General features: G+C 72.4%; 50 protein-coding genes and 1 pseudogene (1 of these 51 running past the window's edge). 16 read left to right on the plus strand and 35 right to left on the minus strand.

Annotation, left to right across the window (positions count from 1 at the left end):
• Nucleotides 1-25: 25 nt before the first annotated feature.
• The 8 genes and pseudogenes from TR42_RS12695 to TR42_RS12730 form a co-directional block, all read right to left on the minus strand.
• Entirely contained in the window at nt 26-2,773 is a 2,748-nt protein-coding gene (locus tag TR42_RS12695; RefSeq protein WP_042216494.1) for a cation-translocating P-type ATPase, read from the minus strand.
• Between the two features lie 140 nt (nt 2,774-2,913).
• Entirely contained in the window at nt 2,914-4,254 is a 1,341-nt protein-coding gene (locus tag TR42_RS12700) for a DUF2252 domain-containing protein (RefSeq protein WP_042216497.1), read from the minus strand.
• Between the two features lie 185 nt (nt 4,255-4,439).
• Nucleotides 4,440-5,555, minus strand: coding sequence for a glutamate 5-kinase (proB, locus tag TR42_RS12705; RefSeq protein ID WP_052406105.1), 1,116 nt, complete (start codon nt 5,553-5,555; stop codon nt 4,440-4,442).
• Nucleotides 5,556-5,589: 34 nt separating this feature from the next.
• Nucleotides 5,590-7,116, minus strand: coding sequence for a GTPase ObgE (gene obgE / locus TR42_RS12710; protein WP_042216498.1), 1,527 nt, complete (start codon nt 7,114-7,116; stop codon nt 5,590-5,592).
• Nucleotides 7,117-7,248: 132 nt separating this feature from the next.
• Complete coding sequence (gene rpmA / locus TR42_RS12715) at nt 7,249-7,500, minus strand: 50S ribosomal protein L27 (protein ID WP_042216500.1); 252 nt, start codon at nt 7,498-7,500, stop codon at nt 7,249-7,251.
• 14 nt (nt 7,501-7,514) lie between these two features.
• A complete protein-coding gene (gene rplU, locus TR42_RS12720) occupies nt 7,515-7,823 on the minus strand; it encodes a 50S ribosomal protein L21 (RefSeq protein ID WP_042216502.1) in 309 nt (102 codons plus the stop codon).
• Nucleotides 7,824-8,154: 331 nt separating this feature from the next.
• Nucleotides 8,155-9,147, minus strand: a complete 993-nt coding sequence (locus TR42_RS12725) for an IS481 family transposase (protein WP_042216503.1) — start codon at nt 9,145-9,147, stop codon at nt 8,155-8,157.
• Nucleotides 9,148-9,245: 98 nt separating this feature from the next.
• A pseudogene (locus TR42_RS12730) lies at nt 9,246-11,717 on the minus strand (Rne/Rng family ribonuclease); the annotation flags it as partial.
• 460 nt (nt 11,718-12,177) lie between these two features.
• Here TR42_RS12730 and TR42_RS12735 point away from each other — a divergent pair.
• From TR42_RS12735 to TR42_RS12755, 5 genes are read left to right on the plus strand one after another with little or no spacing between them, the layout of a single operon-like run.
• On the plus strand, nt 12,178-13,656 hold the full coding sequence (locus tag TR42_RS12735; RefSeq protein WP_042216505.1) for a cytochrome ubiquinol oxidase subunit I: 1,479 nt from the start codon (nt 12,178-12,180) through the stop codon (nt 13,654-13,656).
• Nucleotides 13,657-13,669: 13 nt separating this feature from the next.
• On the plus strand, nt 13,670-14,692 hold the full coding sequence (gene cydB, locus TR42_RS12740) for a cytochrome d ubiquinol oxidase subunit II (protein WP_042216507.1): 1,023 nt from the start codon (nt 13,670-13,672) through the stop codon (nt 14,690-14,692).
• 8 nt (nt 14,693-14,700) lie between these two features.
• On the plus strand, nt 14,701-16,293 hold the full coding sequence (locus TR42_RS12745) for an ABC transporter ATP-binding protein/permease (RefSeq protein WP_042216509.1): 1,593 nt from the start codon (nt 14,701-14,703) through the stop codon (nt 16,291-16,293).
• Nucleotides 16,290-17,939, plus strand: coding sequence for a thiol reductant ABC exporter subunit CydC (gene cydC / locus TR42_RS12750; RefSeq protein WP_042216511.1), 1,650 nt, complete (start codon nt 16,290-16,292; stop codon nt 17,937-17,939). Before TR42_RS12745 ends, cydC begins: the two co-directional genes overlap by 4 nt.
• Complete coding sequence (locus TR42_RS12755) at nt 17,932-19,560, plus strand: GAF domain-containing sensor histidine kinase (RefSeq protein WP_074789124.1); 1,629 nt, start codon at nt 17,932-17,934, stop codon at nt 19,558-19,560. Before cydC ends, TR42_RS12755 begins: the two co-directional genes overlap by 8 nt.
• Before the next feature lie 75 nt (nt 19,561-19,635).
• Here TR42_RS12755 and TR42_RS12760 read toward each other — a convergent pair whose 3' ends face one another.
• From TR42_RS12760 to TR42_RS12795, 8 genes are all read right to left on the minus strand, one after another.
• Entirely contained in the window at nt 19,636-20,253 is a 618-nt protein-coding gene (locus TR42_RS12760; RefSeq protein ID WP_042216584.1) for a response regulator, read from the minus strand.
• A gap of 21 nt (nt 20,254-20,274) precedes the next feature.
• Nucleotides 20,275-21,204 (minus strand): bifunctional DNA-formamidopyrimidine glycosylase/DNA-(apurinic or apyrimidinic site) lyase, encoded by a 930-nt coding sequence (mutM, locus tag TR42_RS12765; RefSeq protein ID WP_042216513.1) that lies wholly within the window; start codon nt 21,202-21,204, stop codon nt 20,275-20,277.
• Between the two features lie 30 nt (nt 21,205-21,234).
• Entirely contained in the window at nt 21,235-21,933 is a 699-nt protein-coding gene (rnc, locus tag TR42_RS12770) for a ribonuclease III (protein WP_042216515.1), read from the minus strand.
• A gap of 30 nt (nt 21,934-21,963) precedes the next feature.
• Entirely contained in the window at nt 21,964-22,158 is a 195-nt protein-coding gene (gene rpmF / locus TR42_RS12775; RefSeq protein WP_042216516.1) for a 50S ribosomal protein L32, read from the minus strand.
• Nucleotides 22,159-22,160: 2 nt separating this feature from the next.
• Entirely contained in the window at nt 22,161-22,565 is a 405-nt protein-coding gene (locus TR42_RS12780) for a YceD family protein (protein ID WP_342341825.1), read from the minus strand.
• A gap of 538 nt (nt 22,566-23,103) precedes the next feature.
• On the minus strand, nt 23,104-23,589 hold the full coding sequence (gene coaD / locus TR42_RS12785) for a pantetheine-phosphate adenylyltransferase (protein ID WP_042216518.1): 486 nt from the start codon (nt 23,587-23,589) through the stop codon (nt 23,104-23,106).
• Complete coding sequence (rsmD, locus tag TR42_RS12790; protein WP_042216520.1) at nt 23,586-24,167, minus strand: 16S rRNA (guanine(966)-N(2))-methyltransferase RsmD; 582 nt, start codon at nt 24,165-24,167, stop codon at nt 23,586-23,588. Before rsmD ends, coaD begins: the two co-directional genes overlap by 4 nt.
• A 26-nt stretch (nt 24,168-24,193) precedes the next feature.
• Entirely contained in the window at nt 24,194-25,438 is a 1,245-nt protein-coding gene (locus tag TR42_RS12795) for an AGE family epimerase/isomerase (protein ID WP_042216588.1), read from the minus strand.
• Nucleotides 25,439-25,563: 125 nt separating this feature from the next.
• On the opposite strand from TR42_RS12795, the gene TR42_RS12800 reads away from it, so the two are divergent.
• On the plus strand, nt 25,564-27,354 hold the full coding sequence (locus TR42_RS12800) for a cellulase family glycosylhydrolase (RefSeq protein WP_081953397.1): 1,791 nt from the start codon (nt 25,564-25,566) through the stop codon (nt 27,352-27,354).
• A 95-nt stretch (nt 27,355-27,449) separates the two neighbouring features.
• Here TR42_RS12800 and TR42_RS12805 read toward each other — a convergent pair whose 3' ends face one another.
• From TR42_RS12805 to TR42_RS12815, 3 genes are read right to left on the minus strand one after another with little or no spacing between them, the layout of a single operon-like run.
• On the minus strand, nt 27,450-27,995 hold the full coding sequence (locus TR42_RS12805; RefSeq protein ID WP_052406110.1) for a YpsA SLOG family protein: 546 nt from the start codon (nt 27,993-27,995) through the stop codon (nt 27,450-27,452).
• 18 nt (nt 27,996-28,013) lie between these two features.
• Nucleotides 28,014-30,233: an ATP-dependent DNA helicase RecG gene (locus tag TR42_RS12810; RefSeq protein WP_042216522.1), complete on the minus strand. Its 2,220-nt coding sequence runs from the start codon at nt 30,231-30,233 to the stop codon at nt 28,014-28,016.
• A complete protein-coding gene (locus tag TR42_RS12815; protein WP_081953398.1) occupies nt 30,230-31,744 on the minus strand; it encodes a DAK2 domain-containing protein in 1,515 nt (504 codons plus the stop codon). Before TR42_RS12815 ends, TR42_RS12810 begins: the two co-directional genes overlap by 4 nt.
• Nucleotides 31,745-31,966: 222 nt before the next feature.
• On the opposite strand from TR42_RS12815, the gene rpmB reads away from it, so the two are divergent.
• Nucleotides 31,967-32,158, plus strand: a complete 192-nt coding sequence (gene rpmB, locus TR42_RS12820) for a 50S ribosomal protein L28 (protein WP_042216526.1) — start codon at nt 31,967-31,969, stop codon at nt 32,156-32,158.
• A 140-nt stretch (nt 32,159-32,298) separates the two neighbouring features.
• Here the strand turns inward: rpmB and TR42_RS12825 are convergent, their stop codons facing one another.
• Both TR42_RS12825 and TR42_RS12830 read right to left on the minus strand, forming a co-directional pair.
• Entirely contained in the window at nt 32,299-32,766 is a 468-nt protein-coding gene (locus tag TR42_RS12825) for a GNAT family N-acetyltransferase (RefSeq protein WP_042216528.1), read from the minus strand.
• Between the two features lie 77 nt (nt 32,767-32,843).
• The gene (locus tag TR42_RS12830; protein WP_042216530.1) at nt 32,844-33,785 is read right to left on the minus strand and encodes a thiamine-phosphate kinase; all 942 of its coding nucleotides are present in this window, start codon (nt 33,783-33,785) and stop codon (nt 32,844-32,846) included.
• A gap of 69 nt (nt 33,786-33,854) precedes the next feature.
• Here TR42_RS12830 and TR42_RS12835 point away from each other — a divergent pair, with 69 nt between their 5' ends.
• Nucleotides 33,855-34,181, plus strand: coding sequence for a TfoX/Sxy family protein (locus TR42_RS12835; protein WP_042216532.1), 327 nt, complete (start codon nt 33,855-33,857; stop codon nt 34,179-34,181).
• 6 nt (nt 34,182-34,187) lie between these two features.
• On the opposite strand, the gene TR42_RS12840 is transcribed toward TR42_RS12835, so the two are convergent.
• From TR42_RS12840 to TR42_RS12865, 6 genes are all read right to left on the minus strand, one after another.
• Entirely contained in the window at nt 34,188-35,162 is a 975-nt protein-coding gene (locus tag TR42_RS12840; RefSeq protein ID WP_042216535.1) for an NAD(P)-dependent alcohol dehydrogenase, read from the minus strand.
• The gene (locus TR42_RS12845; RefSeq protein ID WP_042216537.1) at nt 35,159-36,145 is read right to left on the minus strand and encodes an NAD(P)-dependent alcohol dehydrogenase; all 987 of its coding nucleotides are present in this window, start codon (nt 36,143-36,145) and stop codon (nt 35,159-35,161) included. The genes TR42_RS12840 and TR42_RS12845 overlap by 4 nt, the downstream gene beginning before the upstream one ends.
• A complete protein-coding gene (locus TR42_RS12850; protein ID WP_042216539.1) occupies nt 36,142-36,861 on the minus strand; it encodes a DUF4386 domain-containing protein in 720 nt (239 codons plus the stop codon). The genes TR42_RS12845 and TR42_RS12850 overlap by 4 nt, the downstream gene beginning before the upstream one ends.
• 79 nt (nt 36,862-36,940) lie before the next feature.
• A complete protein-coding gene (locus TR42_RS12855) occupies nt 36,941-37,165 on the minus strand; it encodes a helix-turn-helix transcriptional regulator (protein WP_042216541.1) in 225 nt (74 codons plus the stop codon).
• Nucleotides 37,165-37,611, minus strand: coding sequence for a hypothetical protein (locus TR42_RS12860; protein ID WP_042216543.1), 447 nt, complete (start codon nt 37,609-37,611; stop codon nt 37,165-37,167). Before TR42_RS12860 ends, TR42_RS12855 begins: the two co-directional genes overlap by 1 nt.
• Before the next feature lie 189 nt (nt 37,612-37,800).
• The gene (locus tag TR42_RS12865) at nt 37,801-39,156 is read right to left on the minus strand and encodes an MATE family efflux transporter (RefSeq protein ID WP_052406111.1); all 1,356 of its coding nucleotides are present in this window, start codon (nt 39,154-39,156) and stop codon (nt 37,801-37,803) included.
• Nucleotides 39,157-39,245: 89 nt separating this feature from the next.
• On the opposite strand from TR42_RS12865, the gene TR42_RS12870 reads away from it, so the two are divergent.
• The 6 genes from TR42_RS12870 (at nt 39,246) to TR42_RS12895 (ending at nt 48,800) form a co-directional block, all read left to right on the plus strand.
• Nucleotides 39,246-40,415 carry a GGDEF domain-containing protein gene (locus TR42_RS12870; protein WP_052406112.1) on the plus strand — a complete coding sequence of 390 codons (1,170 nt, stop codon included), beginning with the start codon at nt 39,246-39,248 and terminating at the stop codon, nt 40,413-40,415.
• A 120-nt stretch (nt 40,416-40,535) separates the two neighbouring features.
• A complete protein-coding gene (locus TR42_RS12875; protein ID WP_042216546.1) occupies nt 40,536-41,723 on the plus strand; it encodes a GGDEF domain-containing protein in 1,188 nt (395 codons plus the stop codon).
• A 133-nt stretch (nt 41,724-41,856) separates the two neighbouring features.
• Nucleotides 41,857-43,059, plus strand: coding sequence for a GGDEF domain-containing protein (locus TR42_RS12880; protein ID WP_042216548.1), 1,203 nt, complete (start codon nt 41,857-41,859; stop codon nt 43,057-43,059).
• A 9-nt stretch (nt 43,060-43,068) separates the two neighbouring features.
• Entirely contained in the window at nt 43,069-43,527 is a 459-nt protein-coding gene (locus TR42_RS12885; RefSeq protein WP_042216549.1) for a DUF3515 family protein, read from the plus strand.
• 120 nt (nt 43,528-43,647) lie between these two features.
• Entirely contained in the window at nt 43,648-46,599 is a 2,952-nt protein-coding gene (locus tag TR42_RS12890) for a hypothetical protein (RefSeq protein WP_143058883.1), read from the plus strand.
• A gap of 8 nt (nt 46,600-46,607) precedes the next feature.
• Complete coding sequence (locus tag TR42_RS12895) at nt 46,608-48,800, plus strand: hypothetical protein (RefSeq protein WP_042216553.1); 2,193 nt, start codon at nt 46,608-46,610, stop codon at nt 48,798-48,800.
• A gap of 22 nt (nt 48,801-48,822) precedes the next feature.
• On the opposite strand, the gene TR42_RS12900 is transcribed toward TR42_RS12895, so the two are convergent.
• The 4 genes from TR42_RS12900 to murA are packed head-to-tail and all read right to left on the minus strand — an operon-like array spanning nt 48,823 to nt 52,945.
• Nucleotides 48,823-49,911: a D-alanine--D-alanine ligase family protein gene (locus TR42_RS12900; RefSeq protein ID WP_042216554.1), complete on the minus strand. Its 1,089-nt coding sequence runs from the start codon at nt 49,909-49,911 to the stop codon at nt 48,823-48,825.
• Nucleotides 49,911-50,912: an NAD(P)H-dependent glycerol-3-phosphate dehydrogenase gene (locus TR42_RS12905; protein WP_042216556.1), complete on the minus strand. Its 1,002-nt coding sequence runs from the start codon at nt 50,910-50,912 to the stop codon at nt 49,911-49,913. The genes TR42_RS12900 and TR42_RS12905 overlap by 1 nt, the downstream gene beginning before the upstream one ends.
• Nucleotides 50,909-51,631, minus strand: coding sequence for a lysophospholipid acyltransferase family protein (locus TR42_RS12910; protein ID WP_042216558.1), 723 nt, complete (start codon nt 51,629-51,631; stop codon nt 50,909-50,911). Before TR42_RS12910 ends, TR42_RS12905 begins: the two co-directional genes overlap by 4 nt.
• Nucleotides 51,632-51,634: 3 nt before the next feature.
• Complete coding sequence (gene murA, locus TR42_RS12915; protein ID WP_042216560.1) at nt 51,635-52,945, minus strand: UDP-N-acetylglucosamine 1-carboxyvinyltransferase; 1,311 nt, start codon at nt 52,943-52,945, stop codon at nt 51,635-51,637.
• A gap of 64 nt (nt 52,946-53,009) precedes the next feature.
• On the opposite strand from murA, the gene TR42_RS12920 reads away from it, so the two are divergent.
• Nucleotides 53,010-53,882, plus strand: a complete 873-nt coding sequence (locus TR42_RS12920) for a PfkB family carbohydrate kinase (protein ID WP_042216562.1) — start codon at nt 53,010-53,012, stop codon at nt 53,880-53,882.
• Nucleotides 53,883-54,073: 191 nt separating this feature from the next.
• Here TR42_RS12920 and TR42_RS12925 read toward each other — a convergent pair whose 3' ends face one another.
• Nucleotides 54,074-54,691 carry a nucleoside/nucleotide kinase family protein gene (locus tag TR42_RS12925; RefSeq protein ID WP_042216564.1) on the minus strand — a complete coding sequence of 206 codons (618 nt, stop codon included), beginning with the start codon at nt 54,689-54,691 and terminating at the stop codon, nt 54,074-54,076.
• Entirely contained in the window at nt 54,688-55,524 is an 837-nt protein-coding gene (locus TR42_RS12930) for a CPBP family intramembrane glutamic endopeptidase (RefSeq protein ID WP_042216566.1), read from the minus strand. The genes TR42_RS12925 and TR42_RS12930 overlap by 4 nt, the downstream gene beginning before the upstream one ends.
• 122 nt (nt 55,525-55,646) lie before the next feature.
• Here TR42_RS12930 and TR42_RS12935 point away from each other — a divergent pair, with 122 nt between their 5' ends.
• Nucleotides 55,647-56,378 carry a CPBP family intramembrane glutamic endopeptidase gene (locus tag TR42_RS12935; protein WP_042216568.1) on the plus strand — a complete coding sequence of 244 codons (732 nt, stop codon included), beginning with the start codon at nt 55,647-55,649 and terminating at the stop codon, nt 56,376-56,378.
• Nucleotides 56,379-56,433: 55 nt separating this feature from the next.
• Here TR42_RS12935 and leuD read toward each other — a convergent pair whose 3' ends face one another.
• A complete protein-coding gene (gene leuD, locus TR42_RS12940; RefSeq protein WP_042216571.1) occupies nt 56,434-57,075 on the minus strand; it encodes a 3-isopropylmalate dehydratase small subunit in 642 nt (213 codons plus the stop codon).
• Between the two features lie 22 nt (nt 57,076-57,097).
• On the minus strand, nt 57,098-57,671 hold the 3' portion of the coding sequence (gene leuC / locus TR42_RS12945) for a 3-isopropylmalate dehydratase large subunit (protein ID WP_042216600.1). It continues 851 nt past the right edge of the window; 574 of the gene's 1,425 nt are visible here — the last part of the coding sequence; the start codon falls outside the window, past its right edge — the gene reads right to left on this strand; the stop codon is at nt 57,098-57,100.

The following is a 57,671-nucleotide window of genomic DNA, read 5'->3' on the forward strand; positions in this document are numbered from 1 at the left end:
GGGCGGGGCGGGGCGGGGCGCGCGGTCAGCGGCCGCGGGCGGGCGCGACGGCCTCGGCGACCGTCGGCGCGACCTGCTCGACGCGCGTGCGGCGGTAGGCCTTGTCGATCTCGACCACCACCATGACCCCGGCCGTCAGCCCCAGGCACGCGAGCCACTCCCCTCCGGTGAGGGAGGAGGTCTGCAGCCAGGCCTGCATGAAGCCCAGCTCCGTCGCGAGCACGATGAACGCGACCGGCCACAGCAGCATGCGCGTGCCGCGGCCCCACGGCCCGGTGAGCCCGGACTCGGGATCCCGACGCAGCTGGAGCCCGGTGGTGAGGGTGCCGAGCGCGACGATGACGAAGGCCATCGTCATCGGCTGCGACGCCTCGTCTGGAGAGAGGTCGTCGCGCCCGACGAGCAGCGGCACCAGCGCCGCGAGGAACAGCGCGCCTCCGTAGATGAGCCACCTCACCACGTTGCGCGGCGAGGCGATGCCCGCGGACGGGTCGCGAGGCGGGCGCTGCATGAGTCCCGGCTGCTCGGGCTCGAGCAGGATCACCAGCACCGCGAAGATCGCCACCGCGAAGTTGAGCACCAGCACCATCACCGGCGTGAGCGCCACGCCCTCGTTGAGGTCGATGAGGCTCGCGACCACGAAGAGCAGCAGCAGCGCGATGAGCTGCGACAGCTGGAACGTGAGGTAGGACGTGATCTTGGCGTAGACCACGCGGCCGAGCTTGACCGCGCGCACCAGCGTGGCGAAGTTGTCGTCGGTGAGCACCAGCTTCGCCGCCTGCTTGGTGACCTCGGAGCCCGAGCCCATCGCGACGCCGATATCGGCCTGCTTGATGGCCGCCGCATCGTTCACCGCGTCGCCGGTCATCGCGACCACCTCGCCGCGCGCCTGCAGTCGTTGGACCAGCCGGAGCTTGTCCTGCGGGGTGACGCGCCCGAAGACGGAGAGGTCGTCGAGCCGCGCGTCGAGCTCGTCGTCGGTGAGCGCCGCGAGCTCGGCGCCCGACAGCCCGTTGCCCGGCAGGTCGAGCTCGCGCCCGATCGCCGCGGCGGTGACCACGTGGTCGCCGGTGATCATGCGCACGTCGATGCCGGCCGCGTGCGCCTCGTCGACGGCGACCTTCGCCTCGGGCCGGAGCGGATCGACGATGCCGACCACCCCGACGAAGCCCAGCTGGGCCACCGCGGCCATGGGGTCGGCGAGCACGACCTCCTCCTCTGCGGGCTCGTAGACCCGCAGCGCGAGCGCGAGCGTGCGCAGGCCCTGAGAGGACCGGTGCTCGATCTCCGCGGTGACGTCGTCGGCGAGGTCCGCGACCGGCACCGTCTCGCGCCTCGCGACGAAGGCCCGCGTCGAGCGGGCGAGCAGCACGTCCGGAGCGCCCTTGACCACGCCGATGAGCCGCCGCTCGCCCTCCCACGCGACGTGGTGGAAGGTCGCCATGAACTTGTACTCCGAGTCGAAGGGCACCTCGGCCTCCCGCGGGAAGCGCCGCTTGACCTCGGGGACGTCGACGCCGAGCTTCTCCGCGAGCACCACGAACGCCGCCTCCGTGGGGTCGCCCACCACCACTCCGTCCGCGCTCACCGTCGCGTCGTTGGGCAGCGCGAGCGCGTACGCGATCGGGGCGCCGAGCGGGACCTCGTCCCCCTGCGAGCGCCGCACCCGGCCCTCGAACGAGTAGCCCGAGCCGTCGACCGTGAACGTCTCGCCACCGACCCACACGCTCCGGGCCATCATCTGGTTCATCGTGAGCGTGCCGGTCTTGTCCGAGCAGATCGCGCTGGTCGCGCCGAGCGTCTCGACGTCGTTGAGCGAGGCGACCACCGCCTTGGCCTCGGTGAGCCGCGAGGCGCCCCAGGAGAGCATCCCCTGCACGAACGTCGGCAGGCCGGTCGGGATCGCGGAGATCGCGACCGCCGTGCCGAGGAACATGAGATCCGAGAACGACTGCCCGCGCGCGACACCGAGGCCGACGATCACCACCACGGCGCCCCACGCGACGGCGCCGATGATGCGGGTGAGCGCGGACAGCTCGCGCTGCAGCGGCGACTGCACACGCTCGACCGTCGCGAGCATCGTCGCGATCGCGCCCATCTCGGTCTCCATGCCGGTCGCGACCACGAGCGCCGTCGCGGTGCCGCGCGTCACGGACGTGTTCTGGAACAGCATCGACCGCCGGTCCCCGAGCGCGGTGTCGGGGTCGGGGAGCGCGTCGGCGGACTTCTCGATGGGCGCGCTCTCCCCCGTGAGCGCCGCCTCCTGCGTCTCGAGCGTGATCGCGCGGACGATGCGGGCGTCGGCGGGCACGATGTCCCCCGCCTCGAGCTCGATGACGTCGCCGGGGACGAGGTTCGGAGCCGGCACCTGCACGATCGCGCCGTCGCGTCGCACGCGCACCTGAGGGACCTGCATGGTCGCCAGCGCGTCGACGCTCGCCTGCGCCTTGCGCTCCTGGCTCGCGCCGGACCACACGTTGAAGACCACGAGCAGGCCGACCATGATCGCGGTCGAGACCTCGCCGATGGCCGCCGAGATCGCGGTGACGGCGACGAGCATGAGGTTCATCGGGTCCGCGAGCTGCCGCAGCGCGAGCTGCCACAGCGTGGCGGCTTTCGCGGCGGTGAGCGCGTTGGGCCCGTATCGAGCGAGCCGCGCCGCCGCATCGTCGCCCGTCAGTCCGTCGAGCCCGGTCCCGAGCTCGTCGGCGGCATCGGCCGCATCCTTCGACCACCACGCGACGACGGTCCGCTCCGGCGCATCCGTGCTCATACCAGGCCCCCTGCCTCGAGCTCCCCCGCCGTCGAGTCTAGGGAGCAAGGAGCCGTGCCGCGCGCCGAGCCCCCGCCCCCAACCGACTCCCAATGACACCTGTGCCTGAAGTGACGCGCGGGAACGGTGTGACGCCCAGCTCAGACCCCGGTCACGGCGACGATCCTGCCGTCGGCGATCGCCGCCTGGTGGGCCGCATGATCGGCCTCGTTGAGGTCCGCGTATCCGCGCGCGAACTCCGCGAGGACCCGGTCGGCGGCGTCGTCCTCCCCCAGGTAGGCGGCGATGGCCGCGGCATCGCCGCTCCGGGCGTGGGCCAGCGCGAGAACCGCGCCGCAATGCCACGCGTAGCGCGCGAGCCTCCCGGGGCCCATCTCGTCGATCTCGAGCGATGCCTTGCCGTCCCACAGCTGCCGCACGTAGAAGTCCACCTCACCGCCGTCCGGCCGCTCGTAGCGTGACCAGCCGAGCAGGATGTCGCCCTCGGTCTGCATGAGCCGCTGGCCGCGCACCACGCGCTCCCCCGCGTTCTCGAACCCGGCATCGCCGGCGTAGCGTTCGAGCACGGAGACGGTCGCCTCCTTGAACTGCAGGAACAGCGGCGCGCCCTGCCGCGACTCGAGGAGCACGAGGAGGCATCGCGTGCCGACGCTCCCGACGCCGACGACCTTCCTCGCGAGGTCCACGAACCGGTAGTCGCGGAGCACCGCCGCGTCGTGGGGCGGGAGCGAGTCCCGATACCGCGAGAAGAAGTCGGAGGTGCGCGCCCGGTTCACGCCGTCCAAGGCCTCGTCGAGACGGCACACGACCGGTGGACGCGGCACGATACGCCGCCGCCCGTCCTCCACCGCGGTGAGGCGGGTGAGCGCGCGCACGCTGTCACGGCGGGCCGCCTTCGAGACGAAGGCCTCCGAGCGCTCGCGCTTGGCCCCGCGCTGGCGCGCCACCAGCGCCGCCGCGCCGAGACGGCGGTAGCGGAGCTCGAGCGGGCTCAGCGCGGCGGCGGCGCCCATGGTCTCGCGGTAGCCCCGGGTCGCAGCACGCGTCGCCTTCGCGATGTCCTTGCGCCCGAGGCCGCTGACCCTGCCGGCGACCGTGACGCTCGCGGCGAGACGCTTGAGGTCCCACTCGAACGGCCCGCGCGCCGTCTCGTCGAAGTCGTTGAGATCGAAGACGAGCTCGCGGTCCGGGGCCTTGAAGAACCCGAAGTTGGCCAGGTGGGCGTCGCCCGCGAGCTGGACCGTCAGACCCGTGCGCGGCGGCACGCCGAGGTCCGCCGCCATGACGGCGGCCGCGCCACGGTAGAACGCGAACGGCGAGACCGCCATGCGTCCGTGGCGGATCGGCACGAGCGCCGGGACGCGCGACGCGTCCTGCGCGACGAGCGTGGCGACGGGGTCGGCACGGTCCGCCGGGTCGGGCACCGCGGCGTGCGCCTCGAGCCGGACCTCGGTCGCGCTCGCCGCCGCGTGTGCGCCCATACCAGGCCTCCTGACTCGAGCTCCCCCGCGATCGAGTCTATGGACGCGCTCTCGCACGCGCGCGGCGAGCCCCCGCGCAACCGATTCCCAATGACACCTGTGCCTGAAGCGGCGTGCGGGTCCGGTGTGACGCCCGGATCAGCGTGGATTCACATGCGTCACATCTGTCATGGGGAGTCGTCGGGTCAGAGGACCACGAGGTGGTCGATGTGGATGAGCTCGCGCGCGTACGCGTCGCCCAGCACCTCGCCGAGGGCCTCCGTGGAGAGCCCCTTCATGCGGTCCGCCTCGTCCGAGGAGAAGCCCGCGAAGCCTCGCGCGATGAGCGCGCCGTCCAGCGCGAGCAGGTCCACCGGCTCCCCCGCCTCGAAGTCGCCGCGGATCTCGACCACGCCCGCGGCGAGCAGCGAGGCCTGGCGCCCGCGCAGCGCCCGCACGGCGCCGTCGTCGAGGACGATGCCGCCGCGCGTCTTGGCGGCGTCCGCGAGCCACTGGAGGCGCGTGGTCTCCGCCTTGCCCGTCGGCAGGAACAGCGTGCCGACGTCCTCACCCGCGACCGCGCGCGCCGCATCGGCCGCCGCCGCGAGCACCACGTGCACGCCGGAGGCCGTGGCGAGCGACGCCGCCTCGATCTTGGTGATCATGCCGCCCGTGCCCACCGCGGAGCCGCGGCGCGAGATGTCGATGCCGTGGAGGTCGTCCGGGCCCGCGACGGAGGCGATGCGACGGGCGCCCGGAGAGTCCGGCGCCGCGGTGTAGAGCGCGTCGACGTCGGTGAGCAGCACGAGCGCATCGGCTCGGACCGCGGTGGCGACCAGCGCCGCGAGGCGGTCGTTGTCGCCGAAGCGGATCTCGTCCGTCGCGACCGTGTCGTTCTCGTTGATGATGGGCACCACGCCGAGCGCGAGCAGCGACTCGAGGGCGCGGCGGGCGTTGCCGTAGTGCGCGCGGCGGACCATGTCGTCCGCGGTGAGCAGCACCTGCCCCACCGTGAGCCCGAAGCGCGCGAACGCGACCGTGTAGGCGTGGATGAGCGCCCCCTGGCCCACCGAGGCGGCGGCCTGCTGGAGCTCGAGGTTGGTGGGCCTGGCGGCCAGGCCGAGCGGTCCGATGCCCGCGGCGATCGAGCCGGAGGTCACCAGCAGCACCTCGCGGCCCTCGGTGCGCGCCTCGCCCAGCACGTCGACCAGCGCGCCCAGGCGCGCCTCGTCGAGCCTGCCGTCCGGCCCCGTGAGGGAGGACGAGCCGACCTTGACGACGATGCGCCGTGCCTGCGACACGGCGGCGCGCGCCTCGCTCACGTGACCTCCCGGGGGACGGATACCTGCGAGAAGGCTACTCGTCGTCCTCGGCGGGATCGGTCCAATGTCCGGCGTTGCGCTCGGTCCACAGCTCCTCGCGGGCCGCGGCACGCGCGTCCATCTTCTCCTTGAACTCCTGGCGCTTCTCCGCGCGGGTCGCACGGCTGTGACGCTCGTGCTGCTCGATGCGCAGGTCGGAGCCTCGAGAGCCGAGCAGCTCGGCGCCCGCCATCATCGTGGGCTCCCAGTCGAAGATGATGCCGCCCAGGCGCGGGCCGATGACGACCTCGCAGCCGGGGGTCGCGCCCGCCTTGAACAGCGCCTCCTCGACGCCCGCCTTGGCAAGACGGTCGGCGAGGTAGCCGACGGCCTCGTCGTTGGCGAAGTTGGTCTGCTTGACCCAGCGCTCCACCTTGGTGCCGCGCACCTGGTAGTAGTCCTCGGCGCCGTCGCGGATGTGCTTGACCGTGAAGCCGGACTCATCGACCGCCTTGGGGCGGATGACGATGGGCGCGGCCTCGAGCACCGGCGCCTTGGCGCGCTCCTCCTCGACCATGCGGGCGAGGGCGAAGCCGAGCTCGCGCAGGCCGTCGTGGCTCACGGCGCTCACCTCGAAGATGGGCATCCCGCGCTCCTCGAGCTCCGGGCGCACGATGTCCGCGAGGTCCTTGCCGTCGGGGATGTCGACCTTGTTGAGGATGACGATCTGGGGGCGCTCCGCGAGCGGGACGCCGCTGATCGCCTCGTCGCCCGAGTACGCGCGCAGCTCCTTCGAGATGATGTCGAGGTCGCGCAGCGGGTCGCGCTCGGTCTCCAGCGTGGCGGTGTCGAGCACGTGCGCGATGACGGAGCAGCGCTCGATGTGGCGCAGGAAGTCGTGGCCGAGGCCCTTGCCCTCCGAGGCGCCCTCGATGAGACCGGGGACGTCCGCGATGGTGAACTTGGTGCCGCCCGCCTCGACCACGCCCAGGTTCGGGACCAGCGTGGTGAACGGGTAGTCCGCGATCTTGGGGCGCACGCGGCTCATCGCGGCGATGATCGAGGACTTGCCCGCGCTCGGGAAGCCCACGAGCGCGACGTCCGCGATCGACTTGAGCTCGAGCACCACGCTCGCCTCGTCGCCGGGCTCGCCGAGCAGCGCGAAGCCGGGGGCCTTGCGCTTCTGCGTCGCGAGCGCCGCGTTGCCGAGACCGCCGCGGCCGCCGGCCGCGATGACGTACTCCGCGCCCTCGCCCACGAGGTCGACCAGGAACTCGCCCTCGCGGGTCTTCACGATGGTGCCGCTGGGCACGCCGAGGCGCAGGTCGGCCGCGTTGGCGCCGTGGCGCATGTCGCCCGCGCCCTGCTTGCCGTTCTCCGCGGTGCGGTGCGGCGCGTGGTGGTAGTCGAGCAGCGTGGTGACCTGCGGGTCGACCACGAGCACCACGGAGCCGCCTCGGCCGCCGTTGCCGCCGTCGGGGCCGCCGAGCGGCTTGAACTTCTCGCGGTGCACGGAGGCCACGCCGTGACCGCCGTTGCCCGCCGTGACGTGAAGCGTCACGCGGTCGACGAACGATGCCATGGGTGCCTCCTGAAGCAAGCGGCGGGGTGACGATCCGCGCGGGTCGCCCCCGCCTCGTCCCCAGCCTAGATATGAGTCAGGGGCGGTGCCTTGCGGCGCCGCCCCTGACTGGAAAACCTGTGTGTCGCGTGCTTACGCCTCGACGATGTCGATGACCTTGCGGCCACGACGCTGACCGAACTGCACCGCACCGGCGGACAGCGCGTACAGCGTGTCGTCCTTGCCGCGGCCGACGTTGAGGCCCGGGTGGAAGTGGGTGCCGCGCTGGCGGACGATGATCTCGCCGGCGCTGACGACCTGACCGCCGAAGCGCTTCACGCCGAGGTACTGAGCGTTCGAATCGCGACCGTTGCGCGAGGAGCTCGCGCCCTTCTTGTGTGCCATGAGTGTCTCCTCGCTTACTTGATGCCGGTGACCTTGAGGCGCGTCAGGTCCTGTCGGTGACCGATGCGCTTGCGGTAGCCAGTCTTGTTCTTGTACTTGAGGATGTCGATCTTCGGGCCACGCTCGTCGCGGACGACCTCGGCGGTCACCTTGACCTTGGCCAGCGCCTTCGCGTCCGACGTGATCTTCTCGCCGTCGACGAGCAGCACCGGGGCAAGCTCGACGGTCTCGCCGGCCGCAGCCTTGAGACGGTCGACGACGATGACATCGCCCTCGGAGACCTTCTCCTGGCGGCCACCGGCCTTCACAATCGCGTACACCATGATCTATTCCTCGTGAAACTCGTTGTTGCGACCCCTGAGGGATCAGATTCCTGCCGCAGCCGCTCCCGATGAGGGCGCAGGCAGGGCCTCAGCGCTCGGCGCGCCGACGTACGAATATACCCGCTTGCGCCACCTCTGGTCAAACCGAGCGTGTCGGATTCCTCCGGCCTCGGAGAAGCCCGCGAGGGCGGCCGCGACGCGCCGTCGTCGGCGCATCCGCGGACCATCGTACGCGCTGACGCGCGCTCGCCGGCCCGCCCGAGGTCCCGACCCCGGAGACGCGTCGAGGCGCGCCATCAGGCGCGCCTCGACGTCGTGGAGTTGTGCGGGACTAGCTGTAGTGCCCAGGCAGGTTGTTCAACCTCGTGATGGGTGGGACCTTGCCGATGGCGGAGTGTTGCCGGTGGTGGTTGTAGAAGTGCAGCCAGGCCGGTAGGGCGGCTCGGCGGGCTTTCTCGGAGTTGTAGTGCTTCGAGTATGCCCAGCCGTCGCTCATGGTGCGGTGGAAGCGTTCGATCTTGCCGTTGGTCTGGGGCCGGTACGGACGCGTGCGCCGATGTCTGATGCCCAGGTCGTGGCAGGCGTCGCGCCAGGCATGCGAGCGGTAGCAGCTGCCGTTGTCGGACAGCACCGCTTCGACGTGGACCCCGCGGGCAGCGAACCACGCGACCGCGCGGATGAGCACGCCGATCGCGGTCGCGGCGGTCTCGTCGTCGTGAATCTCCGCGTACGCGACCCGCGAGTGATCGTCGATGACGGTGTGTACGAAGGCTCGGCCGATGAGCTCGTGACGATAGCGATCCCGGACAGTGCCAGGTGTCGCCCGACGATTCCTTGCTCCTTGCTGACGCCCCACGAACCGATGGCCGCCACCATCAGGGATGTTGCCCAGCTTCTTCACATCGACGTGGATCATCGACCCTGGGTGGTCGTGCTCGTAGCGGCGGACCACGTCACCGGTACGGACGTCGACATGGGACAGGCGGTTCAGCCGGCAGCGCCTGAGGACTGCGTACACAGTGGACGCGGGCGCGCCCGTCAGCGAGGCGATCTCGACCGGCCCGCGACGTGTCTTGATGCGCTTATGCACGATCTTGCGCACCAACGGCTGGGGCGTGCGGTTCGGCGAGCGATGCGGGCGTGAGGAGCGGTCATCCATGCCGGACCGGCCGCGCTCGAGGTACCGCTGCGACCACTTCGCCGCCGTGGGCCAGGAGACACGGAAGAACCGGGCCGCCTCGGCGATCGACCAGCCGTCGTCGACGACCAGCCGACCGATGCGGGCACGTTGGACAGGAGTCAGCGCGGCATTAGCGTGGGACACGAGAACCTCCAGGTTCAGAGCGTTGCGGTAGCAGCTCCACTCTGCCTGGAGGTTCTCGTCATCGCCCGGGGATCAAACAACGTCCCTGGGCACTACAACTAGCCCTCCGAGGGCTCCTCGGCCGGAGCCGCCTCGGAGGCCTCCGGCTTCGCGTCCGGCTCGGGCAGCACGATCGGCACGTCGATGACGCGCTCCGCGTCGCCGGCGTCCGTCACGACCTCGTCGTGGTGGTGCGCCTTCTCGGCGGCCGCGGCGATCGAGGCGAGCGTCGCCTTGACGGCCGCGCGGGCCTCCTCGCGGTCGTCGAGCGCGTGGGTCTCGCCCTGCACCGGGGTGTGGGCGTGCGTGTCCTTCTCGGGCTGCGGCTGCGGCTCGGGCTGCTGCTGCTTCTTCTGCTGCTGCTGGCCGCCCTGCTGCTGGTTGCCGCCGCCCTGCTGCTTGCCCTGCTGCTGCCCACCGCGGGAGCCGCGCGAGCGACGCCCCTCGGGCTGCTTCTCGCTCGCCTCGGCCACGGGCTCGCCGTGGACCAGGAAGCCGCGGCCCTTGCAGTGGTCGCAGGTCTCGGAGAACGCCTCGACCAGGCCCTGACCCACGCGCTTGCGGGTCATCTGCACCAGGCCCAGCGAGGTGACCTCGGCCACCTGGTGCTTGGTGCGGTCGCGGCCCAGGCACTCGATGAGGCGGCGCAGCACGCGGTCGCGGTTGGCCTCGAGGAGCATGTCGACGAAGTCGATGACGATGATGCCGCCGATGTCGCGCAGACGGAGCTGGCGGACGATCTCCTCGGCGGCCTCGAGGTTGTTGAGCGTCATCGTCTCCTCGAGCGTGCCGCCCTTGCCGACGAACTTGCCCGTGTTGACGTCGATGACCGTCATCGCCTCGGTGCGGTCGATGACCAGCGAGCCGCCCGAGGGCAGCCAGACCTTGCGGTCCATGCCCTTGGCGAGCTGCTCGTCGATGCGGGCCTCCGCGAACACGTCGCGGTCGCCGGCGAACTTGTGCAGGCGCGGCATGAGGTCCGGCGCCACCTGGCCGACGTACATCGACAGCGAGTTCCACGTGTCGTCGCCCTGGATGGTGAGCGAGTCGAAGTCCTCGTTGAAGATGTCGCGGACCACGCGGATGGCCATGTCGGGCTCGCCGCGCAGGAGCTTGGGGGCCTTGGTGCCCGGCTTGGACTCGTCGAGGATGGTCTGCCACTGGCGCTTGAGACGCTCGACGTCCGCGCGCAGCTCCTCCTCCGAGGCGCCCTCCGCAGCGGTGCGCACGATGACGCCCGCGTCCGAGGGGATGACCTCGCGCAGCAGCTTCTTGAGGCGGTTGCGCTCGGTGTCGGGCAGCTTGCGGCTGATGCCGGTGACGCCGCCGCCGGGCACGTAGACCAGGAAGCGGCCCGCGAGCGAGATCTGCGACGTGACGCGCGCACCCTTGTGGCCGATCGGGTCCTTGGTGACCTGCACCATGACCGTGTCGCCGGGCTTGAGCGCGAGCTCGATGCGCTTGGCCTTACCCTCGAGACCCGCGGCGTCCCAGTTGACCTCGCCGGCGTAGAGCACGGCGTTACGGCCGCGGCCGATGTCGACGAACGCGGCCTCCATGCCGGGCAGCACGTTCTGGATGCGGCCGAGGTAGACGTTGCCGGCCATCGACTGCTGCGCCTGGTGGGAGACGTAGTGCTCGACCAGGACGTCGTCCTCGAGCACGGCGATCTGGACACGGTGGTCCTTCTCCCGCACCACCATGGAGCGCTTGACGGACTCGCGGCGGGCGAGGAACTCGGCCTCGGAGATCACGGGGCGACGGCGCTGGCCATCACGCGAGTCGCGGCGGCGCTGGCGCTTGGCCTGGAGACGCGTCGAGCCCTGGAGCTGGTCGTCGGAGCCGCCGGACGAGCCCGAGCCGGAACCCGAGCCGGAGCCCGAGCGGGAGCCGCGGCTGCGGCTGCGGCGACGACGGCGCGAGCCGCCCTCACCCTCGGAGTCCTCGGAGGTGTCGCCCTCCGCGGCGTCGGCGGGCTTGTCACCCTCGGCGTCGTCGGCCGGGGCCGGCTTCTCGTCGTCGCCGCTCTCGGCACCCTCGGCGCCCTCGCCCGGCTTCTTCTTGCCGCGTCCGCGGCCGCCGCGGCGACGGCGACGGCGCGCGGCGCCCTCGCCCCCCTCGCCGTCCTGGTCGTCCTCGGGACGCGAGTCGCCGCCCTCGGCCGGCGTCGCGGCCTCGGCGGGCTCCTGGGGCGCCTCCGCCTGCTCGGCGGGGGCCTCCTCGGTCTTGGTCTTCTTCTTGCCGCCGCCCGAGCGCTTGCGCTTGGGCGCCGGGGCGTCCTCGGACCGCTCCTCGGCGGGCGCGGCGTCCTTCTTGGCCTGGGTCGCCTTCTTCGCCGGCTTCTTCTCCTGCGGCTCCTTGGCCGCGGGGGCGGCCGGCTCCGGTGCGGAGAACGGCGACGCCGAGGGCGGCGCGGACGATGCGGGGGGTCCGGCCGGCGCCGAGGCGCGGCGCGACCGGGTGGGCTCGGGCGCCTGGAACAGCGGGGCTGCGACGGGGCTGTCGGATGCGGTGGTGTTTTCCTCGCTCAACGCGGGTACCTCGAATCGAGACCGTCCACACACGGCCCCGACATCATCGTCGTTCGCGGTTCACGATGCGTGACCGCGGAAGTCTGCTGGTCGCGGCGGACAGCGGCGATCTCGAGCGCCCATCCCCGTTTTCTCCGCGTGCAGCCTGTAGGCCTGCGGGATCTGGCGGGACTGGCAGCTACGTCCTCGCTGCGTCTGTCGCGCGGTTGGCGTCCGGTGTGGCTGGACGTCTGACCTGCCTGCCATTGTGTCACAGGCCGCTCGGATCCCGGGCATCCGCCCCTCGCGCGGCGATTCTGCGCGACTTTCGGCGGCGCGCACAACGTCGTGATCCCTGCCACCTCCCGACCCCTCGGCGACGATGCTGGTGGGAAGGGGTGCGCCGGGACCATCGTCCCGATGCAACAGGCGTAAATCCGCACTACTTTCTACGCTTAAGTAACCAAGGAGGTCCCCGCCCATGGAAGCGCTTGAGCTTGCGCGCTGGCAGTTCGGCATCACCACCGTCTACCACTTCGTGCTGGTGCCGCTCACGATCGGCCTGTCCGTGCTCGTCGCGATCCTGCAGACGGCCTGGGTGCGCACCGGCGACGAGAAGTGGCTGCGTCTCACCAAGTTCTACGGCAAGCTGCTGCTGATCAACTTCTCGCTCGGCATCGCCACCGGAATCGTGCAGGAGTTCCAGTTCGGCATGAACTGGTCCGAGTACTCGCGCTTCGTGGGCGACGTGTTCGGCGCCCCGCTCGCGATGGAGGCGCTGCTCGCCTTCTTCCTCGAGTCGACCTTCCTGGGTCTGTGGATCTTCGGCTGGGACCGCCTGCCCAAGAAGCTGCACCTGCTCACCGTCTGGGCCTTCGCGATCGGCTCGACGCTGTCCGCGTACTTCATCATCGCCGCGAACTCGTGGATGCAGCACCCGGTCGGCGCGGAGTACAACCCCGAGACCGGCCGTGCGGAGATGACCGACATCTGGGCGGTCCTCACCAACAACACGACGCTCGTGGCGTTCCCGCACGTCATCGCGACGGCCTTCCTGGTCGCGGGCACGTTCGTGGCCGGCATCGCCGTCTACTGGATGGTGCGCAAGCACCGCGAGGACAAGGACCACGCCGATCTGCCGATGTACCGCACCGCGGCGCGCTTCGGCGCGTGGGTGATGATCGCCTCCGGCATCGGCGTCATCATCACCGGCGACCTGCAGGCGAAGCTCATGTTCGAGCAGCAGCCGATCAAGATGGCCGCCGCCGAGGCGCTCATCGAGACCCCCGACGGCGCCGCGCCCTTCTCGCTGCTGTCGATCGGCAACCTGGCCGGCAACGACCCCGCCTCCGTGAGCCACGTCATCGAGATCCCCGGCCTCACCTCGTACCTCGCGACGGGGTCCTGGAACGGCGAGGTGCTCGGCCTCGACGAGCTCCAGGAGATCTACGCGGAGCGCTACGGCGCGACCACGCCCGACGGCGAGGAGATCGAGTACCGCCCGAACCTCCTCGTGACCTACTGGTCGTTCCGCCTCATGATCGGCCTGGCGGCGTTCTCCGCCGCGCTCGCGCTCGGCATCCTGTGGTTCACCCGCAAGAAGCGCAGCGAGCTGCCGGGATGGATGAAGACGCTCGCGTTGGTGTCGCTGCCGATGCCGTACCTCGCGGCGAGCTTCGGCTGGATCTTCACCGAGATGGGCCGTCAGCCCTTCGTGGTCGCCCCCAACCCCACGGGCTCCGATCAGATCATGCTCATGACGATGTTCGGCTATTCGAGCTCCGTGAGCGCGGGCGAGGTGCTCACCTCGATGATCACGTTCACCGTGGTCTACGCGATCCTCGCCGTGTTCTGGTTCCGCCTCATCCAGCGCTACGCCGTCGAGGGCGCGCCGCAGGTCGAGGAGCCCACCGTCCGTTCCGACGACGACGCGTCCAAGCCGCTGTCGTTCGCGTACTGAGGAGCCCCCGCTCATGGAACTCGCTGAATTCTGGTTCATCCTCATCGCGGTCCTGTGGACCGGCTACCTGGTCCTCGAGGGCTTCGACTTCGGCGTCGGCATGCTCATGCCGATCATCGGACGCTCGAACAAGGGCCGCCGCGTGGTCCTCAACACCATCGGCCCCGTGTGGGACGGCAACGAGGTGTGGCTGCTCACCGCGGGCGGCGCGACCTTCGCGGCCTTCCCCGAGTGGTACGCGACGATGTTCTCCGGCTTCTACCTGCCGCTCCTGCTCATCCTGGTCGCGCTCATCGTGCGCGCCGTCGCGATCGAGTACCGCGGCAAGATCAACGACCAGACCTGGCGCACGCGCTGGGACTGGGTGATCATCGGCTCCGCCTGGGTCCCGGCGATCCTCTGGGGCGTCGCGTTCGCGAACCTGGTCCGCGGCGTCAACCTCGACGCCGACCACCAGTACGCGGGCAACTTCTTCGACCTGCTCCACCCGTTCGCCCTCCTCGGCGGCCTGGTGACGCTCACGCTGTTCCTGTCGCACGGCGCGATCTTCCTCGCGCTCAAGACGGACGGCGAGATCCGTGAGCGCGCCGAGGCCTTCGCCCGCAAGGCGTCGCTCGTCACCGTCGCGGTCGCCGGCGTGTGGGCCGTGTGGGCGCAGCTCGCCTACTCGCGCAACACGTGGACCTGGGCCGCCGTCGCGGTCGCCGCGGTCGCGCTGGTCGGCGCGTGGTTCTCGACCCTCAAGGGCCGCTTCGGCTGGGCGTTCATCGCGGACTGCGTCGGCATCGTCGGCGCCGTGGTGCTGATCTTCGGCGCGATGTTCCCCAACGTCATGCCGGCGCTCGACCCCGCCAACTCGCTCACCATCGACAACGCGTCGTCGACCGACTACACGCTCACCGTGATGACGTGGGTCGCCGTGATCATGACGCCCGTGGTGCTCGCCTACCAGGCCTGGACCTACTGGGTGTTCCGCAAGCGCCTGTCGCTCGAGAACATCCCCGAGCACAACGAGCTGACCTTCTCGAAGGGCTGACCCTCTCGATGAAGCCACTCGATCCGAGGCTCATCAGTCGGATCGGCCCGGCCCGCCGTTACATCCTCGTGACGGCGGGCTTGGGCTTTCTGACGGCCCTCCTCATCCTCGCCCAGGCGCTGCTGCTCGCGCGGCTGCTCACCCCGGTGCTCTCCCCCGTCGAGCTCGCCGACGACGGTCTTCACTGGTGGGGGCGCCTGGTCCCCGAGGGCGCCCGCACGCTCGCCACCGGGCTCGCGTGGCTCGCGACGGTGGTGCTCGCCCGCACCGCCGTCTCGTGGCTCCAGGAGCGTCTCGCGCATCGCGCAGGCGTGCGCGTGATCTCGCAGCTGCGCGAGATGGTGGTCGACCACGTCGCCTCGCGCGGCCCGCGCTGGGACGCCGGCGGGCGCACCGCGCAGGTCGCGACGCTCGTGACCCGGGGCCTCGACGATCTGCTCCCCTACTTCGTGCGCTACCTCCCGCAGCTCGCGCTCGCGCTCACCGTGACGCCCGTGATGATCGTGGTGGTGCTCGGCCTCGACTGGCTCTCCGCCGTCATCGTCGTCGCGACGCTGCCGCTGGTGCCGATCTTCATGATCCTCGTGGGGCTGGTCACCCAGGAGCGCTCCGAGCGCCATCTCGAGGCGATGCAGCGCCTCGGAGCACGCACCCTCGACCTCATCGAGGGGCTGCCCACGCTCAAGGCGCTGGGCCGCGAGCAGGGCCCGGCGGCGCGCGTCCGCGAGTTGGGCGACGCGCAGCGGCGGGCGACGATGGGCTCGCTCCGCGTCGCGTTCCTGTCCGGCATGGTGCTCGAGCTCCTCACCACGCTCGCCGTCGCGATCGTCGCGGTGACGATGGGCTTCCGCCTGGTCGCAGGAGGGATCGGCATCGAGACCGCCCTCGCGGTCATCGTCCTCGCCCCGGAGGTCTACCTCCCGCTCCGCAACGTCGGCATGCACTTCCACGCGTCCGCGGACGGCCTCGCCGCCGCCGACGCCGCGTTCACGCTGCTCGACGAGCCCGACGCCGTGCCCGCGCGCGCCTCGCTCGGCGCGGCCCCCGACCCCCGCGGCCGCGCGATCGAGGTCGTCGGCCTCTCCGTCGCGACTCCCGACGGCGCTCGGCTCGCGCCCGCGGATCTGTCCTTCACCGCGGCGCCCGGCGTGCTCACCGTGCTGCGCGGACCCAACGGCGAGGGGAAGTCCACCGCGCTGCTGGCGCTCACCGGCCTGCTCGCGCCGTCCGCCGGCACGGTCGCGGTCGGCGACGCTCCGGTGCTCTCGGCCGAGGCCGCGGTCGACGAGGCGTCGTGGCTCGCCCACGTCGCCTGGGTGCCGCAGCGCCCTGACCTCGGTCCCGCCGGGCGCACGCTGTCGCTCGGGCAGCGGCAGCGTCAGGCGCTGTCCCGTGCCTTCGACTCGGGCCGCCCCGTGGTGCTGCTCGACGAGCCCACCGCGCACCTGGACCGCGCCTCGCGCGCCGAGATCGTCGCCTCGATGCGCGCGCTCGCCGACGCCGGCGCCACCGTCGTGGTCGCGACCCACGAGGACGACGTTCTCGCGGCGGCCGACGCCGTCGTCGAGGTCACCGCGGCCCGGACGGAGGCGCGCGCATGAGCACGCCTCCGCTCTCCGACCTCGCGGTGCTGCGCGCCGCGATCCGCGACACAGGCGTCTCGCGCTGGGCGGTCGTCCGTGCCGTCCTCGCGGGCACCATGGCGCTCGGCTCCGCGGTGGGCCTCGCCGCCGTGGCCGCCTGGCTCATCGCGAAGGCCGCGCAGATGCCCTCCCCCGCCGACATCGCGCTCGCCGCGACCATCGTGCGCTTCTTCGGCATCTCGCGCGGGCTGTTCCGGTACCTCGAGCGCCTCGCGAGCCACGACGCCGCGCTCCGCGGCGTGGTGACGCTGCGCGAGCGCGCCTACGAGCGTCTCGCCCGCTCCGACGCCCGCGTGATCCTCGGCCTGAGGCGCGGCGACATCGTCGCCCGCATGGGCGCCGATCTCGACGCGATCGGCGACGCGATCGTGCGCGCGGTCATCCCGCTCGCCGTCGCCGTGACGGTCTCCGCGATCTCGGTCGGGATCGTCGCCGCGATCCTTCCCGTCGCGGGCGCCGTGCTCGCGCTGTGCCTGCTCCTCGCGGGCATCGTCCCGGCCGTGCTCACCGCCCGGTCGGCGCGCATCGCCGCGGACGTCGGCACGCGTGCGCGCGCCGAGGTCTCCGCCGCGGCGCTGTCCGCGATGGACGGCGCGACCGAGCATCGGGTGTGGGGCACGCGCGGCGAGGCCGCGTCAGCCCTCGCCACGGCCGATGCCGACGCCGAGCACGCGCACGAGCTCGCCGCCCGCCCGGCGGCCTGGGCCGCGGGCGCGCAGGCGCTCTTCTCCGGTGTCGCGCTGGTGGCGCTCGTCGCGCTGGGTGTCCTCGCGGTCCAGGCCGGCGACCTGAGCGGCCCGCTGGCCGCGGTGGTGGCGCTGCTGCCGCTCGCGGCCTTCGAGGCCGTCGGCGCGGTGCCTCCCGCGGTGCAGCAGCACTTCCGCTCCGCCGCGGCCGCACGACGCCTCGCGGAGCTCACGGCGGGCTCCGACGCCGACGCCCGCGTCGACGCCCCGGTCCCGACGCCCGCCGCATCGTCCCTCGTCCTCGACGGGCTCAGCGTCGCGTGGCCGGGCATGACCCCGACCCCCCCGGTGACCGCGACCGTCGCGCCTGGCGAGGTGCTCGCCGTCGTGGGACGCTCGGGCGTGGGCAAGACGACGCTGCTGGCGACCATCGCGGGCGCCCTGACGCCCGCGAGCGGCACCGTCACGGTGGGCGGCGCCCCGGCCTCCCCGGCCCTCACCGGCGATGTGGTCGCGATGACGGCCGAGGACGCGCACGTGTTCGGCACCACCGTGCTCGAGAACCTGCGCGTCGCCCGCGGCGACGTCGACGAGGCCGAGGCGTGGGACGCGCTGACCCTCGTCGGGGTCGACGGCTGGGTGCGCGGGCTTCCCGACGGGATCGACACCGAGCTCGGCTCCGGGGGGCGCACCGTCTCGGGCGGCGAGCGCCGGCGCCTGCTGCTCGCGCGCACGAGCCTCGTGCCCGCCCCGGTGGTGCTCATCGACGAGCCGGCCGAGCATCTCGACGACGCGGGCGCCGACGCGCTGCGCGCGATGGTGGCACGAATGCGGGGCGAGGGCCGTACGGTTGTCCTCGTCACCCACGACCTCTCGCTCCTCGACCTGGCAGATTCGGTGGTGACTCTCGATGACTGACCCGTCCCCCCAGAAGGAGTCCCGCTTGTCGGACGCGATGACCGACGCGATCGTGTCGCTCAACCTCGAGCTCGATCTCGATCACACGCTCGACATGCTGCTCACGGCTCTCGTCGCGCACACCGGCGCGAAGTTCGCCGCGATCAACGTGCTCGACGACGAGGGCATCAGCGTCGACTTCCACTACACGGGCATGCCCGAGGGCGTGTGGGAGCACATCAGGCGCGCCCCGAACGCCGTCGGCGTGCTCGGCCAGATCCCCGACGAGGGGACCCTGGTGCTCGCGGATCTCACGCAGCACCAGGCGTTCCAGGGGATGCCCAAGCACCACCCGCCGATGGGCTCGTTCCTCGGCACCGCGCTGCGGGTGCGCGGCAGCGTGTTCGGCTACCTCTACCTCGCGAGCAAGCCCGGCGAGTTCACGGCCGACGACGAGGCCGCCGTCGAGGCCCTCGCCGCAGCGGCCTCGGTCGCGATCGACAACGCGGTGCTCTACGAGAAGGCGCTGGCGCGCGAGCGCTGGCTCACCGCGTCGCAGGACATCACCACCGCGCTGCTCGCCGACCCGGGCGACGAGGAGGTCTTCGAGACCATCGTCCGCTCCGCCAAGGACCTCGCGGGCGCGGTCAACGTCGCGCTCGTGCTCCCGGGCATCGACGAGACGTGGACCATGGAGATCACCGCCGGCCCGCGCGCGGACGAGCTCCTCGGGCTCGAGCTGCCGCAGGAGGGGCGCGCCATCGAGGCGATCCGCTCGGGCGAGGGCGTCATCGCGACCGAGCCTCCCGGATCCATCGTCCTCGAGGCGGTGCAGGAGTTCGGCCCGACCATGTACGCGCCGCTGTCCGCCGAGCATCGTCCCGTGGGCCTGCTCATGCTGTGGCGCGACCGCGGCATGCCGTCGTTCTCGTTCGAGGACCTCGAGATCGCGCAGCGCTTCGCGACGCAGGCCGCGATGGCGCTGTCCGTCGCGGAGCTGTCCCACGTCAAGCAGAAGACGACCCTGCTCGAGGAGCGTCAGCGTCTCGCGGACGACCTCCACGACTTCGTGTCGCAGGAGCTGTTCGCGACCGCGATGCAGATCGAGTCGATCTCCTCGGACACCGAGCCGCAGGTGTCCGCGCGGCTGCTGCGCACGCTCGATCACGTCAAGCGCGCGCAGCGCGAGGTGCGCGGCGTCATGAGCTCGCTCGCGGGCCACCGCACCTCGGAGCCGATCTCCGAGCGCATCCGGCGCGAGATCGTCATGGGCACCGACTCGCTGGGCTTCGCGCCGCGCGTGCAGGTCGACTGGGCGCAGGTCTCGCACGCCATCGCGGGCGACCCGTCGCTCTCGGACGACGTGGTCGCCGTGGTGCGCGAGCTGCTGTCGAACGTCGCGCGCCACGCGCAGGCCACGTCCGTCTACATGGGCATCTCCGGCGAGGACGGGCGCGTGGCCGTCACGGTCTCCGACGACGGCATCGGCCCCGGCGGCGCCACCAACCGCCACTCCGGCACGTCGAACCTCGCCAACCGAGCCCTGCGGCGCAACGGCACGTTCACGCTCGCGCCGTCGCGTCCCGGATCGGCGCGCACCGGCACCGTGGCGGAATGGAACGTGGAGGCGGCAGGGCGGTAGCCGCCGGACGTCAGCCCCCGGACATGACGAAGGGCGCCGGCCTCGGCCGGCGCCCTTCGTTCGTCCTGGAGCGGCTCAGCCGCGGAAGGAGTGCGCGCGCTTGGCGGTCGCCCACGCGACCACCTGGGTGCGGCGCTGCAGGCCCATCTTCGCGAGCACGCTGGTGACGTGGTTCTTCACGGTCTTCTCGGCGATGCCGAGCTTCTCCGCGATCTCGCGGTTGGCGAGCCCCGCGCCCACGAGGTCGAGCACGCGACGCTCCATGGGGGTGAGGCGGGCGATGACGTCGTCCTCGTGCACGCTGATGTGCTGGCCGTGCTCGCGGCCGCTCGCGGCGTCGCGGACGGCCTTGAGGACCTCGTGCGAGTCGGCGGTCTTCGCGAGGAACACGTCGGCGCCGGCGTTGCGGGCCGCGGCGCGCGCCTCGTCGTCGTCGTAGCTGGTGAGCACCACGACGTGGGTCTCGGGCAGCTTCGCACGCACGTGGGCGATCACGTCGAGACCGGTGCCGTCGGGCAGGCGCAGGTCGGACAGGATCACCTGCGGCCGCACCGCCTCCGCACGGCGGACGGCCTGTGCGACCGTCGAGGCCTCGGCGACCACGGCGATGCCGTCGGCCCGCTCGAGGATGTCGCAGATGCCACGGCGCACGACCTCGTGGTCGTCGAGAACCAGCACGGTGATGTCAGACATGCCGATCATGATATCGCGGTCCTAGGACCCGGGACCCTTGCGACGCGCGCTCCATCGACGCTGGCAGCGTGCGCACCAGTGCGTGGCCCTTCCGCCCACGGTCGCGCGGCGCAGCGGCGCGCCGCACCGGGAGCACGGCTCGCCGGCGCGCCCGTAGGCCTCGAGAGAGCGCTCGAAGTAGCCCGACTCGCCGTTGACGTTGACGTAGAGCGCGTCGAAGGACGTCCCTCCCTGGGCCAACGCGCGGGCCATGACCTCGCGCGCCGCCCCGAGCAGCGCCCGCGCGGACGATGCGGTGACCGCGTGCGCGGGACGCTCCGGATGGATCCGTGCGTGCCACAGCGCCTCGTCCGCGTAGATGTTGCCGACGCCGCTCACGACGGTCTGGTCGAGCAGCACCTGCTTGATCCCGCGCGAGCCGCGCCGGAGGGCTCGGCTCGCGGCGACGTCGTCCAGCTGCGGGTCGAGCGCGTCGCGCCCGATGTGGGCGACCGAGGCGGGCAGCAGCGGGAGCGGCGTGCCCTCTCCCCCGGGCCCGCCGTCGGGCGTCGGGACCAGGGGCTCGACGTGGAGGTAGCCGAACGTGCGCTGATCGAGGAAGTCGAGGGTGAGGTCGGGCTCGGCGAGGGCGAGCCGTGCGCGGCAGTGACGATGCGGCTCCGGCGCGTCCACGTGGACGCGGAACTGGCCCGACATGCCCAGGTGGGCCGAGAGCGCGAGGAGGGGCGCATCGTCCCCCGGCTCGGGAGCGAGCTCCGCCCAGAGGAACTTGCCGCGGCGCACCAGACGCGACAGCGTCAGCCCCTCGACCTCCGACGCGAACTCCGCGGGGCCGCCGGGGAGCAGCCGCACGCACGAGTCGCGGCGGATGTCGACGCCCGCGATGCGCGCGCCAGCGACGAGGCTCGCGAGACCGCGGCGGACGGTCTCGACCTCGGGAAGCTCAGGCACGGCCGGGCTCGTTGCGGGGACGCGCTCGCGTCAGTCGACCGTGGTGAGGGCCGCGTACGCCTCGGCGGCGGCGTCCTGCTCGGCGTGCTTCTTGGCGGTGCCGGTGCCGGAGCCCTTGGGCTCGCCGGCGATGATCACGGTCGCGGTGAAGAGGCGCGCGTGGTCGGGGCCCTCGCCGGTGACCTGGTAGACGGGGCTGCCCAGGCCGCGCTCGGCGCAGGCCTCCTGCAGCGACGTCTTCCAGTCGAGCGCGACGCCGGACGTCGCGGCTGCCGCGAGGCTGGGCCCGAGGAGACGGAGGATGACCTCACGCACCACGTCGGTGCCGTGGGTGAGGTAGATCGCGCCGAGGATCGCCTCGAACGCGTCGCAGAGGATCGAGTCCTTGTCGTTGCCTCCGGTGGCGCGCTCGCCCTTGCCCAGCAGGATGCAGGGGCCCAGGCCGATCTCGCGCGCGACGACCGCGAGGGCCCGCTGCGAGACGCAGGCGGCCCGCATCTTCGCGAGCTCGCCCTCGGGGAGGTCGGGGTGGGCGTGGTACAGGCGGTCGGTGACGACGACGCCCAGGACCGAGTCGCCCAGGAACTCGAGACGCTCGTTCGTCGGGAGGCCTCCGGCCTCGTACGCGAACGAGCGGTGGGTGAGCGCGAGCACCAGCAGGTCGGGGTCCACATGGACACCCAACCTGCTGATCAGGGCGTCAGCTGACTGCTGCCCCGGAATGCTCATACGCTCGCGTCACGCCACCAGGCGCGGGTCTCAGCCCGCGTGCTCGGTGCGCAGCGCCTCGACGTACTGGCGCCCGTTGTAGGCACCGCACGACGGGCACGCGGTGTGCTGCAGCTTGTCTGCCTTGCACTGGGGGCACGTCGAAAGGTTGGCAGCGGTCGTCTTCCACTGCGAGCGACGTGCACGCGTGTTGCTGCGCGACATCTTGCGCTTCGGAACAGCCACGGCTAACTCTCTTTCTCGTCGGTAAAACTCTGGAGTGCGGCCCACCTCGGGTCCAGCACCTCATGCGCGTGATCCGGGTCGTCCGCGAGCCGTGCACCGCATTGGTCGCACAGCCCCGGGCAGTCCGGGTCACACAGCGGCGTGAACGGGAGGCTCGTCACCACCGCGTCCCTCACCACCTCCTCGAGCTCGAGGTTCTCACCATCGAACTCGAAGACGTCCTCTGAGCCCTCCTCCTCGCCAGCGGCGCGCGAGTCGGGGTACTCGAACAGTCCCTGCACCGGCGCGGCGATCTCCTGCCGCACCTCGTCCAGACAACGTCCGCACTCCCCGATCGCCGTCCCGTTGACGGTTCCGGAGACCCAGATGCCCTCCTGCACGGATTCGAGGCTCAGGTCGAGCCTCACCTCCGCACCCTCGGGCACACCGATCAGATCGGTGCCGAGGACCGCGGGGGCCGGGAAGGCCTCGGAGACAAGCCTCTGCGCACCCGGGCGCCGCACGATGTCTCGAACAGAGAAGGTGTACGGCGAGGGAGCAGGGCGTGAAGTGTGAGCCACACGCGCCTCCTGGTCGTTCCGGTCCGCGGGGACCTCGGCCCGCACCTGTCGGCAGGGCCAGCCCACAACTGTACGCGATGTGGGCGGTTTCGGCCAACTCCTGCGAGCGGGCCGGGGACCATTCTCGCATGCGCGCGAGGTCGCGGCCTGCGCCATGGTCCCGCCTCCCGCCTGGCGCCCGCACGGAAGCGGCCCGCCGTCTCGCTCGAATGGGGCATGTGCGGTCGGTTCCGGGCTCCGCGTGCGCCCTGTGGGGCGTTCTGCGTCGGTGCCGCGACGGGTGCCGACCCGAGCTCGACTGAGGATGCCCCTTGGCGCGCACGAGGACGCCCGAACCGACCGTCAGCGCCCCATTCCGCGCGGGAGGGGGCAGGGAGCGGGCGGCTCAGGCGCGCTCGGCGGCCAGCGCCGCGGCGACCGCGTCAACCACACCATCGGGCACGTAGCGGCCGATCTGACCGCCGTGGCGCGCGACGTCCCTCACGAGCGACGAGGCCACGTGGCTGAGCGCGTTGTCGCCCGTGATGAACACCGTCTCGATGCCCGACAGCGTGCGGTTCATGAGCGCCATCGGCCGCTCGTAGTCGTAGTCCGCGCCGCCGCGCAGTCCCTTGACGATGACCCCGGCGCCGATGCTCCTGCAGTAGTCCACGAGGAGGCCGTCGACCGCGACCACCTCGACGCCCTCGAGCGGCTCGACGGCGCGTCGCGCCAGGTCGACGCGGGTGTCGAGGTCGAGCAGCGGCGTCTTGGTGGAGTTGTGCGCGACCGCGATCACCACCTTCGAGAACATCGACCGGGCGCGCGTCGCGATGTCGACATGCCCCCACGTCATCGGGTCGAAGGATCCAGGGAAGACTGCGGTGGTCATGCCTCGACGCTACCGCCGTCGGGGTCCGGGTCCAACCGCATCGCGTAGTGGATCGCCGTCTCGCCGTACGCCTTGGATGCGACGCCCTCGAGCGTGCGCGGCCACGGCGCCTCGCCCGCACGGGTCGACCATTCGAGCACCATGACGCCGTCGGGAGCGAGCCGCTGCGCCGCGGACTCGAGCACCGCCGTGAGGTCCTCGCGCGGGATGTCGTAGGGCGGGTCGAGCAGGATCACGTCGAACGCGTCGCCCGGCCGCGACAGGAACGGGCGGACGCGCTCCTTCACCACCGTCGCCGAGGCCGCTCCGCCGAGGTCGCGGACGTTGCCGCGCAGCACGCTGACGGCGCGCGCATCGGCCTCCACGAGGGTCGCGTGCGCGGCACCCCGGCTCACGGCCTCGAGGCCCAGCGCGCCGGAGCCGGCGAAGAGGTCGAGCACGCGGGCGCCGCGCAGGTGATCGCCGTGGTCGAGCCGGCTGAACACCGCCTCGCGCACCCTGTCCGTGGTGGGCCGGGTGCCGCGGGGCGGCACGGCCAGTCGGCGCCCGCCCCAGGCGCCCGCGATGATCCTCGTCACGCCCCCCAGCCTAGGGGGCGGCCCGCTCAGGCCTCGATGCGCCTCAGCACCTCGAGGCACGCGCGCGCGTTGTGATACGGGCACTTCCAGGGACCCATCTTGAGGTCGCCGGTCCCTCCCGACAGCGGACGGTTGCCCGCGTCCAGGCGGGCATGCCACTCGCCGTTCTCGCGGTCGACCACGTGCTGCTCGATGAAGTCCCACGCGCGGATCGCCGCGAGCCGGTCCTCGGCGCGGCCCGCGAGCTGGAACGCGTTGAGCCACCCCACCACGCCCTCGGCCTGCGGCCACCAGTGGCGGTCGAGGTCGGTCGGTCCGTCGGGGGTACCGGCGTACAGCACCGCGCCGTCGGGCGCGACGCCGTGCGCGCGCACCGACTCCGCGAGCGCGAGCGCCGCCTGCCGCGTGCGCCACTCGAGGTCGGCATCGTCGACGCCGTGCGCCGCGAGCGCCTCCCAGGCGTCCCACAGCAGCCACGACGTCTCGATGTCGTGACCGTAGGAGACGCCGTCGGAGCTCCGCTGCCACGACTCGTCGAAGTACAGCGCGCAGTGGGTGAACGGCGCGTCGACCACGATGCAGTCGAGCGTGGTGCGCAGCAGCGTCTCGAGCGACTCGCGCACGGCGAGGTCCGCCGACGCCCGCAGCAGCTCGGTGAGCGCCTCGAGCACGTGGAGGTTGGTGTTCATCGACTTCGGCACGTCGGGGTCGAGCTCCGACAGCGCCGTGCACTCGGTGGGCGACCAGTCCCGGGCACGCGCCTCGACGTAGCCGCCGAACTCGCGATCACGGGCCGCGGCGTCGAGCGTCCCCGCGAGCCAGATGGCCCGGTCGAGCGCATCCTGGTCGCCGGTCACGCGCGCCCAGCACGCGAGCGCGTAGACGGTGAACGCCTGCGCGTAGACCTGCTTGCGGTTGTCGAGAACCGCACCGTCCCCGTCGAGCGACCAGTAGACCCCGCCGTGCTGCGGGTCCCACATGGGCCCGGTCAGCTGGTCGAGGGCGCGTCGCCCGACCGTGAGGAGGCGTTCCCGATCGGAGCCGAGCACCTCGGCGGCCGCGGCGAAGGTCCAGAGGATCCGGGCGGCGAGCACCGCATGGCGCGGGAGGTCGTCGAGGTAGTCGAGATCGTCGCTCACGCCCCCGCGCAGGGTCCCGTCGTCGGCGAAGGCATGAGCCTCCCAGAACGGCAGGATCCCCTCCGACAGCTCGCGGCGGGCGAGGTCGCGCAGGGCGGACAGCTGACGATCGGCGCTGATGGCTTCCGTCATGAGCAGCACTGTAAACGCTCTCACACGGGACTTCGGCACGCGGTGACGGGCGCGCCCTCACCGATACCGCCGAGGCACGATGCCACGATGGCCCCGACATCTGACGAGGACCAGGAGGTTCGTGCGTGGACGTGAGGGCGATGCTGTCCCGGATGCCCGGATGGGCGTGGTTCGTCGCGGGAGCGGTGGTGGCGGCGCTGATCGCGGTCATCGTCGCGGCCGCGACGGGCGCCGACGGCGAGCCGGCCGCGGCCTCGGCGTCCCCCTCGGCCTCGGCCGCGACCCCGAGCGCCACGGCCTCCACCGGCGCCGAGGTCGCGCAGACCACCGCGGCGTGCACGGCCACCGCCGCCGTCACCGGCACCTGGGAGGGCGGCTTCCAGGCGGAGGTCACCGTCGCGGCCGAGGCCGACCTCGACGACTGGACGGTGTCGCTCGACCTCGACGACGCCGCGGTCACCGGGTCCTGGAGCTCGACCCTCGAGGTGGGCGCGTCCGGGACGGTCGAGGTGGGACCCGTCGACTACAACGCGGCGATCGCGGCCGGGCAGAGCGTCGGATTCGGGTTCACGGCTGACGGCGAGGCCCCGGAGGCCATCGGCGCGGCGTGCGCGACCGATGCGGTGGTCGCCCCCGCTCCCGCCGCATCGTCCACCGCCGAGGCTCCCGCGCGCGACGTGCCGGCCGCGGCCGGCGGTGACGGCGACGACTGGCTGCGCGCCGACGGCGCGAGCATCGTCGACCTCAACGGCGACGAGGTGTGGCTCACGGGAGCCAACTGGTTCGGCTTCAACACCTCGGCGCGCGTGCTCCACGGCCTGTGGACCGTCGACATGGAGCCGGTGCTCGACCAGGTCGCGGCGCGCGGCATCAACGTGCTGCGCGTGCCGATCTCCACCGAGCTGCTCCTCGAGTGGAAGGCCGGGCGCGCCGAGGTCTCCGGCAGCGTCAACCAGGCGGGAGCGCAGTCCGGCCTCGACACCCTCGAGGTCTTCGACGCGTTCCTCGCGGCGTGCAAGGAGCGCGGCGTCAAGGTGATCCTCGACGTGCACTCCGCGCTCGCCGACGATGCGGGGCACCTCTCCCCCGTCTGGTTCGCGGGCGACGTGACCTCCACCGACTTCGTCGAGGGGTGGACGTGGGTCGCGAAGCGCTACCGCGACGACGACACCATCGTCGCCTTCGACCTCCAGAACGAGCCGCACGGCAAGGCGAGCGAGAACCCGCGGGCGTCGTGGGGCGGCGGCGCCGCCGACACCGACTGGAAGGCCGTGGCCGAGGACCTCGCACTGCGGATCCTCGACATCCACCCGAACGTGCTCGTCATGGTCGAGGGCATCGAGACGTACCCGAAGGACGGATCGAGCTGGTCGTCGACCGACGCCGGCGACTACGACACGACGTGGTGGGGCGGGAACCTCCGCGGCGTGGCCGATGCGCCGGTGGACCTGGGCGACTACCAGGACCGCCTGGTCTACTCGCCTCACGAGTACGGGCCGCTGGTCTACGAGCAGCCCTGGTTCCAGTCCTCGTTCTCGAAGGCGAGCCTCGAGCACGACGTGTGGGAGCCGAACTGGCTCTACCTCGACTCCGACGGCATCGCGCCGCTGCTCATCGGCGAATGGGGCGGACGCCTCGGGCAGGACGAGCGCCAGGACCGGTGGATGACCGCGGTGCGCGACCTCATCGTCGAACGCCGCCTCAGCCACACCTTCTGGTGCGTGAACCCGAACTCCGGCGACACGGGCGGGCTGCTGCTCGACGACTGGACCACCTGGGACGAGGAGAAGTACGCGCTGCTCGAGCCCGCGCTGTGGCAGGACGACGAGGGGCGCTTCGTGTCGCTCGACCACGAGGTCCCGCTCCCCGGCGGCATCACGGTGACCGAGTTCTACGAGGCCGGCGGCAGCCTGTAGCCCCTGCCCTCCGCCCGTCCGCCCGTCCGCCCCGAAATGGGGCGCTCACGGTCGCTTCCCGGCATCGGCGGCGTGCCATGGGGCGGTGGCGGTCGCTACCGCGCGAAGGGGGCGAGGATCTCGCGCAGCAGCGAGGTCGCCGCGGCCTGGATCCCCGGCGCCTCGGACTCGCGCGGCCCCGCGAAGTCGAGCGTCGGCGGAGCGCCCTCTGCCTCACGGAGCGCGTGCACCAGCACCTGCCGCGCGGCCCCCACCAGCCACAGCGGCCGCTCGACGTCGATCGGGAGATGGTGCAGCGGCCGGCCCTCCTGGATCGCGCACCGCCGCGTCTCGTCCGTCCCCGGCGACGCGGCTCCGGCGACGTCGATCACCAGCACCGCATCGGCCTCCCGCACGTTGAGCAGGGTCCGCGCGGTCGGGTCCGTCGAGACCGTCGGGGTGAGGTCCGGGTAGAGCGCGAGCACCCCGGGCGGCCCGGGGAGATCCTCGGCCCAGCCTCCCGCCGGGCACCAGCCGCCGTACGGGATGCCGAGCGCGACCGCGACCTCAAGCGCGGCGCGGTCCACGCCGCTCTGCCCGCCGGTGACGATGCGCAGGCCGCGTGCGACGTCGCGCCGTCGCACGCGATGAGGCATCCGCATACCAGCGACGTTAGGCCGTCAGGAGCGGGTGAGGAAGTCCTCGCGCTCGGGATCGAGCAGGTCCGCGATCGCGTCGGCGAGCGCGGGATGGGACGCCAGCGCCGGGTCCTCGCCGACCAGCGCCGACGCCTCGTCGCGCGCCTCCTCGATCACCTTCGCGTCCCGCACGACCCGCAGCAGCCGCAGGGAGTTGCGGCCGCCCGACTGCGCGGCGCCGAGCACGTCGCCCTCGCGGCGCAGCTCGAGGTCCTTCTCGGCGAGCTCGAAGCCGTCGGCGGTGGCCGCGAGCGCGGACAGCCGCTCGTGCGCGACGGTGCCGGCCTCGGCATGCGAGACCAGCAGGCAGATGCTCGGCTTGTCGCCACGGCCCACGCGACCGCGCAGCTGATGTAGCTGCGAGATGCCGAAGTGCTGCGCGTCGAGGATCACCATCGCCGTCGCCTCGGGCACGTCCACGCCCACCTCGATCACCGTGGTCGCGACCAGCACCGGCGCCTCGCCCGACGCGAACAGCGACATCGCCGCGTCCTTCTCCTCGGGCGCGAGGCGGCCGTGCATGACGTTGACGCCGATGCCCGCGAGCGCCGCGGTCCCCCGCAGCAGCTCGGCGACCTCGAGGACCGCGGCGAGCGGCGGCCGTTCCGGTCCGGACTCGTCCTCGTCGGGCTCGAGCGCGTCGAGCGGGACGTCCTCCTGCTCCTCCTCGGAGTCGCCGTCGATGCGGGGGCAGACGATGTACGCGCGCCCGCCGCGGTCGACCTCCTCGCGCACGCGCACCCACAGCCGTTCGACCCAGGCCGCGTTGCCCGCGGGCACGAGGTGCGTCACGGTCTCCTGCCGCCCGGCCGGGCGATCGCTCAGCACCGAGGTCTCGAGGTCGCCGAACACCGTCATCGCGACGGTGCGCGGGATGGGCGTGGCCGTCATCACGAGCGTGTGGGGCACGGTCGCGGCCCGCGCGCGCAGCGCGTCGCGCTGCTCGACGCCGAAGCGGTGCTGCTCGTCCACCACCACGAGCCCAAGATCCGCGAACTGCACCGTGTCGCTCAGCAGCGCGTGCGTGCCGACGACGATGCCGGCCGCCCCGGAGGCCGCCTCCGCCAGCGCCGCGCGCCTCTCGCGCGATCCCTGCGAACCGGTGAGCAGGACCACGCGCGTCGCATCGTCCGCCGCGGTGAGCATGCCGCCGTCCGCGAGCGGACCCAGCAGCGCGCGCAGCGAGCGCGCATGCTGCGCCGCGAGCACCTCGGTGGGCGCGAGGAGCGCCGCCTGTCCCCCGGCGTCGACCACCTGGAGCATGGCCCGCAGGGCGACCACCGTCTTGCCCGCGCCCACGTCGCCCTGGAGCAGCCGGAGCATCGGCGTCTCGCGTGCGAGGTCCGCCGCGATCACCTCCCCCACCGACGCCTGCCCGGCGGTGAGCGCGTACGGGAGCCGCGCGTCGAGCGCGGCGACCAGCCCACCCGAGCGCGCCGGACGCGCGGTGGCGGCGAGCGCGTCGTGATCCGCGCGCCTCCGGGCGAGCGCAGTCTGGAGCACCAGCGCCTCCTCGAACCGCAGGCGCTCGCGGCCGCGGCGGTGGTCGGCCTCGTTCTCGGGGACGTGCACCAGGCGCAGCGCCTCGAGCAGCGTGGGAAGCCCGCGACGCTCGCGCAGGTCGACCGGGAGCGGGTCGGGGACGTCCGCCTCGGTGAGCGGGTCGAGCACCGCGCGCACCGCGCGGCCGATGCGCCACGTGGGGACGCTCGCGGCCGCGGGATAGATGGGGATGGGCCGGGAGGCCTCGGCCAGCGCGGCGTCCTCGTCCGCCGCGTCGACGCCCACGAGTACGTAGTCGGGGTGCGTGAGCTGCCGGCGGCCGCGGTAGTCGCCGACGGTCCCGGTGAAGAGCCCGCGCCGGCCCGGTCGGAGCTTGTCCTCATGCATGCGGAGCACGCCCGCGCGCTTGGCGAAGAACGTGAGCTGGAGGCTGTCGCGCCCGTCGGTGACGATCGCCTCGAGCATCGCGCCGCCGCGCGAGCGCATCTGGCGGACGGTCGCCGTGCGGACCTCCGCCATCACGGTGACGTGCTCGCCCGCGCGGAGCTCCGCGAGCGGCGTGAACTCCCCCGGCGCGCCGTAGCGGCGCGGGTAGTGGCGGAGCAGGTCGCCGGTGGTCGTCAGGCCCAGCTTCTCGAGCGAGCCCGCGGTGCGCGCGCCGAGGACCTTCGCGAGGGGCTCGTCGAGGCGCCCCGTCATGCGGGCGACCGCTCGACGCCGATGAGGATCGGCGGCCACTCCTGGCCTCCGCGGTAGACCGCGACCTCGGCCCCCGGTGCGCGCGACTCCACGGAGACGCGCGCCTCGTCCGCGACCGCGGGGGCGACGCCGCGCGCGAGCACGAGCGTCACCACGTCGGTGTCGCCGTCGATCAGCGCGTCGAGATCCTCGTCGAGCGCGTCGCCCGTGCTCTCCCCCACGAGCGTCGACTCCACCGCGTCCCGCATCAGGCGGGCGACGTCCTCGCCGGGGGTCGCGAGCGCCGAGGCGGCGACGGCGGCGATGACGTGGGCCTCGTGGCGCGCGTCGATGACGGTGAGGTCGGGCTTGCCGCGCTTGTCGGCGAGACGGTGGGCCGCCGCCAGCAGCGCCGCATCGCCGGCGACGACGATCGCCTCCGCGCCCGAGGCGTCGCGCACGGCGCGCCGCAGGTCGCGTCCCCGCAGCGCGCCGGGATCGGGCACCACGAGCACCACGGCGCCGGCGTCCGCGAGCGGCTCGGCGAGCCCTGGGCACGTGGTGAGCGCGACGACTCCGGTGGCCGCGCGGTCGTGGACCACGCTCATCGCGATGGACCGCACCACGATCTGATGGGCGTCGACCTCCTCCGCGATCGCGACGGCCTCGGCCGGGTGGTCGGTGTGGACGTGCGCGTGAAGGAGGCCGAGCCCGGACGTCACGGTCACGGAGTCCCCGACCTCGCCGAGCCTCGTCACCATGCCGGCGCGCGAGTCCTCGTCCCGGTCGGCCACGAACATCACCTCGTACGCGCCGCCGTGCTCCTCGCCGTGCCCGACGTGACCGGGCCGCGTGACCTGGCGACGATGCCCCGGGACGCCCCACGCGACCTCGGGATGGTCGGCGAGCGCCTCGGCGCCCGCGATCGCCTCCGCGAGCATGTCGAGCTGGAGGACCAGCGCGGCGGCCCCCGCATCGACCACGCCGGCGTCGCGCGCGCTCGGCAGCTGATCGGTGGTGCGGCGCAGGCCCTCGCGGGCCCCGTCCACCGCAGCGACGATGGTCTCCTCGCGCGTGCCGCCGCCCTCGGCGACCGCGGTCGAGGCGCGCGCCGCGGCGCGCGCGACGGTGAGGATGGTGCCCTCGACGGGGGTGCCGACCGCGGCGTACGCGGCCTCCGACGAGCGCGACAGCGCCTCCGCGATGCCCGCGGCGTCGATGCTCTCAAGCCCGCCCTTCGCGTCGACCACGCGCAGCAGCGCGGAGAGGTACTGGCTCACGATCACCCCGGAGTTGCCCCGCGCGCCCATGAGCGCGCCGCGCGCGAAGGCGGCGGCGACGTCGCGGTGCGAGGCGTCGGCGGGCAGGCGCGCGATGGCGCGGTTGCCCTCCTGCAGGGTGAGGTACACGTTGGTGCCGGTGTCGGCATCGGCCACCGGGAAGACGTTGATCGCGTCGAGGTGCCCGCGCGAGCGGCGGACGGCGTCCAATCCGGACCCGAGCCAGCGGCGCAGGGCGTGCGCTTCGCTCACGGGTCACCTCCGAAACAGGACGGCGCGGGGTCGCCGCTCGCGTACTATCGTGGCACGGCCCACCGACGCCGCGGACATCACCCCCGGTACGCGCCGCGCTCGTCGTCGGGTTTGCCGCAATCACCGTTCTTCGGTTAACCTATTGCGGTTGCCCGAGCACCCGGGCCCCCAAAGCTTTGCGGATCGGACCCCCGAACCGCGCCAGAAACTAGGAGAACTATCGTGGCTGCTACCTGCGACGTCTGCGCCAAGGGACCGTCCTTCGGTCACAGCATCTCGCACTCGCACCGCCGCACCAAGCGTCGCTGGAACCCGAACATCCAGCGCGTGCGTGCCGTGGTCGCGGGTACCCCCAAGCGACTCAACGTGTGCACCTCGTGCCTCAAGGCCGGCAAGGTCCAGCGCGCCATCTGATGGATCCGCGCCTCGGCGCGGTTCGGCGCGGCTGATCGCCGCCTTCACCCGAGACGGACGTCCTCATCGCGAGGGCGTCCGTTTTCGTGTACCCGGGCACCATCCGCGCTCGAGACACCTTCCGCCTCACGCGCGCAGAGTCACAGCTGCTTGCGCATCTTCACCGTCGTGATCTCGTACCCCAGGGACTCGTACAGTCCACGCGCGGACGTGTTGCGACCGAACACGCTCAGGCCGAGCGTGCGCGCGCCCGACTCTCGGGCACGGTCCTCAGCGAGCCGCATCGCCTCTCGCCCGAAACCCCTGCCTCGGTGCTCGGGGTCGACGACGATGTCCCAGACCCACCACGCAGCATCATCATCCGAGATGTCGCTGCCGATCCAGAGGTACCCGACGGTGCCGTCCGCGTCGTGCACGAGGTCGAACACGGCGTTGTCCGCGGTCGCGGCCCCGGCGGGGAACGCCCGTTCGAGCGAGACCCAGGCATGCCGATCGGCAGCATCCGGCGCCTCACCGGACGCGATCAGATCCGCCCTGTACTCGGCGTGGCACCGCTCCCGCCACGCGGGGAAGCGCTGTGCGTCCAGAAGGACGAGAGTGATCGGCATCCGGCCAGTCTGACAGCCGCCTCGCCGCCCCAGGCCCTCGTGCAGCCGGATGTCGCCGACCGGCTGACCGACCGCTCCTAGCCCCCGAAGTGGTCCCAGCCGAACGTGTCCGGCACCTCGCCGTCGACGCGGACGCCGGTGAACGCGTCGGTCGTCGCGCCGATCACCGTCCACCCGGCCGGCACCGCCGACTCGCGCGGGAGCACCGCCAGCATGTGGTGGTCCTCGCCCCCGGTGAGCGCCCAGGGCATCGGGTCGACCTGCAGCTCGATCGCGGCGAAGCGCGCGCCCTCGTGCAGCGGCACGTCCTCCGCGCGGATGTCGATCCCCACCTCGGACAGCCGCGCGATCCGGCTCGCGTCGCGCAGCAGCCCGTCCGAGATGTCCATGAGCGCGGTCGCGCCGTGGAGCGCAGCCTCGAGGCCCGCGCCGATGCGCGGCCGGGGCCGCAGGAACAGCCCGATGGTCTCCTCGTCGATCCGCCTGCCCTCGGTGAGCTGGATGTAGCCCGCCGCCGCGGCCCCGAGGGGTCCGGACACCGCGACCACCTGGCCCGGGAGCGCATCGGCCCGCGTCACGGGCTCGGTGCCATGGGTCTCCCCCATCACGGTGACGCAGATCGAGATCTCGTTCGCGCCGGACAGGTCTCCGCCCACGACGCCGACGCCGTGCGGCTCGCACGCCTCGCGCAGCCCGTCGGCGAAGCGCATGACCCAGTCGGCGTCCAGCGAGGCCGGCGCGGCCAGCGTGATCTGCAGAGCCGTGGGCACCGCGCCCATCGCGTCGATGTCGGCGAGGTTCTGCATCGCGGCGCGCCAGCCGACGTCCTCGGGCGTGGACCACTCGAGCCGGAAGTGACGGTCCTGGATGAGCACGTCCGAGGAGACCACCAGGTCCCCGTCGACCGCGAGCACCGCCGCATCGTCGCCGGGGCCGAGGATCTCGGCGTCGGACACGGGCAGCCGCGGGGCGAAGGCCGCGATAAGCGCGTCCTCCCCCATCTCACCGATCGTCGTCATGGGTCAAGGCTACGGGCGACGGCACCCTGCGCCGTGCGCGGAGCCGGACGATGCGCGACGATCGACCCCATGAGGATGCCTCGCCCGAGCGACGCCCAGAAGGAGGCGTTCCGCGCCCTCGTGCCCGAGGCCGGCGACGTCGAGGTGCGGCCGATGTTCGGCCAGCTCGCCGCCTTCGTCGCCGGGAACATGTTCATGGCGCTGTACGGCGACCAGGTCACGTTCAAGCTCGATGAGACGAGCCTGGCCGCGGCGCATGCACGCCCGGACGCGGGGCCCTTCGCGCCCGCCGGACGGACGATGCGCGCGTACGTCGCGCTCCCGCTCGACGCCCCGGGCCTCGACGGGCTCGCGACGCAGGCGCTGGCCTACGTCGCGAGCCTGCCGCCGAAGTGAGCCGGCTCAGGCCACCTGCACCACGAGCTTGCCCGCGACGTGCTGCGCCTCGAGCCGCGCGAAGGCCTCCGCGGTGCGCTCGAGGGGGTACGTCTCGGCGATGACCGGGCGCACCTTGCCCTCCTCGATCCAGCCCGCCATGCGGGTGAGGTTCTCGTGCGACGGCTCGGTGCCGACGACGATCACCTTGCGGCGCGCGAACGGGCTCGACGCCTTCGCGGAGAAGATCGCCCACGCGGGCCCCAGGAGAGGGCCTCCGCCGAGGCCGCCCGCGGCGAGGTAGACGCCGCCGGGCTCCATGATCCTCTTGAGCCGGGTGAGCCGCGTGGTCCCGACCGTGTCGTAGACCACGTCGAAGGTCTCGCCGCAGTCGAGCACGTCCTCCCGGGTGTAGTCGATGACGCGGTCGGCACCGAGCGCCGTCACCATCGCGGCGTTCGGACCCGAGCAGACGGCCACCACGCGGCTCGCGCCGAGCACGCGGGCGACCTGCACGGCCATGTGGCCCACGCCGCCGGAGGCCCCGATCACCAGGACGCTCCTGCCCTCGCAGCCGCCGCCGTCCTCGAAACCGCCGAGGGCGGTGATCGCGGCGATGGGGACCGCGGCCGCCTCCTCGTCGGTCGCGGTGAGCGGGGTGTGGGCGATCTTCGAGGCGTCCGCGATCGCGTAGTCCGCGACCGCGCCGAAGCCGAGGAAGCCGAACACCCGGTCGCCCGGCTCGAAGCCCTCGACCCCCGGGCCGACCGCGTCGACCGTGCCCGCCGCATCGGCCCCGACCACGCGCTCGCCGGGCCCGCGCAGGCCGAAGCTGAAGCGCGCGAGCCACGGGTCGCCCCGATAGATGTGCCAGTCCCACGGGTTGAGGCCCGCCGCGCCCACGCGCAGACGCACCTGACCCTCGCCCGGCTCGGGGATCGGGATCTCGCGCAGCTCGTGCGTCTCGGGTCCCGCGTACTTGTCGTAGGTCACGGCCTTCATGGCGCGACCACCACCTTTCCTGCTGCATGCCGGGACATCACCCGGGCCATGGCCTCCCCCGCGCGGTCGAGCGGATGCACGGAGTCGATATGGGGACGGAGCGAGCCCGCGGCGAGCATGCCCGCGAGCTCCTCCAGGTCGGCGCTGTCGGCCGTCGAGAAGAACGTGACCACGCGGCGGCTGGTCACGAGGTCGAGCCACCGGGCTCGCAGGACGCGCCGGAGCGGTCCCCCGTCGGGTCCGGGCTCGCCCGAGTTGGGCAGCAGCGCGCCGCCCTCCCGCACGAGCCCGAGCATGTCGCGCGTCGCGTGGTTGCCCACGTTGTCGAAGACGACGTCGAAGAGCTCGGCGAGATCGAGCACCGACGCGGCGGTGTAGTCGAGAACGCGCTCGGCGCCGAGCTCGCGCACCCACTCCACGTTGCGTGTCGAGCACACCGCGGTCACGGTCGCCCCTTGCGAGGCCGCCAGCTGCACCGCGAGGTGGCCGATGCCGCCGGAGGCGCCGTTGACGAGCACCGTCTGCCCGGCCTCGAGCCGCGCGGCCCGGAGACCGTGGAGCGCCGCCAGACCCGTCATCACTACGGCCGCCGCGTCCTCGAAGGACACCTCCGCGGGGAGCCGCGCGAGATCCGCCTCCTTCGCGACCGCGAACTCGGCCAGCGATCCGCGTGCAGCGCCGAGCACCCGGTCGCCCGGGGCGAGCGCTTCGACGCCCGCGCCGACCGCGGCGACCGTGCCCGCGCAGTCGGTGCCGCGCACCCGCTGTCGCGGCCGACGCACGCCGTACGCGAGGCGCAGCACCCGCGGGCGACCTCGCAGGAGGAACGTGTCGGCCGGGTTGAGCGCCGCGGCAGCGACGTGGATGAGCGCCTCGCGGGCCCCCGGGACCGGGACCGGCGCACTCGCGACGGCGAGCTCCTCGACGCCGCCGTAGGCGTGCTGGGTGACGGCCCGCATCGTCGCCGGGACCGCGGCGGTCATGATCGCGCCGCCGTGCTCGGCGCGGGGGCGGGCGCGGCGACCGCCGCCTTGTGCGCCCGCCTGATCCCAACCGTGAGCAGGTACGCGATCATCCAGAGCTCGCCCGCCGTCGCGGGGAACGTGAGCCCCTCGACCAGCGCGGACGGCGCATCGGCCCAGCCGTAGCCCACCAGGGCCGAGGCGACGTAGCCGGCGCCGCCGACCACGAGCAGCCAGCCGAGCGCCACGGGCATGCGGCGGGTCGCGAGGATCGCCCAGCCCATTGGGATGAGCCACAGCCCGAAGAACACGGCGCCCACGCCCCACGCGTGGTCGCTGATCTCGAAGAGCAGCTGGACCGTGCCGGCGGCGTCGCCCGACGGGGCGAGGCCGGGGTCCGCGGCGACGGCGTTCGCGGTCGCCATCGCGGCGGCGGAGGTCATGATCGCGGCGGCGTTGAGCAGCCCGTACGCCGCGATCGCGGCGCCGGACACGGGAGCGTCCCGGCGCCACAGCGCGAGGAACCCGATCGCGGCGAGGGCCTGCGTGAGGACGATCCCGAGCTCGAGGACCACGAGCACGTGGGCCGTGCCGGCATCCTCGGTGAGATGGGACAGCGCGGTCGCGGCGTCGTCCGCCACGATCTGGGGCCGCAGCCACAGGAACCCGAGCATGCCGGTGATCGCGAGACCGAGGTACGCGGCGCCGGTGAGGCGGGCGATGCGGGTATGGGGCATGGTGACTCTCCTTCATCGAAAGGACGCTCTCGAGCGTCCGCGCCGCCTCGGGGGCGCGCGGGAAGGGTCTCCACGAGGGCTAGGCGGCCTCGTCGGGGTACTGGAAGACCGCGTCGAGCGGGACCTCGAGGGCCCGCGCGATCTGGAAGGCCATCTCGAGCGAGGGCGAGTACCGCCCCTGCTCGATGGCGATGACCGTCTGGCGGGTGACGCCGATGCGCTCCGCCAGCTCGGCCTGGGTCATCTCGTCGTGCGCGAACCGCAGCGCGCGGATCGCGTTGGTGACCTTGGTGGAGCGGCCCATCACAGACCGGTCCGGTAGGCGCGCGCGCGGGTGCCCGCGGCGATGATGCCGGCGAGCAGGCCGGCGAGGAACAGGGTGTTGGCCGGCCAGAAGCGGTCGACGTCGAGCATGAGAAGGATGGTCGCGACCAAGCCGCCGAACGAGGACATCACGTAGGCGCGGGCGTTGCCGTTGCGCTCGATCTCCTTGTCACGGACGTCGCCGTCCTCGAACTCGGCCTTCTGGCCCGCGACCTCCGCCTGGATCGCGGTCGCGATGGCGGAGGCGATGGTGCCGAGGATGATGAAGACGATGAGCGAGCCCCAGGCCCACAGCATCGGCGTGACCCACGAGACCTCCTCGAGGGGACGGTCCGCGGCCTGCGTGAGGATGACCGTGAAGTAGACGATCCCGACCAGCGGGAACACGGCGAGCGTGGCCCAGACGGTGCGTTCGGTCATGGTCATGGCATCCCCCCGGATGTCAAAGTTTCTTGACATCTCGAAGGTAAGTCTCGCTTGACACCGTGTCAAGAGTTTTTTACATCGCCTCGTGCAGTGCGGCCGGAGTCGGTCCCGACACGCCGCAGACGACGCCGGTGCGGCGGCCGCCGCCTCGCGTGTCGCCGCGAGATCCGTTCGGAGTGTCGGAGGGGCTCAGGCGTGGGTGGCGTGGAGCCACGCGCCACGCCGCGTGATGCGCACGTACGCGATCCCGAGGAACACCCCGCGCGCGACGTTGAAGAGCAGGAAGGCCCGCCACAGGTCGTCGTTGCGGGAGTCGGCGATCCACGCGAAGCCCGCGAGGAGCACGGGGACGAAGACCAGCAGCGCCGAGGCGGCCATCGTGGTCGCCATCGAACGCGTCCGCCCGGAACCCAGGAAGACCCCGTCGAAGAGGTACGCGAGCGACGAGGCGAGCGGCAGCCAGACCACCCAGCCGATGTAGCGGTCCGCGGTCTCGGTGACCGACGGGATCGAGGTGAGCACCGCGATGAACGGGCCCGACGCCACCAGGTACAGCAGCGAGAAGACGGCTCCGATGGCGACCGCAGGCACGGCGGAGGCCAGCACCGCGCGATGGAAGGCGGGCACGTCGCGCCGGCCGATCTCGCGCGCCACCATCGACTCCGCCGCGTGCGCGTAGCCGTCCTGGCCGTAGCTCGACAGGAACATCAGCTGCATGAGGATCGCGTTCGCGGCGAGGATGTCGGGGCCCAGGCGCGCGCCGTAGGCCGTGACGAAGGTCAGCACCGCGTAGAGGATCGCGGTGCGCACGAAGAGGTCGCCGTTCATCGACGCGAGGCGACGCCAGCCGCGGCGCAGCCCCCGCCCGCGCCACCGGCGCACCGCGTCCCGGGTGCGCGCATCGGCGGCTCGCCACCACAGCGCGACCGCGAGCGCGAGGCCCAGCCACTCGGCGATCGCCGTCGCGGCACCCGCGCCCGCCGAGCCCCAGCCGAGTCCGCCCACGAAGGCGACGTCGAGCCCGAGGTTCACGATGTTGACCGTCGCGACGATCGCGAGCGGGCGCCGGGTGTCCCCCGCGCCCACGAACCAGCCGGAGATCACGAGCGTGAGCAGCGCCGCGGGCACGGACGCCACCCGGATCCACGCGTACTGGATCGCGAGGTCGCGCACCTCCCCCGCCGGCGCGAGCACCGCCATGACCGCGGGGATCGCGATCCACTGCACCAGCAGCGCGCCGGCCCCGATCGCGACCGCGAGGATCGCGGAGCGCTGAGCGTGGGCGACCGCGGCATCGTGCCGGCCGGCGCCGAGCGCGCGGCCCACGAGCGACGTGGTGCCGGTTCTCAGGAAGCCGACCAGCCACATCAGCGCGCTCAGCACGGTCGAGCCGAGGGCGACGGCGCCGATATGCGTCGCGTCGGAGAAGTGCCCGAGCATCGCCGTGTCCACCAGCCCGACGAGCGGCACCGTCACGTTGCCGACGATCGCCGGCCACGCGAGCGCGAACGCTCGGCGGTGCGGCACGGGTCCGAGCGCTCTCACCAGGCGACGGTACACCGGCCCCGAGACACCGACGATGCACGAGGAACCAGGCCCTATCGCTCGCGCCGCCGACCCGCTAGCCTGCTCAGGTGCTCGACCCGCTCACGCTGCGCGTCGCCATGACCGCCGTGGCCGCGACCCTCCTCGTCCTGTCCTACGCAGGCGTCTACCTGCGCGATCGCTCCCGCTTCTCGGGCTGGTGGTCGGCGGCGCTGGTGATGGTCGCGATCGGGACCGCGCTCTACACCCTCAACGGGACCTCGGTGCAGGCGCTCTCCACTCCAGCCGCCAACGCGATCAGCGTGACGGGCGCGGTGTTCACGTGGGCCGCCGCGCGGTCGCTGCGGGGCGCTGGCACCGGCAGGCTCCGGCTGGCGGCCGCTCCGGCCGGGGTGCTCGTGGTGACCGCCTTCGACTCCCCCGCGACGGACATCTGGGCGGGCGGCGCGATCTTCCTGGCCGCCACGGCGGGCTACTTCGGGCTCGCGGCCCACGCGATGTGGCGCGTCCGCCAGGTGCACCGTGACAGCGGCGGCCGCTACTCGTCCGCCGGCGCCGACCGGGCGACGATGGTGCTGGGCTTCGGCGTCGGCTCCCTCAGCGCGCTCTACGCGGTCCGCACCCTCCTGTTCGTGGCGGTCGGCCCCGACGACGCGCTCTTCGAGGATCTGGCGGGGACCATCCCGACCACGCTCGTGCTCATCGTCGCTCTCGTGGTGGTGACGTTCACCATGACCGAGCTGAGCCAGGCGGAGCGGGTCTTCGATCTCGAGATCCGCGCCACCCGCGACGCGCTCACGGGCACGTGGAACCGCGCCGAGTTCGAGCGGCGCGCCTCCGTGCGTCTCGAGGAGCGCCGGGGACGCTCGACGCTCGTCGTCGCGGACCTCGACCACTTCAAGGCGCTCAACGACGCGCACGGGCACGCCGCGGGCGATCGCGCGCTCGAGGCCTTCGGCACCGCGACCCGTCACGCGCTGGGGCCGCGGGACGTCGCCGGCCGGCTCGGCGGCGAGGAGTTCGCGATCCTGCTCGCCACGGACGACGTGCGGACGACGCAGTCCCGCATCGAGGCGCTCCGGCTCGAGTTCGCGGAGCTCGCGGGCTCCGCGGGGGCCGGCGCCCCCACCGTGAGCTACGGCATCGCGGCCGTGGCGCCCGACGAGAGCTTCGAGCAGGCGCTCCGTCGCGCCGACGCCGCGATGTACCAGGCGAAGCGGGACGGCCGCGACCGCGTGGTGGTCCACGGCGCCCGCTGAGCACGCGCCGCACCGCGCCCGACGCCCCTCTTCGCTCGCCGTCGCGCGACGTTACGGGTGTGACGAAGCCCATACCCCGGGTGCACGTCCCCGCGGCATCCCGCCGATTAGCCTGGCGGCGTGCTGGACCAGCTCACTCTCAACATCGCGCTCACGCTCGTGTCCGCGACGCTGCTGGTCCTGTCCTTCTTCAGCGTCTACCTTCGCGACCGCACGCGGTACTCGACCTGGTGGATCGGGCTGCTCATCACGGCGGCCGCGAGCAACGCGGTCACCGTAGCCATCACGGACGCGAACCTCGACTTCACGGTCCCGCTGTCGAACGCCTCCGGCGCGCTCTCCGCGGCGTGCGCCTGGGGCGCGACGCGCGCGCTGCACAACCGTCCGACGCCGCTGTGGGGCACCACGGTCGGCCCTGCGCTCGCCTGCGCCGCGACGCTCGTGGAGCTGCCCTCGGCCGGCTACTGGGCGGGCACGGCGCCCACGATGGTCGTCATGAGCGCGTACTTCGCCGGCGCCGCGCTGGGCCTGCGGCGGCTGCGACGCGAGCACGCGGCCACCGGCGGCCGGTACTCGACGTCGAACGCGCTCACGGCGATCAGCGTGCTCGACGTCGCGGTGGCCGCGCTGTCGGGCTTCTACGCGCTGCGGGCCGTCCTGTACGTCACGCACGGCCCGACGAGCGAGGTCTTCGACACCTTCGCCGGGGTATCGGCGAACGCCCTCGCGCTGCTGGTGGTCCTCGTCGTGGTGACCTTCACCATGAGCGAGCTGAGCCAGGTCGAGCGCATGGTGGAGCTGCAGGACCGCGCCACCCGCGACTCCCTCACCGGCCTGTACAACCGCCGCGAGTTCGAGCGGCGCGCGACCGCGCGGCTCGAGCGCCGCCGCGGCGGCGCCACGATCATCGTCGCGGACCTCGACCACTTCAAGCGGCTCAACGACAGCCACGGCCACGCCGTCGGCGACATCGCGCTGACGGCCTTCGCGGACGCGATGCGGCGCGCCCTCGGCCCCCGCGACATCGCCGGCCGCCTGGGAGGCGAGGAGTTCGGCATCGTGCTCGGCACCGGCGACACCGCCGCGGCCCTCGCACGCGTCGATGCGGTCCGCCACGCCTGCACCCTGCACCGGATGCCCGACGGCGGTCCCCTCCCGACCGCGAGCTACGGGTTGGCCGTCATGACGCCCGGCGAGGGTCTCGACGACGCCCTGCTCCGCGCCGACGCCGCGATGTACCGCGCGAAGAACGGCGGCCGCGACCGCGTCGAGGTCGACGCGACGGCGACCCCCTCCACCCTCGCCTGAGCCCCTTCGGCGCGCGAGCCGCCGCGGGTGTGACGCATCGCACGTCCGAGATGCCTGCTTCCCGCACGGTCGGCAAGGAAGCGCAGGCTAACCTGAGTCGGTGCTGGACGAAATGACACTCAATGTCGTCCTGATGCTCGTGTCAGGGACGCTGCTCGTGCGGTCGTTCCTCGGCCTCTTCCTGCGCACGCGGAGCCGGTACGCCGGCTGGTGGATGGCTCTCCTCGTCCTGGCCGGCGCCAGCAGCGTCGTCGACCTCCTCAGCGCCGTGACCGGGCACGCCGTCGCGGTCGGCCTCGGCAACGGCCTCGGCGCCGCCACCGCCGCATGCGCGTGGGGCGCGGCGCGGGCGCTCGATCACGCGCGCACCGGCTGGCTCCACATCGCCTCCGGACCCGCCGTCGCGGTCGCCGCCACCGTGCTCACCGCGCCGTCCCTCGGGACCGGGGCGGGCGCCGTCGTGACGCTCGCGACCATGGCGGCGCTGTTCACGCTCGCGGCGATCCGGCTGTGGCGGACCCGGTTCGCCCCGTCCGGGGCCGGTGCGCACGGCGCCTCGACGCACGGCACCGTCGCGGTCACCGGCCTCGCCGTCGCGGTGTCGATCCTCGCACTGTTCTACGTGTGGCGGGTCGGCGCGCTCGTCGCGCTCGGCCCGTCGAGCCCCGTGTACCTCGACTACGCGGGTGCGAGCGCCAACGCCCTCGTGGTGCTCGTCCTGCTGGTGGTCGCCACCTTCACCATGAGCGAGCTCGGCCAGGTCGAGCGCATGATCGAGCTCCGCATCAAGGCGACGCGCGACGCCCTCACCGGCCTGCACAACCGCGCGGAGCTCGACCGTCGTGCGCGCGTGCGCCTCGCCGCGCGGCAGGGTCCGGTCGCGGTGGTCGTCGCCGACCTCGACCGCTTCAAGCACCTCAACGACACGCACGGCCACGCCGCGGGCGACCGCGCGCTCCAGGCCTTCGCGGGAGCCGTCCGGCGCGGGCTCGGACCGCGCGACCTCGCGGGCCGCCTGGGCGGCGAGGAGTTCGCCTTCGTGCTCGACGTGGCAGGACCGGACGATGCCGCGGCCCGCCTCGAGTCCGTCAGGCGCGCCTGCGCGCGCCTCCGCGTCGCCGACGGCGCCCATCCCCTCACCGCGAGCTACGGCATCGCGATGCGCGCGCCCGGCGAGAGCTTCGAGGAGGCGATGCGCCGCGCCGATGCCGCCATGTACCGCGCCAAGCGGGCCGGCCGCGACCGCATCGTCCTCCACCGGGACGAGGCGACCGCCGATGACGTCGCCACCGCCGACCCCGCCGGCGAGGCCTCCGCCGCCGCGCCGGCGGCCTAGGCTTCCCCCATGCCCCCTCTCCGCGCCCTGCTGACGCTCGCGCTCGTCGCGCCTCTGGCGGCCTGCGCGAGCCCCGTGCCGGTGGACGCGGCACCCTACGCGGCGGACCCCGACTGCGCGCGCGTGATGCTCGCCGTGCCGGACGTGCTCGGCGGGCTCGAGTACCACGAGACCACCTCCCAGGCGACGGCCACGTGGGGCGACGAGTTCCCGCTGGTCATGCGTTGCGGCGTCGAGCCGCCCGGACCCAGCACCGAGCAGTGCCTGTCGATCGAGGGCACGGGCGGGACCGTCGACTGGCTCGTCATCGACGAGGACGAGCGGTGGCGCGCGGTGAGCTTCGGACGCTCCCCCGCCGTCGAGCTGCTGGTGCCCAAGGAGCGTGCGCAGGATGCCGTCGGCGACGTGCTCGCGGAGGCGTCGGCGGCGGTGTCGCGCGCGCCGTCCAACGGCCTCGAGTGCCGCTGACCCTCACCCCTTCTGACAGCGCGCACGGACGCCCGCGACGCACACCTTCCCCCTGAAGCGCGTCGCGGATTATGCTCGTCAACGGACATATGCCACATCGCAGTGGACCCGGGGGGCGCCATGGAGCGAGAAGTCCCACGCGCATGGGTGCGGGTGACTGCCAGGCTAAGGCCGGACGGCATCGTCGCGCTCGACGCGATCGACGACAGGGGCCGCCGCGCCGACGGCCCACCTGACCACCTGCGGCCAAGCACATGGGGCCCAGAGTGGACCTCGAAGCCCGCCGCCTCAACCACCAGCTGGACGCTCGCGTTCTCGTCCCGGCTTGTGCAGATGATCCTGGGCGTATCGGAGCGACTCGGGGACTTCCGCTCCGAGACGTGGGAGCCCGCAGCGCCGCTCTTCGTCGACGCTGAGGACGCGATCGCGGCACTCCCCCTCGGCGACGCAATTCTCGCGGCCATCGGCGCGGAACAGGTGAGCCACAACCTGGGGTCGCTTGGCGATCGTCGTAGCATCGTGGTCGCGACCATGCCACCCGGGGGCCCGTCGGCACCCGCGCCGAGATTCGCTCTCCCGCTCAGAATCACCGCGGTCGGAATGGCCGGCCAAGACACGATGCTCGACCTGCGCGCCCGCAACCTCGCTTGGCTGCGGAGCGTCGACTTCGAACCGGTCGAGAGGGCCCCCGCCGAGGTGACCCTTCTGCCAGCGGTCGACGTCGCCGGCGATATGCTCGCCCTGGGCGGGGCGGACGTCACGATCGCGCACCGCGACGACCTGGCGCTGCTCCGCTCGATACCCAAGGGCGAGGTCGCGCTGGCCATAGTGCTCACCGATGGCGCAGGAGGCTCGCTCGAGACCCTCGCCATCGCCCCGGCCTGGGCACGCAGCGCAGTGGTGGTGCCCGGCACTGTCACTGTCTCCGCGATCGAGATCGTGGAGGTCTTGCTCGATGCGCTCAGCCATGACCTGCCGCTCCACGACGCGGTGGCGGAGACCATCCGTCGCACCCGCGCCGTGCTCGACCTCGTTGCTTCTCCGGAGACGGTGCACGACCTGCGGCTGAGCACTGTGTGGGACGACCTCGAGCGCGAAGAAACGGCGCTCATCTCGCGTGTGGGAGAGCTCCGTTCCGACACGTTCGAGCGCCTCGACAGCCTGTCCGATCCGCCGGCGATGATCCGCCGTTTTCTCGACCGGCAGGCACACACCGCGCGCTCAAGTGACCCGTTGGCCGAACTGCGCGCAGATATGCGTCTCACCGAGGTCTCCTTCAACCACGAGACCGAGGGGCTGCTTCCGCTACGGCGCGCGCAGATCCGCCTGGAGCGCGGGCACGAACTCGAGCGCTGGCTCGGGAACCAGCAACCCGAACGTCTTCTCACCAGCCCCACACCACGCGTGGTCGACATCCGCTTGCGGCACGGTGACCTGACCGTGGCGCCCTTCGCGCGCTCTGTCTACGTCGGCCGCGATATGCCGCTGCTGCCGGGCAGCCGATATGCGCTCGAAGTGCAGATCGGCGCGCCCAGCCCGGCGAGCCTCGTCGCTGGTCCCGTGGAGCCCATCGACCTCATGCTGCCCGACTTGAGCGCGGGACACGACCTGGACGTCAGCATCTTCTCAGACTCATTCGACATGCCTGACACGCGGACACAGCGCATCACGCTGCCACGCGCAGGTGGCTCAGACGTCGCCTCGTTCGACGTGCGCACACCCGTCTCGAGCACCTCCGCGTGGATCCGTGTGTGCGTCTACTTCCGCGATCATCTGGTCCAGACGTTCATCCTCGACGCGCGAGTAGCACCGCCGGAAGCAGTTCCGGACGTAGGCGGAGAAGACGACGTGACCGCTCGGCTCGAGCACAGCCTCACCCACGATTGGGATGACCTCGATGCGCTCGCGCCCCGCAGCCTCAGCATGGTGCTTAACGACCACGCCGGCGACCATCGCCTGTTCCTCAAGCGCGAGAACGCCACGGGGATGGTGCCCTTCGCACCCGAAACGATCACGGCTGCGGCGCGGCGCGTCCGCGAGGCCCTGCGGGGCACGGGCGGGCCACCGGAAGCCGAAGCGGCGGCGGACGCGGTGTGGGCGCTCGCGCGCGAGGGGGCAAGGCTCTTCACCGGCCTCTTCCAACGGGTCGATGACGAGATGAGGGCCGCACTGAGGGCGCTGCGCGCCTCGACCGGCGACACGGTACAGATCACGCGCGTCGACGCGAACACGGGGCTGCCGTGGTCGCTCGTCTACGACTGGGACCTTCCCGCGGACATCGTCGGAGCGCCCCGACCCGACGTGTGCCTGGGGCGGTCAGGAGAGGCCCCATGCGGCCACGGCCCCGACGACGGGGCGGTCTGCATCTACGGCTTCTGGGGCCTGCGTCATCTCGTCGAGGAACTGCTTCCGGACCGCGCAGGACGGTCACCTGCCCCACAGGTACCGCTCGCCCCCGGCGGCGTACTCTCGTCTATCGGAGTCAAGCCCGACCGCGCGACCGAGACGCTCGTCACAGCCCTCGACGCCCTCGTCGGCGTCGGTCCGCTCACGCACCTCGGCCCGATGGAATCGTTCAAGTCGCAAGCCTTCGATGACCCCGTGCCCGGCGTGGTACTGGTACTGGGGCACTTCGCGCACGCGAGCAAGGCCGGCGAGCCCGCGGGCGATCGCATCGGCATCGCGGGGCGGGAACGTTGGCTCAACGATGCGCTGCTGCAGGGCGTCGCGGTCAGGTCGGACCCGTGGCAGGCGACACGACCACTGGTGCTGCTGCTCGCCTGCGGATCGGTCGAGGTGGCGGCGGCGCAGCTGACGAGTCTGCTGACCGCCTTCGACACTGTCCACGCGGGGGCCATCGTCGGTACCGAGTGCGACATCGAGTCCGACGTCGCCTCGACCTTCGCGCTCTCACTCATCCGCGCTATGACCGCCGCCGATACGCCCGCGACCAAGCGCGCAGGGTTCGGCGATGCGGTCTTCGCAACGCGGCGAAGCTTGGTTGTCGACCAAGGCGATACCCGCGGGCTCGCGTTCACGGCGCTCGGACCCGCCGGCCTCGTGCTGGTGTGAGGGCCGAAATGACCACCTTCCGCACGCCTAGCAGGCAGCACGCATTCCGACGGGCAGCGTCGCGCGCGGGAGCCGTCCTCGCCTCGCTCGCGGGTGCGATCGTGCTCACGGCTGCCGCCAGCCCCGCCGACACGCTGGTCGAGGTGACCGGCAGCACGCAGGCGACTCTGCCGCCGCACCGAAGCACTGACGTCCAGCTATCGGTGCTGGTGTCGCCGGCAGACGGCGTGACGCTCACTGAGATACTCCCCACGGTGACGCATGTGAGCCGAGGCACGGTCGATCTTGGAGATCCTGACGCCTTCGCGACCGTGGATTGGGCCGACAGCCCGCCTGCCCGGCTCCTCCTGACTGTGAAGGGGGGCGCGACGGACGAGTCCGGGACCTACGACGTCGAGATCGCGCTCACCCACGGCGACGTCACGCAGGTCTTGGTCTGGCAGGTCACCCGCGATCCGACCGAGGTGTCCGCGCCCTCGAAGGTCACGGTGACGCACGAGATCCCGCTCGAAGGCATCGCCTGCGTCCTCCTGCGGATGGGGTGCCTGGACCACATGGCCGGCACCGTCGACCCCTCGTCGATCCGTGTCGCGGTGGGCGACAACGGATGGCTGGCGAACGTCACCGCGCGCCAACTCGAAGCGACCGAGGGACCCGTCATCGTCGCAACCGCCGCCGAGAACGTGACCGGTCCGGGCGCCAACCTCGACCTCGCCATAGAGATCGACGGCACGGAGCCCGGCCGAAGCGACCGGACGCTGCAACTTACGTCTCCTCAACTCGCCGGACCGCTCGACATCCCGGTCTCCGTTACGACGAGGCTCACCGACGCAGCACTGCTGCTGGCGATCGCGTTCGGCCTGGTGGTCGGGACGCTCGTCCGGCACCTCATCCCGTTTGCGAGGGAGCGCACGTCGCGGCTAGCCGCACGCGACGACCTCATCGCGCGCATCCGCGCGCTGCGCGCCGCGAGCCCCGACACGCAGTTCCGCGAGGTGGCCGACCAGGCGCTTGCCGCGATTCCGCCAGCCCGACGTCAGGACTTCGACGCTGTGCTCGCCGCCCAGGCCGACGCGGTCGCCGCAGCGTACAAGGACTTGGAGGCGCGTCTCCTTGAGGTGTCCAGTGACTACGAGCGAGTACGGCTCGCGCTGCGCAGCCGCGCCGGCGTCAGCCCGGCGCTCGAGGCCGCGTGCAACACCGCGGAGCGTGCCCTGTCGGACGGCGCCGCCCTCGTGCAAAGCCGCGATGCGGCGGGCGCGAGAGTCGCGCTTGGTCCTCTCCAGGACGCCCTCACCGCCGTTCGTGACGCCGTCGACGCGTGGCGGACAGACGTTGCCGACGTGACCGAGCGCGCCCGGAGTTCCCTTCACTCGGACGACGCGGGCGAGGGTATCGCAGCGCGGCTGGATGTGCTCGGCACCTTCCTCGAGGCAACGACAACCGAGGATGAATCGCGAGACGCGATCGCGTTGGCCGACGAGGCACTCGCGGGAGCTCACCGCATCGGAAGCTACGGCGATGTGATCAACGACGCGATCGACAGAATCGCGGACACGATGCTCGACGCCGCTCAGGTCGCCGAGTTCGACGACGAAGCGCGCGCTCACTTCGCACGGTCCGGCGGATTGGCGCGTGCCACCGCTCAGGCGTGGGAGCCCGGCCTCGACATCGTGGAACACCTCCTCAGTCCCCTCGCGAGCGCCCTCGCCGATCGCGAGCGGGCGCTAGCCGCGATACGCGGCGTCGACTCCACGGCTGCGGCGCTCCTGTCCGCTGGGAACGTCGATGCCGCCGCAGCGGCAGTCGCGCAGCGGACCAGGCAGACCCTGAGCGGGGAATCAGACCGTGAAGGCGAGGTCGGCTCCACGAATGTTGCGTCTGCACCTCCCATCGGCGCCGATGCTCCCGCAAGCGGCCTCGTTGCGCTCGCAAGCATCGGCACACAGGATCTCCGTGTGGCGCGGATCGCCTTCCGGGCTGCGGGGTGGGCGGTCGGGCTCGTCGAATTCCTCTTGGCAGCTGTGGTCGCGATGCTCGTAGGCTGGTGGACCCTCAGCGACGCCTGGCTCGGCACCACAGCCGACTTCGCCATGGCATTCACCTGGGCCTTCGCTGTCGACCTCTCGGTCGCCGGCGCGTCGCAGCTCGTGGCGGATCGGCGCCAAGCGTTTCCTCCCGCGTCCGCGACTCCGGAGTGAAACGGCGCGCCGGACGCCGGGGTCAGCGCAGGCCGACGGGCCTCTCGAGCGCGACCGTGAGCAGCGTCTCGACCAGCTCGCCGTACGAGATCCCGGCCGCCTGAGCCATGCGCGGGTACATCGACGTCGGTGTGAAGCCCGGCATCGTGTTGATCTCGTTGACGATCACGCCGCCACCGTCGGTGACGAACACGTCGACGCGGGCCAGCGACTCCGCGCCGATCGCGCGGAAGGCACGCTTGGCGTAATCCGCGACCGTGGCGGCCACGGCCGGCTCGAGCGTGGTCGGGCACAGCAGCGTCACCGCGGCCTCGTCGAGGTACTTGGCGTCGAAGTCGTAGAACTCGTGGTCGCCGCCGGTGATGATCTCCCCCGCCGGCGAGGTGAGGATCCCCCCGGGCGTCGCGAGCACGGCGGTCTCGATCTCTCGACCCACCACGGCCGCCTCGATCAGCACCTTCGGGTCGTGCTGCTGCGCGTCCGCGACCGCTGCCGGGAGCGCCGACAGGTCGGAGACCTTCGAGATGCCCATCGACGAGCCGGCCCGCGCCGGCTTGACGAACACCGGCAGCCCCAGCGCCTCGATCGCCTCCCGCTGGGCGTCGATCCCGCGGTCGGGCGTCACGACGACGTCGGGCGTCACGGGCAGCCCCGCATTCGCGAAGACCGTCTTCATGTGCTGCTTGTCCATGCCCGCGGCGGAGGCGAACACCCCCGACCCGACGTAGCGGACGTCGGTGAGCTCGAGCGCGCCTTGGACGGTGCCGTCCTCGCCCCACGGGCCGTGGAGCAGCGGGAACACCACGTCGACGTCGCCGAGCTCGCGGATGCCGTCGGCCCCCACGACGCGCCATGCACGCGACCCCGCCTCGAACGGCGGCAGCACCGTCGCATCGTCCGCGGCCACCTCGGGCATGCGCCCGTCGACGATGCGCCAGTCGGCCGGGTCGTCCGAGGCCACGGTCCAGCGCCCCTCGCGGGTGATGCCGATCGCGAGCACGTCCCAGCGGTCGCGGTCGATCGCGCCGAGCACGCCTCCCGCGGTGACGCACGAGACGCCGTGCTCGGTCGAGCGGCCGCCGAAGAGCACCGCCACCGTGGGCTTGGTCATCAGTCGACCTCCGCCTTGCGCGGGCGGGTGATGAGCGACTCGATCACGGCCTCGACGGGAGCCTCGCCCGCGAGCATCGTCACCACGCCGTCGCAGATGGGCACGTCGACCTCGGCGTCCCCGGCGAGCTGCTGGACCGCCGCCGCGGTCTTCACACCCTCAGCGGTGCCGGTGGTGAGCGCGAGCGCCTCGTCGAGCGTCCGACCGCGGCCCAGGTGCGCGCCGAGGGTGTGGTTGCGCGACAACGGCGACGCGCACGTCGCGATGAGGTCGCCCATGCCGGCGAGCCCGGAGAACGTCTCCGGGCGGGCGCCGATCGCGAGGCCGAGGCGGGTGATCTCCGCGAGCCCGCGCGTGATCACGGTCGCGGTGGTGTTGTGGCCGAAGCCCAGGCCGTCGGTGATGCCGACGCCCACCGCGATCACGTTCTTGTACGCGCCGCACAGCTCGACGCCCACGAGGTCGTCGTTGGTGTAGGGCCGGAAGTAGGACGATGCGGTCGAGGCGGCCACCAGCTCCGCCGCCTCGGCGTCGGGCGACGCGATCACCGTCGCCGTCGGCTGCCGCTGCGCGATCTCGCGCGCGAGGTTGGGGCCCGAGACCACGGCGAGCCGCTCGGGGCCGAGGCCCCAGACGTCGCCGAGCACCTCGGACATGCGCGCGTGCGTGCCGAGCTCGATGCCCTTCATGAGCGACACGGCCACGGCGCCGTCGGGCACCAGGTCGCGGAACGGCGTGACGATGTCGCGCATGTGCTGCGCGGGCACCGCGACGGCGACGATGTCGGCGTCCGTGAGCGCCTCCTCGATGTCGGTGGTCGCGAGGATGCCCTCGGGCAGCTCGACGCCGGGGATCGCGCGATCGTGGAGCCGGTCGTCGCGGATGGACCGCACCACCTCGGCGTCGCGCCCCCACAGGCGGACGTCGGTGCCGGCATCGGCCATCACGGCGGCGAACGTGGTGCCCCACGCGCCCGCGCCGAGCACCGCCGCACGCGTCATCGGGCGGGCCGCCCTTCGCCGGACGCCCGCATGTCGAACGGCTTCTCGGGAGGCGTCTCCCCACGGATCTCGGCGACCATGCCTGTCAGCGTAGTCATGATGCGATCCGTGGCCTCGCGCAGGGTCGCGGTGTCGAGGTCGCCGCCGCGGAGGTCGTCGAGGTCCACGGGCGGGCCGGCGACCACGGTGATGGTCTTGCGCGGGATCGGGTGGATCATCTTGCCGTACGGCGGCAGCAGCCGATGCGCGCCCCACTGCGCCACGGGCACCACCGGGACGCCGGTCGACAGCGCCATGCGCGCGACGCCGGTGCGGGCCGCCATCGGCCACAGGTCGGGGTCGCGCGTGAGCGTGCCCTCGGGGAACATCGCGATCATGTCGCCGCGCTCGAGGTACTCGACGGCGGCGTCGACGGCCTCGGCCGCACGCGAGGTGCCGCGGTGCACGGGGATCTGGTCGAAGCCGCGCAGCAGCCAGCCGATGAACGGCGCCCGGAACAGGCTCTCCTTCGCGAGGATCCGCGGCGGGTGGCCGTTGTTGTAGAGGAAATGCGCGAGCGTGAGCGGGTCCGCGTAGGACAGGTGGTTCGACACCGCGATGAAGCCGGTGTCCTTGGGCAGGTGCTCGGCACCGTGCCAGTCCTTGCGTGTCGCGGACGTCAGCAACGCCTGGAGCGGTCGCGCAGCGTTGCGGTAGAAGCGTGACGGAGGGGTCGGCACGGGTTACTCGACCTCCGCCCCGAGCGCCGCCAGCTTGTCACGGAAGCCCTCGTAGCCGCGGTCGATGATGCCGATGCCGCGCACCGTCGACGTGCCCTCGGCCGCGAGCGCGGCGATGAGGTGCGAGAAGCCGCCGCGCAGGTCGGGGACCTCGATGTCGGCGGCCGCGAGCGGGGTCGGGCCCGAGATCACGGCGGAGTGCTGGAAGTTGCGCGCGCCGAAGCGGCACGCGACGTCGCCCAGGCACTCGCGGAACAGCTGGACCTGCGCGCCCATCTGGTTGAGCGCGTCGGTGAAGCCGAAGCGGTTCTCGTAGACCGTCTCGTGCACGATGCTCAGGCCCTTGGCCTGCGTGAGCGCCACGACGAGCGGCTGCTGCCAGTCGGTCATGAAGCCGGGGTGCACATCGGTCTGGAGCGCGATCGACTTGAGGTCGCCGCCCGGGTGGTAGAACCGGATGCCGTCACCCACCACCTCGAACTCGCCGCCGACCTTGCGGAACACGTTGAGGAACATGCCCATCGTGCGCTGCTGCGCGCCGTGCACGAAGATGTCGCCCTTGGTCGCGAGCGCGGCCGCGGCCCACGAGCCGACCTCGATGCGGTCGGTGAGCGCGACGTGGTCGTAGCCGTGGAGGCGCGCGACGCCCTCGATGGTGATGGAGCGGTCGGTCGACACCGAGATGATCGCGCCCATCTTCTGGAGCGTGTCGATGAGGTCCTTGATCTCGGGCTCGACGGCCGCGCCCTCGAGGTGCGTGATGCCCTCCGCCATGACGGCGGTGAGCAGCAGCTGCTCGGTGGCGCCCACCGAGGGGTACTCGAGCTTGTGCTTGATGCCCTTGAGGCCGTTCGGCGCGGTGAGGTAGAGGCCGTCCTCCATCTGGGTGACGGTCGCGCCGAACTTCTGGAGGATCTCCAGGTGGAAGTCGATGGGCCGGTCGCCGATGCGGCAGCCGCCGAGGTCGGGGATGACGGCCTCGCCGAGCCGGTGCAGCAGCGGCCCGCACAGGAGGATCGGGATGCGCGACGAGCCGGCGTGCGCGGCGATCTGCGCGGCGTCGGCACGCACGAGCTCCGAGGTGTCCATGGTGAGGACGCCGGAGTCGACGTCGTACTCCACGCCGGCGCCGTGCAGGCGCAGCAGGGACGAGACGACGGCCACGTCGCGGATGTCGGGGACGTTGCGCAGGGTCGACGGGGTCGATCCCAGGAGCGCCGCGACCATGGCCTTGGACACGAAGTTCTTCGCACCGCGGACGGAGATGTCGCCCGTGAGGGGGCGCCCGCCGGTGACCCGGATGGAGTCGGTCATGGCGCCTATCTTCCCCCATGCCCGGCTCCGCGGCCGCATCGGAGGGTGTCGATACGCTGACGGCGTGACGACATCCGCGCTGTTCGCCGGCCTGGCGACGCTCGACATCGTGCAGCTGGTCGAGCGGCTCCCCTCCCCCAACGAGAAGGTCGCCGCGCTCGAGTTCGCGGTGTGCGCGGGCGGGCCGGCCACCAACGCCGCCGTGGCCTTCGCACGATGCGGAGGTGCGCCGACGCTCGTGACCGCGCTCCCCGCCCACGAGCTCACGGCGCTGGTGACGGGCGACCTCTCCCGCTGCGGAGTCGACGTGCTCGCGGCGGCCTCCTACGACGGCCCGCCCGTGACCGCGTCGATCATGGTGACGCGTGCGACCGGCGACCGCGCCGTGGTGTCGCCCTCGGGCGTCGCGACCGGCGGCGGGCTTGCGCCCGTGACCGAGGCGCCGCTCGACGGCGTCGGCGCGGTGCTGATCGATGGCTACTTCCCCGAGATCTCGCTTCCGCTGGCCGCCCGGGCGAGGGCCGCCGGGATCCCTGTGGTGCTCGACGCCGGGTCGCACAAGCCGCACACGGACTCCGTGGCCGCGGCCTGCGACATCGCGGTCGTCTCCGACGACTACGCGCCGCCCGGCACCCGCGGCGAGCCCGAGGCGGTGCTCGCGCATCTGGCCGGGCTCGGCGTCGGGACGGCGGTGATCACCCGCGGCGCGGGCGCGGTGCTGTGGCGCTCGCCCCAGGGGGCGGGCGAGGTCGAGGTGCCGCCGGTCTCCCCCGTGATCGACACCCTCGGCGCCGGGGACTTCTTCCACGGAGCGCTCACGTGGCGGATCGCGGAACTCGGACGCGACGATGCGCGGCTAGGCGAGGACATCGCCTTCGCGGCCTCGGTTGTCGCCGAGTCGCTGGGGTCCTTCGGCACGCGCGCCTGGCTCGGCTGAGCCTCCCCGCCCCGCCCGCGACTCTTTTCCCCCGCCCCCGCTCGGCCGGGACAACCACCACGCTTTCTCGGTCGAGATCGGCCTCCACGGGACGGTCACCTGCGCCAGCGCGACCGGCGCGCAGGTGAATGTCCCGCCTGGCGCCTTCCGCGCCGCAGAAGCATGGTGAGCGTCCCGGCCGGGTGAAAGCGCTAGCCGGGGATCACCAGGTCCGCGCGGGCCCGCGCGCTCTCCACCAGCCGCGCGTTGACGGCGTCGACCGTGTCGACCCAGGCCTCGGCCGCGTCTCGGGCGCGGCCGGTGGCCACGCGCCGCGCGCCGAGCCGCTCGCGCGCGACCTCCCAGGGCACGTCGATCAGCCACAGCTCGTCCAGCTCCGGCCGCACACGCTCCCACCCGCCCGCGGCCAGGCCGAGGTAGTTGCCCTCGGTCACCACCACGCGCGCGGACGCGCCGATGACGAGGGCGTCGGGCACCACGTCGTGAAGCGCGCGGTCGTAATCCGGCGCGCGCACGTCGTCGCGGGCGTCGCGAACCTCTCGGAGCAGCGCGACGTACGCATCGACGTCGAAGGTCTCGGGCGCACCCTTGCGGCCCGCGAGCCCGCGGGCCTCGAGCATCGCCGCGGGCAGGTGGAAGCCATCCATCGGAAGATACGCCGCCGCCGTACCGCGAGCCTCGAGCTCCGCGACCAGGGAGCGCGCGAGCGTCGACTTGCCCGCTCCCGGACCGCCGCAGATCCCGAGGACAGCACGCCCACCGGGCGCGAGGCCCGCGGCGCGCGTCGCGAGCGCGTCCAGCCCGGTCACGGCGCCGTCACGAACACGTCGAACAGGTCCGGGTGATGCGCGTGCACGAGCACCGCGAACACGATCGCGTCGAAGAGCAGATGCACCGCGACCACGTAGGGCAGCGACTTGGTACGCGCGAAGATCCACCCCTGCACGAGCGCGAACGGGATGGTGAGCGCCGGCCCCCACTCGCGGTAGCCCAGCTCCCACAGGAAGCTGACGAACACGATCGCCTGCAGGACGTTCGCGAGCGGCATCGGGAAGTGCCGCCGGAGCATCGCGAAGACGACGCAGATGAAGAACAGCTCGTCCCACAGCCCGACCGCGTTGACGCCGACGAAGAGCCGGGCGATGTCTCCCCCACCGTCGAGGGTCGGCCAGTTGAGGTACGCGCCGGAGGAGATGAAGTAGTACGGCAGCAGCAGGTACGCTACGGCGATCACGACCGCGAGGTAGATCCACATGGTCCTGCTCCACCGCTGCCCCGTCCCGATCGGGAACGTGATGGTCGGGTCCCGGAACACCCGCCGGGAGATCAGCGTGGGCACCAGCACCGCGAGCGACAGCGCGACGGTGAAGCGCAGCATCCCCGCATCGGACAGGTCCGCCTCGAGCGAGATGGCCGAGATGATGACCTGCCCGAGCGCGATGAGGCCGAGGTCGCGGCCCAGCCTTCGGTCCACCGCGAGCCCCAGCGCGACCCCCGCCGCGAGCGGGAGGTACGCGAGCGGCCGCACATGCACGGCGAACATCAGCACCGCGGCGCCGCACACGAGCACCGCCGCCGCGACGCGCGCCAGCGAGCGGGCATCGGCACGCAGCGCGGGTGGGCGCAGGTCCGTCACGGTCATGCCCGCCACTGTGCCAGATGGCCGCCGCGCGCCGCTGCGCCGCGCATCGTCCCTGCTAAGTTCGCCCCAGACGCAGAGGGAGCGCCACGATGCCCGAGAGTGAACCGCAGACGATGCGCCGGATGACCTGGCCGGGCCTGCTCGGCCTGCTGATCGCGTTCCTGCTGGTGCCGTCGTTCGTGAGCGTGATCTTCCTCGACTCGCAGTCGGAACGCCTCTTCCCCGACGCGCACGCGGGGCTCAAGGTCGCGATCGTCCATGCGGTGGGCACCGCGATCGTCGCCCTCGCGATCACGCTCAAGCGGTGGTGGCCCGCGGTGCTCCACGAGCGGCTCCGCGTACGCGGCTGGGTATGGATCGCGCCGCTCGCGATCGTGGTCACGGCGGCGGCGCTCGCCGACTGGGAGCGCGTGGGCGACGCCGGCGCGGGCACTTTCGCCGCGGTCGCGCTCGGCGTGCTCATGATCGCGCTGGGCGAGGAGCTGATGTTCCGCGGCGTCTGGATCGTGTTCCTCCGCGCGCGGATGGGCGAGCTCGGCGTCGCGATCGTGTCCTCGCTCGCCTTCGGGCTGGTCCACTTCCTCGCCGGGCCGGTGCAGGTGGTGTTCTCGGCGCTGCTCGGCTTCGTGCTCTACTTCGCGCGCCGCGTCTCGGGCGGCCTCATGGTGCCCGTGCTCGTGCACGTCGCGTGGGACCTCAGCGTCTTCACCGCCTTCATGACCGACGATCCCGCCGACGGCTCCGACGCCTCGTTCGCGCTCGCCCTGGTCAACGTCCTCCTCGTGATCGTGCTCGCGGTGGCCTGGCGGCGCACCGCGCCGAGGTCCGTCGAAGACGCAGCCGCATCGTCCTGACGCGACGAGGGCCGCACCCCGGGGTGGGATGCGGCCCTCGTGGACGATGCTCGGGTCAGGCCTCGACGGGACGCGCGGCCTCGATCTCGACGCTCGGCAGGTGCTTGGCCGGGAGCGTCTTCGGACGCCAGCCGGCGCGGGTCTGCTCGAAGGCGGTGATGTCCTCCTCGTGCTGGAGGGTCAGGCCGATGTCGTCAAGGCCCTCCATGAGGCGCCAGCGGACGTAGTCGTCGATCTCGAACGGCACCGTCAGCTCGCCGCACGTGACCGTACGGTCCTCGAGGGAGACCGTGATCTCCTTGCCGGGCTCCGCGTCGAGCAGCTTCCACAGCAGCTCGACGTTCTCCTGCGACACCACGGCCGCGAGGAGGCCCTGCTTGCCGGAGTTGCCGCGGAAGATGTCCGCGAAGCGCGAGGCGATGACGACCTTGAAGCCGTAGTCCTTGAGCGCCCACACCGCGTGCTCGCGCGAGGAGCCGGTGCCGAAGTCGGGGCCCGCCACGAGGACGCTGCCGTTCTTGTAGGCCTCCTGGTTGAGGATGAACTCGGAGTCGCCGCGCCAGGCGGCGAACAGCGCGTCGTCGAAGCCCGTCTTGGTGACGCGCTTGAGGTAGACGGCGGGGATGATCTGGTCGGTGTCGACGTTCGAGCGACGCAGCGGGACGCCGACGCCGGTGTGCGTGGTGAACTTCTCCATGTCGGTTCTCCTTCGGGTCGGTTCAGACGAGCGCTGCGGGCGCGTCGACGAGGTCGGCGGGGCTGGACAGCGTGCCCCGCACCGCGGTGGCGGCGGCGACGAGCGGCGACACGAGGTGGGTGCGACCGCCCTTGCCCTGGCGGCCCTCGAAGTTGCGGTTCGACGTCGACGCCGAGCGCTCCTGCGGGCGCAGCTGGTCGGGGTTCATCCCGAGGCACATCGAGCAGCCGGCGTTGCGCCACTCCGCACCGAAGTCCTTGAAGATCTGGTCGATGCCCTCGGCCTCGGCCTGGAGACGCACGCGCGCCGAGCCCGGGACCACGAGCATGCGGACGCCCTCGGCCTTGGTGCGGCCCTGGATGACCTCCGCGGCGGCGCGCAGGTCCTCGATACGGCCGTTGGTGCACGATCCGAGGAACACGGTGTCGATCGCGATCTCGCGCAGCGGCGTGCCGGGCGTGAGGCCCATGTACTCGAGCGCGTTGGCGGCGGCCTCGCGGTCGACCTCGTCGGCGATCTGCTCGGGGTCCGGCACGCTCGCGGACAGGGGCAGGCCCTGGCCGGGGTTCGTGCCCCACGTGACGAAGGGCTCGAGG

It is taken from the genome of Demequina mangrovi (assembly GCF_000759715.1).
GTDB classification, from domain to species: domain Bacteria; phylum Actinomycetota; class Actinomycetes; order Actinomycetales; family Demequinaceae; genus Demequina; species Demequina mangrovi.

Excerpts from the sequence above, each read along its gene's own strand:
- TR42_RS12695 (WP_042216494.1), bottom strand. The coding sequence starts at position 2,773 with ATGAGCACGGATGCGCCGGAGCGGACCGTCGTCGCGTGGTGGTCGAAG.
- TR42_RS12700 (WP_042216497.1), bottom strand. The coding sequence starts at position 4,254 with ATGGGCGCACACGCGGCGGCGAGCGCGACCGAGGTCCGGCTCGAGGCG.
- obgE (WP_042216498.1), bottom strand. The coding sequence starts at position 7,116 with ATGGCATCGTTCGTCGACCGCGTGACGCTTCACGTCACGGCGGGCAAC.
- rpmA (WP_042216500.1), bottom strand. The coding sequence starts at position 7,500 with ATGGCACACAAGAAGGGCGCGAGCTCCTCGCGCAACGGTCGCGATTCG.
- rplU (WP_042216502.1), bottom strand. The coding sequence starts at position 7,823 with ATGGTGTACGCGATTGTGAAGGCCGGTGGCCGCCAGGAGAAGGTCTCC.
- TR42_RS12735 (WP_042216505.1), top strand. The coding sequence starts at position 12,178 with ATGGAAGCGCTTGAGCTTGCGCGCTGGCAGTTCGGCATCACCACCGTC.
- cydB (WP_042216507.1), top strand. The coding sequence starts at position 13,670 with ATGGAACTCGCTGAATTCTGGTTCATCCTCATCGCGGTCCTGTGGACC.
- TR42_RS12745 (WP_042216509.1), top strand. The coding sequence starts at position 14,701 with ATGAAGCCACTCGATCCGAGGCTCATCAGTCGGATCGGCCCGGCCCGC.
- cydC (WP_042216511.1), top strand. The coding sequence starts at position 16,290 with ATGAGCACGCCTCCGCTCTCCGACCTCGCGGTGCTGCGCGCCGCGATC.
- TR42_RS12755 (WP_074789124.1), top strand. The coding sequence starts at position 17,932 with ATGACTGACCCGTCCCCCCAGAAGGAGTCCCGCTTGTCGGACGCGATG.
- TR42_RS12760 (WP_042216584.1), bottom strand. The coding sequence starts at position 20,253 with ATGTCTGACATCACCGTGCTGGTTCTCGACGACCACGAGGTCGTGCGC.
- rnc (WP_042216515.1), bottom strand. The coding sequence starts at position 21,933 with ATGAGCATTCCGGGGCAGCAGTCAGCTGACGCCCTGATCAGCAGGTTG.
- coaD (WP_042216518.1), bottom strand. The coding sequence starts at position 23,589 with ATGACCACCGCAGTCTTCCCTGGATCCTTCGACCCGATGACGTGGGGG.
- TR42_RS12795 (WP_042216588.1), bottom strand. The coding sequence starts at position 25,438 with ATGACGGAAGCCATCAGCGCCGATCGTCAGCTGTCCGCCCTGCGCGAC.
- TR42_RS12805 (WP_052406110.1), bottom strand. The coding sequence starts at position 27,995 with ATGCGGATGCCTCATCGCGTGCGACGGCGCGACGTCGCACGCGGCCTG.
- TR42_RS12810 (WP_042216522.1), bottom strand. The coding sequence starts at position 30,233 with ATGACGGGGCGCCTCGACGAGCCCCTCGCGAAGGTCCTCGGCGCGCGC.
- TR42_RS12825 (WP_042216528.1), bottom strand. The coding sequence starts at position 32,766 with ATGCCGATCACTCTCGTCCTTCTGGACGCACAGCGCTTCCCCGCGTGG.
- TR42_RS12830 (WP_042216530.1), bottom strand. The coding sequence starts at position 33,785 with ATGACGACGATCGGTGAGATGGGGGAGGACGCGCTTATCGCGGCCTTC.
- TR42_RS12835 (WP_042216532.1), top strand. The coding sequence starts at position 33,855 with ATGAGGATGCCTCGCCCGAGCGACGCCCAGAAGGAGGCGTTCCGCGCC.
- TR42_RS12840 (WP_042216535.1), bottom strand. The coding sequence starts at position 35,162 with ATGAAGGCCGTGACCTACGACAAGTACGCGGGACCCGAGACGCACGAG.
- TR42_RS12845 (WP_042216537.1), bottom strand. The coding sequence starts at position 36,145 with ATGACCGCCGCGGTCCCGGCGACGATGCGGGCCGTCACCCAGCACGCC.
- TR42_RS12850 (WP_042216539.1), bottom strand. The coding sequence starts at position 36,861 with ATGCCCCATACCCGCATCGCCCGCCTCACCGGCGCCGCGTACCTCGGT.
- TR42_RS12855 (WP_042216541.1), bottom strand. The coding sequence starts at position 37,165 with ATGGGCCGCTCCACCAAGGTCACCAACGCGATCCGCGCGCTGCGGTTC.
- TR42_RS12860 (WP_042216543.1), bottom strand. The coding sequence starts at position 37,611 with ATGACCATGACCGAACGCACCGTCTGGGCCACGCTCGCCGTGTTCCCG.
- TR42_RS12880 (WP_042216548.1), top strand. The coding sequence starts at position 41,857 with ATGCTCGTGTCAGGGACGCTGCTCGTGCGGTCGTTCCTCGGCCTCTTC.
- TR42_RS12885 (WP_042216549.1), top strand. The coding sequence starts at position 43,069 with ATGCCCCCTCTCCGCGCCCTGCTGACGCTCGCGCTCGTCGCGCCTCTG.
- TR42_RS12890 (WP_143058883.1), top strand. The coding sequence starts at position 43,648 with ATGGAGCGAGAAGTCCCACGCGCATGGGTGCGGGTGACTGCCAGGCTA.
- TR42_RS12895 (WP_042216553.1), top strand. The coding sequence starts at position 46,608 with ATGACCACCTTCCGCACGCCTAGCAGGCAGCACGCATTCCGACGGGCA.
- TR42_RS12900 (WP_042216554.1), bottom strand. The coding sequence starts at position 49,911 with ATGACCAAGCCCACGGTGGCGGTGCTCTTCGGCGGCCGCTCGACCGAG.
- TR42_RS12905 (WP_042216556.1), bottom strand. The coding sequence starts at position 50,912 with ATGACGCGTGCGGCGGTGCTCGGCGCGGGCGCGTGGGGCACCACGTTC.
- murA (WP_042216560.1), bottom strand. The coding sequence starts at position 52,945 with ATGACCGACTCCATCCGGGTCACCGGCGGGCGCCCCCTCACGGGCGAC.
- TR42_RS12930 (WP_042216566.1), bottom strand. The coding sequence starts at position 55,524 with ATGACCGTGACGGACCTGCGCCCACCCGCGCTGCGTGCCGATGCCCGC.
- TR42_RS12935 (WP_042216568.1), top strand. The coding sequence starts at position 55,647 with ATGACCTGGCCGGGCCTGCTCGGCCTGCTGATCGCGTTCCTGCTGGTG.
- leuD (WP_042216571.1), bottom strand. The coding sequence starts at position 57,075 with ATGGAGAAGTTCACCACGCACACCGGCGTCGGCGTCCCGCTGCGTCGC.